The sequence below is a fragment of the Pseudomonas sp. H1h genome, assembly GCF_000633255.1.
GTDB lineage: Bacteria > Pseudomonadota > Gammaproteobacteria > Pseudomonadales > Pseudomonadaceae > Aquipseudomonas.
In genome coordinates, this window is the sequence record NZ_AYMJ01000005.1 from 1 (window position 1) to 57,671 (window position 57,671).

General features: G+C 59.3%; 53 protein-coding genes, 1 tRNA gene and 1 pseudogene (1 of these 55 running past the window's edge). 22 read left to right on the top strand and 33 right to left on the bottom strand.

Annotation, left to right across the window (positions count from 1 at the left end):
• Window positions 1-600 precede the first annotated feature (600 nt).
• The 7 genes from lon (at window position 601) to cmoB (ending at window position 8,167) form a co-directional block, all read left to right on the top strand.
• Complete coding sequence (lon, locus tag U862_RS0103890) at window positions 601-3,018, top strand: endopeptidase La (RefSeq protein ID WP_025109193.1); 2,418 nt, start codon at window positions 601-603, stop codon at window positions 3,016-3,018.
• Window positions 3,019-3,182: 164 nt separating this feature from the next.
• The gene (locus U862_RS0103895) at window positions 3,183-4,169 is read left to right on the top strand and encodes a hypothetical protein (protein ID WP_025109194.1); all 987 of its coding nucleotides are present in this window, start codon (window positions 3,183-3,185) and stop codon (window positions 4,167-4,169) included.
• A 438-nt stretch (window positions 4,170-4,607) separates the two neighbouring features.
• The gene (locus tag U862_RS0103900; RefSeq protein WP_025109195.1) at window positions 4,608-5,000 is read left to right on the top strand and encodes a protease inhibitor I42 family protein; all 393 of its coding nucleotides are present in this window, start codon (window positions 4,608-4,610) and stop codon (window positions 4,998-5,000) included.
• A gap of 2 nt (window positions 5,001-5,002) precedes the next feature.
• Entirely contained in the window at window positions 5,003-5,644 is a 642-nt protein-coding gene (locus U862_RS0103905) for a lysoplasmalogenase (protein WP_025109196.1), read from the top strand.
• Between the two features lie 142 nt (window positions 5,645-5,786).
• Window positions 5,787-6,266, top strand: coding sequence for a hypothetical protein (locus tag U862_RS0103910; protein WP_025109197.1), 480 nt, complete (start codon window positions 5,787-5,789; stop codon window positions 6,264-6,266).
• A gap of 168 nt (window positions 6,267-6,434) precedes the next feature.
• A complete protein-coding gene (cmoA, locus tag U862_RS0103915; RefSeq protein ID WP_177327309.1) occupies window positions 6,435-7,214 on the top strand; it encodes a carboxy-S-adenosyl-L-methionine synthase CmoA in 780 nt (259 codons plus the stop codon).
• Window positions 7,211-8,167, top strand: a complete 957-nt coding sequence (gene cmoB / locus U862_RS0103920) for a tRNA 5-methoxyuridine(34)/uridine 5-oxyacetic acid(34) synthase CmoB (protein WP_025109199.1) — start codon at window positions 7,211-7,213, stop codon at window positions 8,165-8,167. Before cmoA ends, cmoB begins: the two co-directional genes overlap by 4 nt.
• Window positions 8,168-8,297: 130 nt before the next feature.
• On the opposite strand, the gene tadA is transcribed toward cmoB, so the two are convergent.
• Window positions 8,298-8,795, bottom strand: a complete 498-nt coding sequence (tadA, locus tag U862_RS0103925) for a tRNA adenosine(34) deaminase TadA (protein WP_025109200.1) — start codon at window positions 8,793-8,795, stop codon at window positions 8,298-8,300.
• On the bottom strand, window positions 8,795-10,171 hold the full coding sequence (locus U862_RS0103930; protein WP_025109201.1) for a multicopper oxidase family protein: 1,377 nt from the start codon (window positions 10,169-10,171) through the stop codon (window positions 8,795-8,797). The genes tadA and U862_RS0103930 overlap by 1 nt, the downstream gene beginning before the upstream one ends.
• 227 nt (window positions 10,172-10,398) lie before the next feature.
• Between U862_RS0103930 and U862_RS0103935 the strand changes: the two genes are divergently transcribed.
• Entirely contained in the window at window positions 10,399-15,042 is a 4,644-nt protein-coding gene (locus U862_RS0103935; protein WP_025109202.1) for a membrane-targeted effector domain-containing toxin, read from the top strand.
• 82 nt (window positions 15,043-15,124) lie between these two features.
• On the opposite strand, the gene guaA is transcribed toward U862_RS0103935, so the two are convergent.
• The 4 genes and pseudogenes from guaA to U862_RS0103955 all read right to left on the bottom strand — a co-directional run bounded on the left by guaA (window position 15,125) and on the right by U862_RS0103955 (window position 19,888).
• Window positions 15,125-16,702 (bottom strand): glutamine-hydrolyzing GMP synthase, encoded by a 1,578-nt coding sequence (guaA, locus tag U862_RS0103940; protein ID WP_025109203.1) that lies wholly within the window; start codon window positions 16,700-16,702, stop codon window positions 15,125-15,127.
• Between the two features lie 100 nt (window positions 16,703-16,802).
• Complete coding sequence (gene guaB, locus U862_RS0103945; protein ID WP_025109204.1) at window positions 16,803-18,272, bottom strand: IMP dehydrogenase; 1,470 nt, start codon at window positions 18,270-18,272, stop codon at window positions 16,803-16,805.
• Window positions 18,273-18,388: 116 nt separating this feature from the next.
• Window positions 18,389-18,937 (bottom strand): hypothetical protein, encoded by a 549-nt coding sequence (locus U862_RS0103950; RefSeq protein WP_025109205.1) that lies wholly within the window; start codon window positions 18,935-18,937, stop codon window positions 18,389-18,391.
• 183 nt (window positions 18,938-19,120) lie between these two features.
• Window positions 19,121-19,888: pseudogene (locus U862_RS0103955) on the bottom strand (sulfite exporter TauE/SafE family protein).
• Between the two features lie 100 nt (window positions 19,889-19,988).
• Between U862_RS0103955 and U862_RS0103960 the strand changes: the two are divergent.
• From U862_RS0103960 to leuA, 4 genes are all read left to right on the top strand, one after another.
• The gene (locus tag U862_RS0103960; RefSeq protein WP_025109206.1) at window positions 19,989-20,930 is read left to right on the top strand and encodes a LysR family transcriptional regulator; all 942 of its coding nucleotides are present in this window, start codon (window positions 19,989-19,991) and stop codon (window positions 20,928-20,930) included.
• A gap of 76 nt (window positions 20,931-21,006) precedes the next feature.
• Window positions 21,007-22,386, top strand: a complete 1,380-nt coding sequence (xseA, locus tag U862_RS0103965) for an exodeoxyribonuclease VII large subunit (protein ID WP_025109207.1) — start codon at window positions 21,007-21,009, stop codon at window positions 22,384-22,386.
• Window positions 22,387-22,389: 3 nt separating this feature from the next.
• Window positions 22,390-23,214, top strand: coding sequence for a peptidoglycan DD-metalloendopeptidase family protein (locus tag U862_RS0103970; protein WP_025109208.1), 825 nt, complete (start codon window positions 22,390-22,392; stop codon window positions 23,212-23,214).
• Between the two features lie 465 nt (window positions 23,215-23,679).
• Complete coding sequence (leuA, locus tag U862_RS0103975; RefSeq protein WP_025109209.1) at window positions 23,680-25,359, top strand: 2-isopropylmalate synthase; 1,680 nt, start codon at window positions 23,680-23,682, stop codon at window positions 25,357-25,359.
• 178 nt (window positions 25,360-25,537) lie between these two features.
• Here the strand turns inward: leuA and U862_RS0103980 are convergent, their stop codons facing one another.
• From U862_RS0103980 to trmJ, 21 genes are all read right to left on the bottom strand, one after another.
• Window positions 25,538-26,329, bottom strand: a complete 792-nt coding sequence (locus tag U862_RS0103980) for an amidohydrolase (RefSeq protein WP_025109210.1) — start codon at window positions 26,327-26,329, stop codon at window positions 25,538-25,540.
• Window positions 26,317-27,465, bottom strand: a complete 1,149-nt coding sequence (locus tag U862_RS0103985) for a pyridoxal phosphate-dependent aminotransferase (RefSeq protein ID WP_025109211.1) — start codon at window positions 27,463-27,465, stop codon at window positions 26,317-26,319. The genes U862_RS0103980 and U862_RS0103985 overlap by 13 nt, the downstream gene beginning before the upstream one ends.
• A gap of 133 nt (window positions 27,466-27,598) precedes the next feature.
• Window positions 27,599-29,071 (bottom strand): ribosome biogenesis GTPase Der, encoded by a 1,473-nt coding sequence (gene der, locus U862_RS0103990; RefSeq protein WP_025109212.1) that lies wholly within the window; start codon window positions 29,069-29,071, stop codon window positions 27,599-27,601.
• 212 nt (window positions 29,072-29,283) lie between these two features.
• Window positions 29,284-30,435, bottom strand: coding sequence for an outer membrane protein assembly factor BamB (bamB, locus tag U862_RS0103995; protein WP_025109213.1), 1,152 nt, complete (start codon window positions 30,433-30,435; stop codon window positions 29,284-29,286).
• A complete protein-coding gene (locus U862_RS0104000) occupies window positions 30,428-31,069 on the bottom strand; it encodes a tetratricopeptide repeat protein (protein ID WP_025109214.1) in 642 nt (213 codons plus the stop codon). The genes bamB and U862_RS0104000 overlap by 8 nt, the downstream gene beginning before the upstream one ends.
• Window positions 31,070-31,110: 41 nt before the next feature.
• A complete protein-coding gene (hisS, locus tag U862_RS0104005; protein ID WP_007964435.1) occupies window positions 31,111-32,400 on the bottom strand; it encodes a histidine--tRNA ligase in 1,290 nt (429 codons plus the stop codon).
• A gap of 36 nt (window positions 32,401-32,436) precedes the next feature.
• Window positions 32,437-33,546: a flavodoxin-dependent (E)-4-hydroxy-3-methylbut-2-enyl-diphosphate synthase gene (gene ispG / locus U862_RS0104010; protein ID WP_025109215.1), complete on the bottom strand. Its 1,110-nt coding sequence runs from the start codon at window positions 33,544-33,546 to the stop codon at window positions 32,437-32,439.
• Between the two features lie 3 nt (window positions 33,547-33,549).
• A complete protein-coding gene (locus U862_RS0104015) occupies window positions 33,550-34,575 on the bottom strand; it encodes a RodZ family helix-turn-helix domain-containing protein (protein ID WP_025109216.1) in 1,026 nt (341 codons plus the stop codon).
• Window positions 34,575-35,333, bottom strand: a complete 759-nt coding sequence (gene pilW / locus U862_RS0104020; RefSeq protein WP_025109217.1) for a type IV pilus biogenesis/stability protein PilW — start codon at window positions 35,331-35,333, stop codon at window positions 34,575-34,577. The genes U862_RS0104015 and pilW overlap by 1 nt, the downstream gene beginning before the upstream one ends.
• A 12-nt stretch (window positions 35,334-35,345) precedes the next feature.
• Window positions 35,346-36,494 carry a 23S rRNA (adenine(2503)-C(2))-methyltransferase RlmN gene (gene rlmN / locus U862_RS0104025; protein WP_025109218.1) on the bottom strand — a complete coding sequence of 383 codons (1,149 nt, stop codon included), beginning with the start codon at window positions 36,492-36,494 and terminating at the stop codon, window positions 35,346-35,348.
• A 28-nt stretch (window positions 36,495-36,522) separates the two neighbouring features.
• Window positions 36,523-36,948 (bottom strand): nucleoside-diphosphate kinase, encoded by a 426-nt coding sequence (gene ndk / locus U862_RS0104030; RefSeq protein ID WP_007916882.1) that lies wholly within the window; start codon window positions 36,946-36,948, stop codon window positions 36,523-36,525.
• A gap of 88 nt (window positions 36,949-37,036) precedes the next feature.
• Window positions 37,037-37,237, bottom strand: a complete 201-nt coding sequence (gene iscX, locus U862_RS0104035; protein WP_008084655.1) for a Fe-S cluster assembly protein IscX — start codon at window positions 37,235-37,237, stop codon at window positions 37,037-37,039.
• A 14-nt stretch (window positions 37,238-37,251) separates the two neighbouring features.
• A complete protein-coding gene (fdx, locus tag U862_RS0104040) occupies window positions 37,252-37,593 on the bottom strand; it encodes an ISC system 2Fe-2S type ferredoxin (RefSeq protein ID WP_025109219.1) in 342 nt (113 codons plus the stop codon).
• The gene (hscA, locus tag U862_RS0104045) at window positions 37,593-39,458 is read right to left on the bottom strand and encodes a Fe-S protein assembly chaperone HscA (protein WP_025109220.1); all 1,866 of its coding nucleotides are present in this window, start codon (window positions 39,456-39,458) and stop codon (window positions 37,593-37,595) included. The genes fdx and hscA overlap by 1 nt, the downstream gene beginning before the upstream one ends.
• A gap of 51 nt (window positions 39,459-39,509) precedes the next feature.
• Window positions 39,510-40,031 (bottom strand): co-chaperone HscB, encoded by a 522-nt coding sequence (gene hscB, locus U862_RS0104050; RefSeq protein ID WP_025109221.1) that lies wholly within the window; start codon window positions 40,029-40,031, stop codon window positions 39,510-39,512.
• 8 nt (window positions 40,032-40,039) lie between these two features.
• Entirely contained in the window at window positions 40,040-40,363 is a 324-nt protein-coding gene (iscA, locus tag U862_RS0104055; protein WP_003227904.1) for an iron-sulfur cluster assembly protein IscA, read from the bottom strand.
• 28 nt (window positions 40,364-40,391) lie between these two features.
• The gene (gene iscU / locus U862_RS0104060) at window positions 40,392-40,778 is read right to left on the bottom strand and encodes a Fe-S cluster assembly scaffold IscU (protein WP_003227907.1); all 387 of its coding nucleotides are present in this window, start codon (window positions 40,776-40,778) and stop codon (window positions 40,392-40,394) included.
• An 84-nt stretch (window positions 40,779-40,862) separates the two neighbouring features.
• Window positions 40,863-42,077: an IscS subfamily cysteine desulfurase gene (locus tag U862_RS0104065; protein ID WP_003227909.1), complete on the bottom strand. Its 1,215-nt coding sequence runs from the start codon at window positions 42,075-42,077 to the stop codon at window positions 40,863-40,865.
• 47 nt (window positions 42,078-42,124) lie between these two features.
• Window positions 42,125-42,616: a Fe-S cluster assembly transcriptional regulator IscR gene (gene iscR, locus U862_RS0104070; RefSeq protein WP_003227911.1), complete on the bottom strand. Its 492-nt coding sequence runs from the start codon at window positions 42,614-42,616 to the stop codon at window positions 42,125-42,127.
• 218 nt (window positions 42,617-42,834) lie between these two features.
• Window positions 42,835-43,611, bottom strand: coding sequence for a serine O-acetyltransferase (gene cysE, locus U862_RS0104075; protein WP_025109222.1), 777 nt, complete (start codon window positions 43,609-43,611; stop codon window positions 42,835-42,837).
• A 3-nt stretch (window positions 43,612-43,614) separates the two neighbouring features.
• Entirely contained in the window at window positions 43,615-44,385 is a 771-nt protein-coding gene (gene trmJ, locus U862_RS0104080; protein ID WP_025109223.1) for a tRNA (cytosine(32)/uridine(32)-2'-O)-methyltransferase TrmJ, read from the bottom strand.
• A gap of 145 nt (window positions 44,386-44,530) precedes the next feature.
• Here trmJ and suhB point away from each other — a divergent pair, with 145 nt between their 5' ends.
• Window positions 44,531-45,349 carry an inositol-phosphate phosphatase gene (gene suhB, locus U862_RS0104085; protein WP_003227916.1) on the top strand — a complete coding sequence of 273 codons (819 nt, stop codon included), beginning with the start codon at window positions 44,531-44,533 and terminating at the stop codon, window positions 45,347-45,349.
• A gap of 245 nt (window positions 45,350-45,594) precedes the next feature.
• On the opposite strand, the gene U862_RS0104090 is transcribed toward suhB, so the two are convergent.
• From U862_RS0104090 to queA, 6 genes are all read right to left on the bottom strand, one after another.
• Entirely contained in the window at window positions 45,595-46,143 is a 549-nt protein-coding gene (locus U862_RS0104090; protein WP_025109224.1) for a glycine zipper 2TM domain-containing protein, read from the bottom strand.
• A 121-nt stretch (window positions 46,144-46,264) separates the two neighbouring features.
• Complete coding sequence (gene secF / locus U862_RS0104095; RefSeq protein ID WP_025109225.1) at window positions 46,265-47,179, bottom strand: protein translocase subunit SecF; 915 nt, start codon at window positions 47,177-47,179, stop codon at window positions 46,265-46,267.
• A 9-nt stretch (window positions 47,180-47,188) separates the two neighbouring features.
• Entirely contained in the window at window positions 47,189-49,060 is a 1,872-nt protein-coding gene (secD, locus tag U862_RS0104100; protein WP_025109226.1) for a protein translocase subunit SecD, read from the bottom strand.
• Window positions 49,061-49,124: 64 nt separating this feature from the next.
• Window positions 49,125-49,463 carry a preprotein translocase subunit YajC gene (gene yajC, locus U862_RS0104105; protein ID WP_003227923.1) on the bottom strand — a complete coding sequence of 113 codons (339 nt, stop codon included), beginning with the start codon at window positions 49,461-49,463 and terminating at the stop codon, window positions 49,125-49,127.
• A 43-nt stretch (window positions 49,464-49,506) separates the two neighbouring features.
• Entirely contained in the window at window positions 49,507-50,622 is a 1,116-nt protein-coding gene (gene tgt, locus U862_RS0104110; RefSeq protein WP_161794909.1) for a tRNA guanosine(34) transglycosylase Tgt, read from the bottom strand.
• A gap of 14 nt (window positions 50,623-50,636) precedes the next feature.
• Window positions 50,637-51,701, bottom strand: a complete 1,065-nt coding sequence (queA, locus tag U862_RS0104115) for a tRNA preQ1(34) S-adenosylmethionine ribosyltransferase-isomerase QueA (protein ID WP_025109227.1) — start codon at window positions 51,699-51,701, stop codon at window positions 50,637-50,639.
• Between the two features lie 108 nt (window positions 51,702-51,809).
• On the opposite strand from queA, the gene U862_RS0104120 reads away from it, so the two are divergent.
• From U862_RS0104120 to U862_RS0104160, 9 genes are all read left to right on the top strand, one after another.
• Window positions 51,810-51,894, top strand: a tRNA-Leu gene (locus tag U862_RS0104120).
• A 164-nt stretch (window positions 51,895-52,058) separates the two neighbouring features.
• The gene (locus U862_RS0104125; protein ID WP_025109228.1) at window positions 52,059-53,300 is read left to right on the top strand and encodes a tyrosine-type recombinase/integrase; all 1,242 of its coding nucleotides are present in this window, start codon (window positions 52,059-52,061) and stop codon (window positions 53,298-53,300) included.
• Between the two features lie 265 nt (window positions 53,301-53,565).
• Window positions 53,566-54,414 carry a hypothetical protein gene (locus tag U862_RS31035; protein ID WP_025109229.1) on the top strand — a complete coding sequence of 283 codons (849 nt, stop codon included), beginning with the start codon at window positions 53,566-53,568 and terminating at the stop codon, window positions 54,412-54,414.
• A 95-nt stretch (window positions 54,415-54,509) separates the two neighbouring features.
• Window positions 54,510-54,791: an AlpA family transcriptional regulator gene (locus tag U862_RS0104135; protein WP_025109230.1), complete on the top strand. Its 282-nt coding sequence runs from the start codon at window positions 54,510-54,512 to the stop codon at window positions 54,789-54,791.
• Window positions 54,788-55,396 carry a hypothetical protein gene (locus U862_RS0104140; protein ID WP_025109231.1) on the top strand — a complete coding sequence of 203 codons (609 nt, stop codon included), beginning with the start codon at window positions 54,788-54,790 and terminating at the stop codon, window positions 55,394-55,396. Before U862_RS0104135 ends, U862_RS0104140 begins: the two co-directional genes overlap by 4 nt.
• On the top strand, window positions 55,393-55,698 hold the full coding sequence (locus tag U862_RS0104145; RefSeq protein ID WP_025109232.1) for a hypothetical protein: 306 nt from the start codon (window positions 55,393-55,395) through the stop codon (window positions 55,696-55,698). Before U862_RS0104140 ends, U862_RS0104145 begins: the two co-directional genes overlap by 4 nt.
• Window positions 55,699-56,229: 531 nt before the next feature.
• Entirely contained in the window at window positions 56,230-56,514 is a 285-nt protein-coding gene (locus U862_RS0104150; protein ID WP_025109233.1) for a hypothetical protein, read from the top strand.
• Window positions 56,511-56,783 (top strand): DUF3077 domain-containing protein, encoded by a 273-nt coding sequence (locus U862_RS0104155; protein WP_025109234.1) that lies wholly within the window; start codon window positions 56,511-56,513, stop codon window positions 56,781-56,783. The genes U862_RS0104150 and U862_RS0104155 overlap by 4 nt, the downstream gene beginning before the upstream one ends.
• Window positions 56,780-57,671, top strand: partial view of a DUF927 domain-containing protein gene (locus U862_RS0104160; RefSeq protein WP_025109235.1) — the start only. 2,015 nt of this gene lie beyond the right edge of the window; only the first 892 of its 2,907 coding nucleotides appear in the window; its start codon is at window positions 56,780-56,782; the stop codon falls past the right edge of the window. The genes U862_RS0104155 and U862_RS0104160 overlap by 4 nt, the downstream gene beginning before the upstream one ends.

Consider the following 57,671-nt stretch of genomic DNA (forward strand, 5'->3'; position numbering starts at 1 on the left):
GAGCAGGCTCGCTCCTACAATTGGATTGCGTGTGTTCAGGTGGAGATTGGTCGGCTGTCAGGCCGCCATCGCGAGCAGGCGAAGGCCTACAGTTTAGATTTGTGTGCACCACACGCGGCAAAGCCGCCCCACTCAACAGGATGAGCGCAAGCTCGGCTGCAGCTTTTGATCTTGATCTGAAAGGCCCCTTCGGCAGGCTGAGTGGAGGGGTTTATCCGGGGGTGGGAGCGCAGCGACCGTTTGGCGCAGCCAAACACATCGAGAGGAGGTGCAGCGAAGCAAACCGTAGACGATGCGCCCGGATGAACCCCGCAACGAAGGAACCCGAGCCTAAGCGAGGGCCGAACGCCGGGGCCCAGCCTTTTGGTTACTTTTTGGCGTCTGAAAAAGTGACCCGCTGTAAGAGCGGAACCGCCACCCGCACCACCCGAAGCAACGGATATACCCCCCAACCCCAAAAGAACATGGTCGGCCCAGAGGCCGCCAAGTCCAAAGAAACCCTGTCAAAACCCTGAACACACAAGCAGAAACATCCACCCCCATTGAAACCACCCAACCCCCGCCCCATCTAAGACCCATACCCCATTGCGCAGGTGCCCCATGAGCGACCAGCAAGAATTCCCGGACAACCCAGACGACTACACCGAAGCCGAACACATCGAACACACCTCCTCCGGCAAAGGCCTGGCCCTGCCCGGCCAGAACCTGCCGGACAAGGTCTACGTCATCCCGATCCACAACCGCCCGTTCTTCCCGGCCCAAGTGCTGCCGGTCATCGTCAACGAAGAACCCTGGGCCGAAACCCTCGATCTGGTCAGCAAATCCGACCACCACTCCCTGGCCCTGTTCTTCATGGACACACCCCAGGAAGATCCTCGCCACTTCAACACCGGCGCCCTCCCCGAATACGGCACGCTGGTCAAGGTGCACCACGCCAGCCGCGAAAACGGCAAACTGCAGTTTGTCGCCCAAGGCCTGAGCCGTGTGCGCATCAAGACCTGGCTCAAGCACCACCGCCCGCCGTACCTGGTGGAAGTCGAATACCCGCACCAGCCCACCGAGCCGACCGACGAGGTCAAGGCCTACGGTATGGCGCTGATCAACGCGATCAAGGAACTGCTGCCGCTCAACCCGCTGTACAGCGAAGAACTGAAAAACTACCTCAACCGCTTCAGCCCCAACGACCCGTCGCCGCTGACCGACTTCGCCGCCGCCCTGACCTCCGCCACCGGCCCCGAGCTGCAGGAAGTGCTGGACTGCGTGCCCATGCTCAAACGCATGGAAAAAGTCCTGCCGATGCTGCGCAAGGAAGTCGAAGTCGCGCGCCTGCAAAAAGAAATCTCCGCTGAAGTGAACCGCAAGATTGGCGAGCATCAGCGCGAGTTCTTCCTCAAGGAACAACTCAAGGTCATCCAGCAGGAACTCGGCCTGACCAAGGACGACCGCAGCGCCGACCTCGAACAGTTCGAACAGCGCCTCGAAGGCAAAGTCCTGCCGGCGCAAGTGCAAAAACGCCTCGAAGAGGAAATGAACAAGCTGTCGATCCTCGAGACCGGCTCGCCGGAGTACGCGGTCACCCGCAACTACCTCGACTGGGCGACTTCAGTGCCGTGGGGCGTGTATGGCGAGGACAAACTCGACCTCAAACACGCGCGCAAGGTGCTCGACAAACACCACGCGGGTCTGGACGACATCAAGGACCGCATCCTCGAATTCCTCGCGGTCGGTGCCTACAAAGGCGAAATCAGCGGTTCCATCGTGCTGCTGGTCGGCCCGCCGGGCGTGGGTAAAACCAGCGTCGGCAAATCCATCGCCGAATCGCTCGGCCGGCCGTTCTATCGCTTCAGCCTCGGCGGCATGCGCGACGAAGCCGAGATCAAGGGCCACCGGCGCACCTACATCGGCGCACAGCCGGGCAAACTGGTGCAGGCGTTGAAAGACGTCGAAGTGATGAACCCGGTGATCATGCTCGACGAGATCGACAAGATGGGCCAGAGCTACCAGGGCGACCCGGCCTCGGCGCTGCTGGAAACCCTCGACCCGGAACAGAACGTCGAATTCCTCGACCACTACCTCGACCTGCGCATGGACCTGTCAAAAGTCCTGTTCGTGTGCACCGCCAACACCCTGGATTCAATTCCCGGCCCGCTGCTGGACCGGATGGAAGTGATTCGCCTGTCGGGCTACATCACCGAAGAAAAAGTCGCCATCGCCAAGCGCCACCTGTGGCCGAAACTGTTGGAAAAGGCCGGCGTGTCCAAGGGCAGCCTGAGCATCAGTGACAGCGCGCTCAAGGCCTTGATTGACGGTTACGCCCGTGAAGCCGGTGTGCGCCAGCTCGAAAAGCAAATGGGCAAACTGGTGCGCAAAGCGGTGATGAAACTGATCGAAGACCCGAAAGCGGTGATCAAGCTCGGGCCGAAAGATCTGGAAGCCTCGCTGGGCCATCCGGTGTTTCGCAATGAGCAAGTGCTGTCCGGTACCGGCGTCATCACCGGTCTGGCCTGGACCAGCATGGGCGGCGCGACCCTGCCGATCGAAGCCACGCGGATTCATACACTCAACCGTGGGTTCAAACTCACCGGGCAACTGGGCGATGTGATGAAAGAGTCGGCCGAGATCGCCTACAGCTACGTCAGCTCGCACTTGAAGGCGTTCGGCGGTGATCCGAAGTTCTTCGACGAAGCCTTCGTTCACCTGCACGTGCCGGAAGGCGCGACCCCGAAAGACGGCCCGAGCGCCGGCGTGACCATGGCCAGCGCCCTGCTCTCGCTCGCCCGCAACCAGCCGCCGAAAAAAGGCGTGGCAATGACTGGCGAACTGACCCTGACCGGTCACGTACTGCCGATTGGCGGGGTACGTGAGAAAGTGATTGCGGCGCGCCGGCAGAAGATCTTCGAGTTGATTCTGCCGGAGCCGAACCGTGGCAATTTCGAGGAGTTGCCTGACTACCTGAAGGACGGCATCACCGTGCATTTTGCCAAGAAGTTTGCGGATGTGGCGAAGGTGTTGTTCTGATTGGAGGTATGGCGCTCTCAGTCATGAGCTGTTAGCGCCAATCCGCCATAAAACACATGTTATCCAACATAATTAATATAAAAACCTGTCATATATGACAGTAGCCAAGTCCGACCTTGGCGATCACTATTTTCCGTGCCCCTCTCACACGGAAGAAGATCGCCATGACAGCCAACACCGACAGCTCCGCAGTTAGTGACCTCCAGCGCATTGAAGGAACCCTTCAATTAAAGACAGAAAGGCAAGTCGAAATCACATCATCGCAACTTGAAACTTACGCTAGCAGAGACAAGACAAACACAACGTTCTCTTTTTCTCTCAACACAATCAATAACACTCAAAGACAAACGTTCTCAATTACACTTTCAAATAAAATCACGTCAGGAACCTACCCACTAGACAGACTTGGCAACTTTATCGGTGCCCATTATCTTGAGCAATTAAAAATAGACGATACTACCTATCAGAGTTTAAGCTCCGAAGGCATCAATGGCTCGTTGACTATCGTGGTTGATGACTCAGGAACCGGACAGCGCATTTACAAAATAAATACTTTCAGCATTTCCGTTAAAGCCGTTCAAGGTAACGCAGAAACCCAAGTATTGGCTGGCAATCTCATCGTCGCACAGGGTGATGTCACACTGGATACCCTGCTCCCCAACATCAACGCACTGGCTGCCAGACTTCAAAACATAACTGGCGAGTTCAATGCCCGATTTCTGAATATAAATGGGCAGAATTCAAGGGCGCCTTATACATCCCGATCAATTCAAAATCATGCATTCGAAGATGACGACTATCTTTCATTCCGTGCCATTGCAGGCGACACCGCCTTACAACCTCGCTTTGCCAGTGATCGACGCGAATTCCTGCTCAAGCTGAAAAAAGATATTGCGTCCGGCACTCATACATTCAAACAGGGTGTTCCCGGCAGTATCCTTGACGTCCAGTATGCAGAAATACGTTACTCTGACATAACTAAAAATCATCAATTAATTTCAACTACCGCACTCGAAGCAACACTCGACTTAAAGATCTCGAGCGACGGACTCTGCTACTCATCAAACGATTTCAATCTCAAGGTACAGACAAGCAGCGGATCTATACTCATCATCGAATCCAATTTCAAAATTTATTTGACGAACGAATAAAAAAGCACTTCCGACTCAGCAACCAAACAATACAGCGCCCTCAAGAATAGCTAATACCAGGAGCAGGCCTATGAAAACCGTCACCAACGGAACCATCAACTTCATTACTGAAAAACGGGTACTTTCCCCCTCAATAAACTTTCTAATCTGAAACTACAGCGTTCCGAAAGTCTAGACATCAGTTTCTCTGCAAATGGCGCTAGCACTAGCCACATGCAAAGTTTTTTGACATGGACGGGGGAATCGTTACCGGAACATACACCATCGGAGCTAACAACTCTGGTGGCTCCGCTACTGGACCTTGAATACTTCAAGCCCCCCAATCGAGCCCGAGGTATCAGCACACTCAGCCGAGAGTGGTAGCGCCGCATCTGTCACACTTTGTCTCATCTTCAGTTATGCTCGCCGTTCGTCGCCAACGTCGGAGCCGCTGACCTTATGTCCCCCACTCGCCTGTTTGTCCCCCTCGCCCTCTCTCTGCTGGCCGCCTGCGCCACGCAGCCCAAACAGAACGTGACTGTGGAAAAACAGAGCGAATGCCCCGTGCGGCTGAGCAACGGGCAAAACCTGATCGTCATGCTACCGAGCAACCCCACCACCGGTTATCGCTGGGCGATTCAGGATTCGGCCGGTGGCGTACTGCGTGCGCTGAGCCCCGAGGTTTACAGCAGCCCGAAAGATTCCGGCATGGTCGGCGCGGGCGGCTTTTCCACGTGGCGCTTCCAGGCATTCGCCACCGGAACCGGCCGTTTGCGCCTGACTTCGCAACAGCCATGGGAGCCTGAAGTCACGCCAGCGGAAACCTTCGACTGCGCGATCTCGGTGAACTGATCGTGGGCTGGCTGATTCTGGCGCTGATGGGCGCGGTGACGTTTCTCTACGGTGTGAGCACCCATGCGGCGCTGCTGTGCCTGCTGGTCAAACCGTTACCGGTGTTGGCGCTGCTTGGCTGGCTGCATGATGCGCCGCCCAGCGACTATCGCCGCTGGATCAGCCTCGGTCTGATTTTCTCTGTGCTCGGCGATGTGTTGCTGGCGTGGCCGGGTGATCTGTTCGTATTTGGCCTCGGCGCGTTTCTGGTCGCGCACCTGGCGTATCTCAAGGCGTATCTCAGCGACTGCAAGCGCCTGGCGCTCTTGCCGCTGGTGCTTGCCCTCGGCCTCGGGGGTGTTCTGCTGGGCATCCTGATATCCGGTGGCTTGGGGCCGTTGCTGGTGCCGGTGATCGTCTATGGCAGCGCAATCAGCGCCATGCTCTGGCGCGCCCTCGCCCGCCTCGGCACCGATGTTCCCCAGCGTTCCGCGCTATTGGCGGCAGCAGGTGCAGGGGCATTCGTGTTCTCAGACAGCGTGATCGGCATCGACCGCTTCGTGGCGCCGTTTCATGCTGCGCCGTACGTCATTATTCTCAGTTACTGGCTTGGACAGTGGGGGATCGCCGCTTCCGCTTTCTCACAGCGCCTCAATACAAACTAAAGTCAGGAAGCCTCTTCAGAAGTGTGTTACTTATTTCAAAAAGAGCTAAACAACTGTCAGATATGACAGTATCTCGATATTGTTCTGAAACTTACCATTAGCGCGCACTCACCGACTTCGCACTAATACAAGGAAGAACAACATGAGCTTTTTTAAAAACCAAAACTCCATTGCATCTGTTGAACCCGTCATTACTGTAAGCGCGGAAACAGTGGCAAAGGTTTCAAATCGCGTAGAGCTTAAAAGCCAAATCATTGAATTCGAAGCTGACCCCTCGAGCGACCTGATTGCGCTCGTTACCCGAGCCAACACTCAGGACTACTCTCACAGAAGCAAAAAAGGTCTGGTTTTTATCTTCGACAAAAACATAAAATCGGGCGAGTACACCTTCAAGAATAGTCCCTTCGCCAATTTTTACTATTTTGAAACCGGAACGATCCCGGGTTTCACAACGTCCCATGAATATAAGCCAACACAGGGTTCATTCACTGTAGAGGTCATCTCGAATACATCGGAAAAACTTCATTACAACATCAACTTTGACTTCAAAGCCGTCCACAAAGGGGACGAACTAAGCATCAAGGGTCAATCTACCTACATCGTTTTGTTCAGAACCCTGTAAAACACTGTGAGTATCGAATGACCGGGTTCGCTGTTGGGATCCCGGTCTTTGTGCCGTCCTGCAAAACACTCTCTGCACTCTGCTTTCTATCCTTCACCTGCAGATCGCCGCACGCCTTCCCGGCGCTTTATCAGACAACCCAAGCATCCCAGCGCCCTTTTGGCTAAAATGCCGGCCTTTTCCACCGACACCGCCGGAACCGCCGTGAGCAAAGAACCCGATCGCATTTTCGCCCAGCCGATGGCCCAGGTGCCTGACTTCGCCTTCAACGAGGACGTGGTGCGGGTGTTCCCGGACATGATCAAGCGCTCGGTGCCGGGTTACCCGACCATCGTCGAAAACCTCGGTGTGCTGGCGGCACAATTCGCCCAGCCGAACAGCGTGCTGTATGACCTCGGCGCTTCGCTCGGCGCAGTGACTCAGGCCCTGCGTCGCCATGTACGCACTGACGGTTGCCGGGTGATCGCGGTGGATAACTCCGCAGCGATGGTCGAGCGCTGCCGCGAATACCTCAATGGTCAGGACTCGATGTTTCAGGAGTTGCTGCCGGTCGATGTGATCGAAGGCGACATCCTCGCGCTCGACTTCAAACCAGCCTCGGTGGTGGCGCTGAATTTCACTTTGCAATTCATCGCCCCGGAGCAGCGCACCGCACTGCTGTCACGCATCCGCCAATCGCTGCTGCCCGGCGGCGCGTTGATTCTGTCGGAGAAACTGCGCTTCAACGATGCCGAAGAGCACGCGCTGCTCACCGATCTGCACGTCGCGTTCAAACGCGCCAATGGCTACAGCGAACTGGAAATTGCCCAGAAGCGCAGCGCCATCGAAAACGTCATGAAGCCCGACAGCCTCGAAGAACACCGCGAACGCCTGCTGGCCGCCGGGTTCTCGAAAGTCGTGCCGTGGTTCCAGTGTCTTAACTTTGCCTCGTTGATTGCCTTGCCATGATTGATCTGTCCCCCCTCGCCCGCCGTCTGGCCGGTACCCCGCTGGCCGACTGGGCCAATACCCTGCAAGTGCAACTCGACAAGAAAATGGAGAAGGGCCACGGCGATCTGGAGCGCTGGCAAAGTGCGCTGGACGCGTTGCCGAAGATCCAGCCGAGCGAAGTCGATCTGCTCAATGGCCTGAAACTCGACACCGAGTGCGACGACGAAACCCGCACCCAAATGCGCACCGCGCTGATGGGGCTGTCACCGTGGCGCAAAGGCCCGTTCGACCTGTTCGGCGTGCACGTCGACACCGAATGGCGCTCGGACTGGAAGTGGTCGCGGGTGTCTCCACACCTTGATCTGAAGGGCAAACGCATCCTCGACGTCGGCTGCGGCAACGGCTACTACATGTGGCGCATGCTCGGCGCCGGCGCTGATAGCGTGATCGGCGTCGATCCGAACTGGCTGTTCTTTTGCCAGTTCCAGGCGGTGCAGCGTTACCTGTCCGAGCCAAACGCCTGGCATCTGCCGTTCCCGTTCGAAGACCTGCCGCCGAACCTCGAAGGTTTCGACACGGTGTTTTCCATGGGCGTGTTCTACCACCGCCGCTCGCCGATCGAGCATTTGCTGGCGCTCAAGGATTGCCTGGTCAAGGGTGGCGAACTGGTGCTGGAAACGTTGGTGGTTGAAGGCGACAAGCACCAGGTGCTGGTGCCGGAAGACCGCTACGCGCAGATGCGCAACGTGTGGTTCCTGCCCTCGGTTCCAGCGCTGGAGTTGTGGCTGCGCCGAGCGGGCTTCACCGACATTCGCTGCGTAGACGTCAGCACCACGACGGTTGAAGAACAGCGCGGCACCGAGTGGATGAAGTATCAGTCGTTGAGCGACTTTCTTGATCCGCAAGATCACAGCAAGACCATCGAAGGCTTGCCGGCGCCGATGCGCGCGGTGATCGTCGCCAAGAAATAACCCGACCTCCCCTTGAAAGGAGATCCCCCTGTGGGAGCGGGCTTGCTCGCGAAAGCGGTGTGTCAGGGACATCAATGTCGACTGGCCCTCCCTCTTCGCGAGCAAGCCCGCTCCCACATTTGTTTTGTTTTTATTCAGTGGATTTTGCGCGGCGCGCCCTGAAGAACTCGGTCAGCACGGCGCCACACTCCTCCGCCAGCACCCCGCCTTCATACAGTACCCGGTGATTCAAAAAGCCCTGGGTAAAAAACTGCCCCTGACTCTGCACAATCCCCGCTTTCGGCTCCAGCGCGCCATACACCACCCGGGCAATCCGCGAATGCACGATCAGCCCTGCACACATGCTGCACGGCTCCAGCGTCACGTAGAGCGTGCTGCCCGGCAGCCGATAATTGTTTACCGCTTGGGCGGCCGCACGAATCGCGACCATTTCCGCATGGGCACTCGGGTCGCTGCCACTGATCGGACAGTTGAAGCCGCGACCGATGATCTCGCCATCCTGCACCAGCACCGCACCCACCGGCACTTCGCCAAGGGCTGCGCCTTGGGCAGCGAGGGCCAGAGCTTCGCGCATGAAATCCCGGTCACGGCTGCGGTCGATGATCGCGGCGGGGCGAATCTGGCGCATCACTTCACCTCAATGGCGGCCATCAGGCCGGTTTCCATGTGGTCGATCACGTGGCAATGGAACATCCACACGCCCGGGTTATCCGCCACCAGCGCCACTTGCGCACGCTCGTTCTTGCCCAGCAGATAGGTGTCAGTGAAATACGGAACGATCTTGTGCCGGTTCGACGCAATCACCTTGAAGCTCATGCCGTGCAGGTGGATCGGGTGTTGGTACTGGGTCATATTCTTCAATTCGAAAATGTAGCTCTGGCCCAGTTTCAGGCTGGCGATCGGCCGATCCGCGCAGGTCTTGTCGGTGATGTCCCAGGCCTTGCCGTTGATCTGCCACAGGCTCGGCGGCTTGCCGTTGTCGACGTTGACCGACACCGAACCGACCCATTCGAAATTGAAGTTGAGTTTCTCGGCATTCGCCAGATCCGGCTCGGCCACCGGGTTGGCCGGCAGGGCTTTTGGCCAGTCCGTCGGCGCATCATTGTTGGCCACCGAGCGTAATGTACCCAGGCGTACCGGGCCGTTGCGCAGCGACAATTCTTCACCGGCCGGCGGCGCCTTGATCGCCAGACAAATGCGCATGCCCGGGCCCAGCCAATATTCCTTGCCCAGCGGCCGCGGCTCGACCGGGTTGCCGTCCAGCGCATAGATCTGCGCTTCGACGCCAGGGATGTTGATGCGATACGTCAGGGTGTTGTCGAGGTTGAGCAGACGCACGCGGGTGATCTGCCCGGCCGGCAACTCGATCACCGGCGCCGGCACACCGTTGATGGTCGAAAGACGTCCCGCCGTGCCGCCACGGGCCGCTTCCCGAGGGATGCTGAATTCGACGAAATTGCCTTCATCGTCGATGTGCCAGTTCTTCAGGCTCAGGGTCTTTTCGTACTTGAACCCGGTCGGCTCGCGCTCTTCGACAATCAACGGCCCGACCAGCCCGCGCCCCAATTCTTCACTGCTGCTGACGTGCGGGTGATACCAGTAGCTGCCGGCGTCAGGCACGCGGAATTTGTAATCAAAATATTCACCGGGCAATACCGGCAATTGCGACACGTACGGCACGCCGTCCATCTCCAGCGGCAGACGGATACCGTGCCAGTGAATGGTGGTTGCCACCGGCAGATGGTTGATGAAGCGCACTCGCAGCCATTCACCCTGACGCACGCGCAATTCGGTGCCAGGTGCCGAAGGGCCGAATGCCCAGGCCTCGGTCTTGTGCCCCGGCACCAGCTCCACGTCCAGCGGCGCGGCGATCAACTCGTAGTCGTGGCCTGCGTCAGCGTCGGCCATCTTGCCCAGCCAGTAGCGCGACGCGCCTCCCGCCCCGACGCCAACGACAACAAGACCGGCCAGGCCACCGAGGATTTGGCGACGGGTAAAGGACATGAACTCAACTACCTCTCGTATCAGCGTCGGGCGGGCTGCCCGCAAAAGGCAAATACGATACACCTGCAATTGCGAAACAGTAAGGCCGGCGCGGCGTAAGGACGCAGTTACGCCTCGCGCTTACACGATTTCGACTGACCAGGTGACATAACTATGTAGTGCACATGCGTCGAGCAGTCGCGTCACTCTGTACCACACGTTTTCTCAAGGACCGAGAGTTCACCCACATGCCAAACCCACTGCCCAACGCCACAGACAAGGCTGCGCTCAAGGCTATTGCCGCTACCGTCATCCAGACCTGCCCGAGCCTGCAAGATGCCGCCCGACAAGTCGCCAGCGATCTGCTGAAGAAATACCGCGTCCGCGGCCTCGACCCGGATCAGGTGTATTTCCACCGCTTCGACGCCTCGCAAAGCAGCACCAAAGCCTTCACCGGCTGGGAGCACGTCCACGCCACGCCCACTTCAAGCATGACGCTGACCCAACTGGTGACTCACCGCTTTCGCGTCGACGACCAGGACAACGCCGACCTGCTCGATGTGTATGCCGGTTTCTACCGCGCAGGTCCCGACGCCCGTACTTTCGACGACAGCAATGAAGTGCGCCTGCACGGCAACGACGTGCTCAAGGAGTTCTGGGGCATCGACTTCAGCTCGCTGTACGACACCCAACTGCGCGAGTTCTGGAGCACCAGCGGCGGCGATTTTCGCACCCTGGCCAAGTGCAATTTCCTGATCAACGCGGTACAGGCGCGGGACAAACGTCAGTTGAGCGACGAGGACTTCCTCTTCGTCACGCAAGCGGCGATCGGCCCGCTGACCTGGCCAGTGAGCCTGCAAATGCTGCAGGCCCAACACCGTTGTCCGAACAGCGTGCGCACACTGGATCTTGCCGGTTATGCGGCTATCAATGCGCTGCGTTTCGTCGCACCCAAGGGTCGGCAGATCCTCTACCTGCCCGGTGAAAGCAATGCCTTCCAGGTCTTGGAATCCGCCACCGACCTGCACTTCTGGATGTTGCAACGGATGAACGAACGCGCTGCACGCGAGACATTTCTTGCGCGTTTCTCGCTGAGTGACCGCCAGCAGATCAACGATAACCTCAGTGACCTGATGAATCGCCTGGTGGCAACGTGGGGCAGCTACGACCACTCCATGATCAATCAGCACAACCTTGCGGTCAGCGGCGACGCGTTCACCTGGCTGAGCGACTCGACGCAGGCGGCGATGTTCGCCGAGGCCAGTCTTTCCCTGACCTCCAATGGCGACCTGCGCAAAAAGCTGTGGATCGGCTACCTCAGCGCCGGGGTCAAGGTGTTCGGGCCAATGGCGGTGGTTGGCTGGCCAATCGCATTGCCGGTGATCGGCGCCAGTATTGCCAGCATGGGGTTGAACATCGATCAGGCGGTCCATGGCAAAACCGCCGCCGAGCGCAAGGCCGGGATCCTCGGTGCCGTGCTCAGCGGCATCGACATGCTGTTCAACCTGCTGGTGCTCAAAGGCCCCGGATCACTGGTCGAAGTCGGCCCCGAAATGGATGCTGCCGAAGCGACGGAGATGGCCGACCTGAGGGAGGGCAGTCAATCTGAAAGCGCACCACCAACTGTGCAGGCATCACCCGCCCCGAATGATCTGCCCGCACCGCAGTCGGCACATCCGCAAATACCGGAGTCCTTCACGATCAAGCAGACATTGGGCGCGGACACATTGATCAGCGAGCCTGGCAAATTCCGTGGCATCCATCGACTCGCTTCCAACCCCTCGTCCGCGGTCACCCTTGGCAATAACGCCTATTACGTGCGTTTTGAGGAAAATCTCAACGGTCGTGGCACGTGGGCAATCATCGATCCGGCCCGGCCCGAAGCCTTCTCCGGCTCGATCCCCGTACGCCTGAACGCTGAGGGTGCCTGGGAAGTTGCGCCCAGGTTGGGGCTTCGCGGCGGTGTCGATACCCCAATGATCGCGGGAGCAGGTGAAGCCAGCGAGACCACCGGCGAACCGTGGGCACAGGCGCCGGGCATCCATGTACCCGGACTCGATGATCCGGCCATGCGTGCCTGGGCACTCGGCGGCCCGGATCTGCAAAGCCAGTTTCGCCGGACCTGGACATTGGGCGGCATCGACATGCACAGCGTGGTCCAGCCAGAAACCGGCGTCGGCAGTGCACTGCTGCCCACAGCAGGAGACGCGGTGGTCTCTTTCAGCGAGTTCGATATGGCTCAGGAACAGCCCCGTGCAATGCTGATCGATGATGCCAACGCCTGGTACGAACTGCACCCGCCCCTGCCCCGCCCACCCGTCATGACACAAATGCCCGTCGCGTCCGCGACCGAACTGTTCGAGGCCGCGTTGACGGAGAAACCCGGGGTGGTCATCGGCGAAAGCCGGGGCAGTGTCGGCAGTAAGAAACTGCTCATTGAAGACATGCCCAATCTCGCTCGCAACGGTGTGAAGACCCTGTATTTGCAAGAGTTGTTGGCCAACGTCAATCAACTGGATCTGGATGCTTTCGCCCGCACCGGGGAGATGTCCGAGGAACTGCAGAACTACCTGGCCCGAATCGACTTCAGAGCCGGCAACGACCCGGATGGCAGATTCAACCTCATGGCTCTGGTCAAAGCCGCCAACGCCCAGCGCATCAGGGTTCAGGCGCTCGACCTGTCGACCACTTACAACATCAACAAGGATCCGCTGCATCCGCTCCCGAACCAGCAGATGAGCAGAAGTTTTTTTGCCGGCGAGGTCATTCGCTTCCATCAGGAACTCAATGGCCCAGGCAAATGGGTGGCGCTGGTCAATCAGGAAAACATGAGCACCTTCCGCGGTTATCAGGGTATCCGCGAACAGACCGACGCCTTGAGCGTGCGTATCGATGATGTGACGCCGGGGCAGGCACAAACCATTGGCTGCGACCCAGGCCTGGCGGTGGAATATGCCAATTACCCCGACTCCCCGGTCGAAGAGATCGCCGACGTGCTGAGCGATCCTGACAGCATTCAGAATCTGATCAAGGGCGACTGGCAAGTACAAGTGGAAACGCCGTGGGCATACCGCAGCCCGCAGAGTCTGCGAGCGCTTTTGCCGGAACCGGGGATGTTCACCTTTCAGCGCTATCGCAGCAGTCTGCTGGTGGTCTACCGCAATGCCGAGCGCCACATGGCCGACAGCGTGATCAGAATGACGCCCGGTGGCCGACTCAATCTGGATACACCGCTCGCCCCGGCCCCTGAGTCGCTGACCGTGGACACGCTGGACGAGTTGAAACAGGCGCTTATCGAAAAAGGCCTGAAACCGATGGGTTGGCCTTCGACCGGTACTGCAACGCTGCTGGAGGACAGTCCGCGACCGGTCATTCCGCCGGGCTGGCAGGCCAATGAATTGCTGGACGGAATTGCTCCCGTGAGCGAGCCTGGAAAACTCCAGGGTATTTATCTGCTCGACTCGAATCCTTCGACCGCCATCTTGATCGATGACACGGCCTATTACGTACGCTACGAAACCGACATCAACGGAACAGGACACTGGGCCGTCATCAATCCCGAGCATCCCCAAGGCTTCACTCGCTCAATCCCGGTACGCCTGAATCCGCAGGGTGAATGGGAAACCATGCCCCGCGCAGGGCTCAGCGGCGGTGGCAAGCCTTCAGTGCTGGCCGGTTCGAGCAGTCGTAGCCCTCTGCCCCCCCTTCCCGCCTCGCAATATGACGTACCTGCGCCCCTCAAAGTACATCTGGAGGAAGGCGCTGCCGGACTGAACGACGAGGCACTACGTGACTTCTACGACAGCTTGAACGAGTTCGATGCGTACCGCGATTTCAAGGTCCTGCGCAAACGCCTGTATCGCGACGCGCTGGATTTTTTCAGCACCCTGCACCTGCCGGAACGCCCTCCTGTACCGACCCTGGCTGCAGATGCGACAGCCGAGGAGATCATCGAAAAAATCCTCGAACATGCCCGGGGCCTGGTGATCGGAGAGAGCCATACCGCCATTGGCAGCAAGCAATGGTTGATCGAGAACATGCAGTTGCTGGCCAGCAAACAGGTGAAGAGTCTGTACATGGAGCATTTGCTGACAGACTTCCATCAAGCCGCACTGGATGAGTTCTTTCAGACCGGTAGCATGCCAAAAAAACTCGAGACGTATCTCAAGGCGCTCGATGTCGGCAACATGACCGATCCGCTGGAGCGCTATACGTTTCTGGAACTGGTCAAGGAAGCCAGAAAGCAGGGCATCCATGTGCAAGCCATCGATTGTATGGCGAGTTATCGGCTCAACGGGATGGACCTGCCTTCCGTCGATGAGACGGCGCGCCAGAAAATGATGAATTACTTTGCGCGCCTGATGATCCGTGCAGATCAATCCGCACGCGGCGCGCACAAATGGGTGGCGCTGATGGGCAACTCGCACTCCAACAGCTTTGAAGGTGTTGCCGGCGTCAGCGAGCTGGAAGAAGCCATCGGCATTCGCGTCGAAGATGTTCCCGAAGGGACTTCACATGGAATAGACGTCGATCCCGGAAAAATCATGCAGTTGGCCGATACGATACATGATCGTTCGGCACTGGTCAGAGGCGACCTGCGCCTGCAAATCGAAACGCCCTGGACTGCGCGTACCATGTCGGAATTCGAAAAACTGCTGACTCGATACGGTATGTATTCCCTGAAGCAGCAACCCAACATGACCTTCATCGTGCATCGCAGCCGCACGCGAGAGCTGATACGTACCGTCATCGAGACCGATGGCAAAAGCTTCCACATCGAACGCCCGAGCTGGCCTTCGGTCAGCGGCAAACGCTACCCCAGCATGAAAACGCTGTTGCAGGCACTGGATGACATGGGCATGCAACTGGGCGGCTGGTCACAACCGCTGTAATGCAAAAACAGAAAAGCCGTGTGAAACGGATTTCACACGGCTTTTCAGTTGCAGCGATCAAGCCTTTACGGCTTGCGCAGGATCACTCCCACTCGATCGTCGCCGGTGGCTTGCTCGACACGTCGTACGTGACGCGGGAGATGCCTTCGATTTCATTGATGATACGGCCGGAGACGGTTTCCAGCAGTTCGTAAGGCAGGTGCGCCCAACGTGCGGTCATGAAGTCGATGGTTTCTACGGCACGCAGTGCTACAACCCAGGCGTAACGACGGCCATCGCCGACCACGCCAACCGATTTGACTGGCTGGAACACCACGAACGCCTGGCTGACCTTGTGGTACCAGTCGGCCTTGCGCAGTTCTTCGATGAAAATGTGGTCGGCACGACGCAGCAGGTCGGCGTATTCCTTCTTCACTTCACCGAGGATCCGCACGCCCAGGCCCGGACCCGGGAACGGGTGACGGTAGACCATGTCATACGGCAGGCCGAGTTCCAGGCCCAGACGACGGACTTCGTCCTTGAACAGTTCGCGCAGTGGCTCGACCAGTTTCAGGTTCATCTCTTCCGGCAGACCGCCCACGTTGTGGTGCGACTTGATCACGTGCGCCTTGCCGCTTTTCGCGCCAGCCGACTCGATCACGTCCGGGTAGATGGTGCCTTGCGCCAGATACTTGATGTTGTCCAGTTTGCAGGATTCGGCATCGAACACGTCGATGAAGGTGCGGCCGATGATCTTGCGCTTCTTCTCTGGATCAGCTTCGCCGGCCAGATTGCCGAGGAACTGTTCTTCAGCATTGGCGCGGATCACTTTGACGCCCATGTTCTCGGCGAACATGGCCATCACTTGTTCGCCTTCGTGCAGGCGCAGCAGGCCGTTGTCGACGAAGACGCAGGTCAGTTGGTCGCCGATGGCCTTGTGCAGCAGCGCCGCAACCACCGAGGAGTCAACGCCGCCGGACAGACCCAGCAGCACGTTGTCGGTACCGACTTGTGCGCGGATGTTGGCGATGGCGTCTTCAGCGATCTTCGACGGGGTCCAGAGCGCTTCACAGCCACAGATGTCCAGAACGAAGCGCGACAGGATGCGGCCGCCCTGCTTGGTGTGGGTCACTTCCGGGTGGAACTGCACGCCGTAGTAAGCGCGATCATCGTTGAACATGCCGGCGATCGGGCAGCTCGGGGTGCTGGCCAGGATGTGGAAGTCTTCCGGCATCCTGGTGACCTTGTCACCGTGGCTCATCCACACGTCGAGGCCGAACAGGCCGTCAGCGTCGATGTGGTCTTCGATGCCGTCGAGCAGGCGGCTCTTTCCGACCACGTCAACGCGGGCGTAACCGAACTCACGCAGCTCGGAACCTTCAACCTTGCCGCCCAGTTGCTCGGCCATGGTCTGCATGCCGTAGCAGATACCGAAAACCGGTACACCCAGGTCAAACACGGCTTGCGGGCAACGCGGGCTGTTGGCTTCGTGCACGGACTCGGGGCCGCCGGCGAGGATGACGCCTTTAGGTGCGAATTCGCGGATCGCATCTTCGTCCATGTCGAACGGGTGCAGTTCGCAGTACACACCGATCTCGCGCACGCGGCGGGCGATCAGTTGGGTGTATTGCGAACCGAAGTCGAGGATCAGGATGCGGTGAGCGTGAATGTCGAGGGCCATGATTCAGTCTCGTCTTAAGTAATTCAGAAACAGTCGTGATTCAGAAACAACTCGGGGCTGAATAAAACAGCCCCGGTTGCTTGATGATTTGCTTGAAGCCTCAACCTACGCGGTAGTTTGGCGCTTCTTTGGTGATCTGCACGTCATGAACGTGGGATTCGGCCATACCGGCACCGGTGATCCGCACGAACTCAGGCTTGGTACGCATTTCTTCGATGTTGGCGCTACCGGTGTAGCCCATCGAGGAACGCAGACCGCCCATCAACTGGTGAATGATCGCGCTCAGGGTGCCTTTGTACGGCACACGGCCTTCGATCCCTTCAGGTACAAGTTTCTCGGCGCCTGCCGAGGAGTCCTGGAAGTAACGATCGGACGAGCCTTGAGCCTGGGACATGGCGCCCAGCGAGCCCATGCCGCGATAAGCCTTGTACGAACGGCCCTGGAACAGTTCGATTTCGCCCGGCGCTTCTTCAGTACCGGCGAACATCGAGCCCATCATCACGCAGGAAGCACCGGCCACGATGGCCTTGGACAGGTCACCGGAGAAACGGATGCCGCCGTCGGCGATCAACGGAACGCCAGTGCCTTCAAGGGCAGCAGCAACGTTGGCGATGGCACTGATTTGCGGCACGCCGACACCGGCGACGATACGGGTGGTGCAGATCGAGCCTGGGCCGATACCGACCTTGACGGCATCGGCGCCGGCTTCGGCCAGGGCCTTGGCAGCTGCGCCGGTGGCGATGTTGCCGCCGATCACCTGTACTTCAGGGAAATTCTCTTTGACCCAGCGAACGCGGTCGATCACGCCTTTGGAGTGACCGTGCGCGGTGTCGACCACCACCACGTCCACACCGGCGTTGACCAGAGCGGCTACGCGGTCACCGGTGTCTTTACCGGTACCGACAGCAGCGCCAACGCGCAGACGACCTTGGTCGTCCTTGCTGGCCAGCGGGTAGGCTTTGGCTTTTTCGATGTCTTTGACGGTCATCATGCCTTTGAGGGCAAACTTGTCGTCGACGATCAGGACTTTTTCCAGACGGTGCTTGTGCAGCAGCTCGCGGACTTCGTTCTTGTTGGCGCCTTCACGTACGGTGACCAGACGCTCTTTAGGCGTCATCACTTCACGTACGGTGGCATCCAGACGGGTTTCGAAGCGCACGTCACGGGAAGTGACGATGCCGACCAGGTCACCATCGTGCAGAACCGGAACGCCGGAGATGTTGTGCATGCGGGTCAAGTCGAACAGATCACGAACCGTGGCGTCAGCCTCGATGGTGATCGGGTCCTTGACGACGCCGGCTTCGAACTTCTTGACCTTGCGGACTTCGGCAGCTTGCTGCTCGATGGTCATGTTCTTGTGGATGATACCGATACCACCTTCCTGAGCCATGGCGATTGCCAGACGGGCTTCAGTGACGGTGTCCATGGCAGCGGAAACCAGTGGAATATTCAGCTCGATGCCACGGGTAAGGCGGGTCTTGAGACTGACTTCGTTAGGAAGCACCTCGGAATAACCAGGCACTAGGAGAATGTCGTCGAATGTCAGAGCTTCTTGGCTGATACGCAGCATCGCGGGGGCTCCCGAGCGGGAAAATGGAAGCGCGCCATTATAGTCAGACACCCCCCGCTGTTCAATGTAAAACTCAGCTTAATATCAATGTTACTGATGTACGGGGATCCCCGCGTCTACAGCTCCACCTTGACCCAAGAGACAGGTTGGTCGAGCCAATCAGCAAACTCATCGATAAAGCTTTGCTTGAACCCGGCCTCCAGCCAGTTGTTGAAGATGAAACCCAGGTTGGAAAACGCACATTCCTGCAAATACAGAAAGCCGTTGATGTCGTCTTCATGCCCGCATTCAGGGCAGGTGAAATTGTCGGTGCGCCCGGGCATCCAGTCTTCCAGGCTCTCGAACAGCGCTTCACCGACTTCGCGGCGGCACTCGGCGCAACCGGCCTCTTCGAGAAAACCCTTGGCCGGGGTGTAGATGCAACGCTTGACGATGATCTCCAGCCCGTTGATCGGTTCACCGAAAGGCAGCGCCTCGGGGTGCAGCACCACCGCACGCGCGCCATCGGCAATCGCATGCCCCATGCGATTGCCGGTGCGACCACAGGTGGTCAACTCTTCTTCGATGATGTTCTTGCGCACCAGCCAGCGCACGATCGCCCGCGCCCGGGGTTCGTGGACCGGCAGGGTGGAGATTTTCGGGACGATGATGCTTTGCGAATTCATGGTGCAGCCTGCGACGTCAAATGGAAGTTCTGCGGTGCTCACTCCGCCGCCTTCGCGGGCAAGCCCGCTCCCACAGGGATCTCGACGATCACAAATGTTGTGTATACCAGAGAAACCTGTGGGAGCGGGCAAGCCCGCGAAGACGTCAGTGCGGCCGGCAGCTTAATCCCTGACAAAATCCGGTCAAGTGCTGAGATAGCGCCCGATCAACGCCAGACCGCTCGCCAGCACCAGCCACGTCACCAGCCGCACAAACGCCTCGCGCGACAAGCGCATGGTCTACCGCCGCCCGATCCACAACCCCAGCGCCATGGCCGGCAACAGACACAGCGCCAGCATCAACAAGGGTAGCTCGGCATAGACCCCGGCGATGGCGAACAGGCTCAGGCGCACCACCGTGCTGCAACTGATCAGCGCACTTTGCGTGGCTCGGGCCGCGTCTTTAGGCAAGCGGCTGTTGAGATAGATTGCATATAAGAAGCCACCGCTGCCAAACAGCGCACCAAACAGCCCGCCCACCGTGCCCATCGGCAGTGCCCAACCGGCGGACAACTGCGTCGGCCGGGCTTTCACCCATAGGCTGTAAACCGCATAGGCACTGATAAACAGCCCCATCAACAGCAACAACAGATCGGATTTGAGGTTAAGCAGAAAAATCACCCCCACCGTGCAGCCCACTGCCATGCACGGCAGCAGCCGCAACAACTCGGGCTTGGCCACATCCCGCCGCGAAGGCAGCAGATTGCCGAACGCCGCGACAAAATCCAGCAACACCAGCAACGGCACGATCTTCGACAGGGGCATGAACAGAATCAGAATCGGCCCCGCGACCAGCGCCGTACCGAATCCGGCAATTCCGAACACGATATAGGCCAGCGCAATGCCCGAGCCAATCACAACCCAACCACCCGCACCCCACGACCACTCGCTCAACAACCCCAGCACACTCATCGACCTACTTCCTTTATTAGCCTGAGATGACTTTAGCCAGCGCCCAGCGTTGCGACTAATATGTTCAATGTCGCTTACTCATCTCGAAAAGGCATATCAGGTGCTATCGACCCGTCAATTGCGCTACTTCGTGGAAATTGCCGAGTGCGGCAGCTTCAGTGCTGCCGCCGAACGCCTGTTCATCGCGCAATCGGCCCTGAGCCGGCAGATCAAGGACATGGAAACCCGCCTGCAAACGCCGCTGTTCGAACGCACTGCGCGCCAGCCCCGGCTCACGGCGGCAGGCGAGGCGTTTTTACCGCGAGCCAGAAACCTGCTCAACGAACTGAGCAAAGCCAGCGCGATGGCAACCGAAGTGGGCAACGGCCAACGGGGCACATTGCGCCTGAGCCACTCCAGCACCGTGTCGCTCAGCGGACATTTATTACGCCGGATCAGCACGTATCTGGAGCAGCAGAATGGCGTGTCGCTGGACATCGGCAAACTGTCCTCCGAGGCGCAGCTTGAGGAGCTGGCTGAAGGTCGTCTCGACATAGGCCTGTTGCGCCTGCCGGTATTGCGGCAGCGAGAAGGCGTTCAGGTGCTGCCTTTATTCACCGAACGTCTGCTGTTGGCGGTGCCGGCCGGTCATCGCCTGGCCGATTCAGCCGTTGTCGAACTGACGCAACTGAGAGACGAACCGTTCATCTCGATCCCGCATCCGCAGCGTGGCGGGCTCAGCTATCTGTGCGCCGACCTGTGCATGCGCCAGGGTTTCTTCCCCACAGCGGCGCGGGTGATGTCGCGCAAGACCACTCAGTTGCAACTGATTCAGGCTGGATTCGGCATCGCCCTGCTGCCCGAATCGATGCAGGACATTGCGCCCGACGGCGTACGATTTCTGCCGCTGGCCGATCCCGATTGCCAAAGTACGGTCGCCCTCGCCTACCGGCAAAACCCCACACCCCTGGTCAACAACTTCCTCCAGTCCTTCAAAAAATCCTGTGGGAGCGGGCTTGCTCGTGAAGGCGCAGTGTCAGTCACTGGAGACGTTGAATGCTAAACCGCCTTCGCGATCAAGCCCGCCCCAACATTGGATTGGTGGTGATTGCCTGGCGAATGCCCTTAAACTGCGCCCCATGATTAAAGATCCCTTTTCAAGGCTCGGCCTTGACCGTGAAGTCCTGACCGTCAGCCAGCTCAACGGCCGCGCGCGGGTGTTGCTCGAAGACGTGTTCAGCAACATCTGGGTCGAAGGCGAAATCTCCAACCTTGCTCGCCCGGCGTCCGGCCACGTGTATTTCACCCTCAAGGACAGCGGTGCGCAGGTGCGTTGCGCGTTGTTCCGCAATAATGCGGCGCGGGTGCGTCAGGCGCTGAAGGACGGCCTGGCGGTGAAAGTACGCGGCAAGGTCTCGCTGTTCGAAGGGCGCGGCGACTATCAGTTGATTCTCGACACCGTGGAGCCCGCCGGTGACGGTGCGCTTCGCCTGGCCTTCGATGCGCTGAAGGAAAAGCTCAGCGCCGAAGGCCTGTTCAGTGCCGAACGCAAAGTGCCGTTGCCAGCGCATCCGCAACGCATTGGCATCATCAGTTCGCCGACCGGCGCGGTGATTCGCGACATCATCAGCGTGTTCCGCCGCCGGGCGCCGCAGGTGCAACTGACACTGATCCCCACCGCCGTGCAGGGCCGCGAAGCCACGGCGCAGATCGTCCGCGCACTGAAACTGGCCGATGCCCGTGGTTTCGACGCGCTGATCCTTGCCCGGGGCGGCGGCTCGCTGGAGGACCTCTGGTGCTTCAACGAAGAAGCCGTGGCCCGCGCGGTGGATGCCTGCGTCACGCCGATCGTCAGTGCCGTCGGGCATGAAACCGATGTGTCGATCAGCGACTTTGTCGCCGACGTCCGCGCCCCCACGCCCTCCGCGGCCGCCGAATTGCTCGCTCCGGATTCCAGCGACCTGATGCGCCGGGTCGAAAGCCTGCATCGCCGGCTGGTGATGCGCATGCGCGACCGGCTGATGCGGGATCGTCTGCGCCTGGAAGGCATCTCACGCCGTTTGCGTCACCCCGGCGAGCGTCTGCGCCAGCAGGCTCAGCGTCTGGATGACCTGGACATGCGCATGCGCCGGGCGTTCGAGCGTCAACTCAATACCCGTCGCGAACGTCTGATCCGTCTGGAAACCCGCCTCGCCGGACAGCACCCGGGACGCCAACTGGCGATGTTGCGCCAACGCCTCGACAGCCTTGCCGAGCGCCTGCCTCGGGCCATGCGTGAAGGCCTGAAAAGCCGTCGCCTGCAACTGCACAGCCAGATGCAGACACTGCATGTGGTCAGCCCATTGGCGACTCTCGGTCGTGGCTACAGCATTCTGCTGGATGAGCGCGGCCAGGCGATCCGAAACGCCGCGCAGACTCACACCGGCCAACGCCTGAAAGCCAGACTCGGCGAAGGCGAGCTGCAAGTGCGCGTCGAGGACAATCACCTGACGCCCGTCACCCTCTCTTTACTGGACTGATCCATGCCGCGTTTTTTCGCTCCGCTACTCCTGCTGTGCCTGACCACCCTCAATGCTCATGCCGACAGCTACATCACCCGCCTGCTGAACAAGCCGGTACCGGGCGGCGTGGCGGTGGTTGATCTGGGCAGCGCCGCGCAGGCGCCAACAGCCACCTATCAGGGCAAACCGGTGCTGGTGGTCAAGGAACAGAACAACTGGCTGGCGATTGTCGGCGTGCCGCTGAGCGTCAAACCCGGCAGTCAGCAGATCAGCAGCGGCGGGCGTAATCTGCCGTTCACAGTCGGCAACAAGAAGTACCCGGAACAGCACATCACCCTGAAGAACACCCAGCAGGTCAACCCCAACCCGGCCAACCTCAAGCGCATCGAGGGCGAACTGGCCGAACAGATCAAGGCCTACCGCAGCTTCAGCCCGACGACCCCGAGCAACCTGCTGCTGGACAAACCGGTCAACGGGCCGCTGTCGAGCAAGTTCGGTGTACGCCGCTTCTTCAACGGTGAAGAGCGCAACCCGCATGCCGGCCTCGACTTTGCGGTACCGGCCGGCACGCCAATCAAGACCCCGGCGGCGGGCAAGGTGATCCTCACCGGCAACTACTTCTTCAATGGCAACACGGTGTTTGTCGATCACGGGCAGGGCTTTATCAGCATGTTCTGCCACATGTCGAAAATCGATGTGAAAGTCGGCGATCAACTGGCACGTGGCGCAGTGGTCGGCAAGGTCGGCTCCACCGGTCGCGCGACCGGGCCGCACATGCACTGGAACATCAGCCTGAACGATGCGCGGGTGGATCCGGCGATTTTCATTGGTGCGTTTCAACCGTGATTGTTGATTGAGCCGACCGGCCTCATCGCGAGCGGGCTCACTCCTACAAAGGGTTAGTGTCGTGAACACGATCAACTGTAGGAGCGGGCTTGCTCGCGAAGGCGCCCGATCCCACACCGCAAAATACCGCTGACACCCCACCAGCTTCAATTGCGCCCCAATCAAACCCTGCGCAAACATCAAAACGATCTGCAGCCTGGCGCACAATAAAATCGCGCAAATCCCCGCTTTTCGAGTATTCCTCTCAATTTTTTTCGACTGCTTGCCATCCTCTCCCCTCGCGGTTAGGGTTGAAGACATGAAAACCTCTCACACCCTTATTCAGCTTCGCCAGCACCGCAGTCTGTGCCTCGTCAGCGCACGACTGCCGGGCTGAATCGCTGCGCCTCGTCCCAAGCGTTTCCCCGAACATTCGTTCCACCGGCAGGCCGCCTCTTTTCGGCCCAGACAATAAGGAATTTCCCGATGAGCATGCTCAAAGACCCGTCTTCGAAATACCGCGCGTTCCCCGTCATCAATCTGCCGGATCGCACCTGGCCGTCGAAAACCATCGACGCCGCGCCGATCTGGTGCAGTTCCGACCTGCGTGACGGCAACCAGTCGTTGATCGAGCCGATGGACGCGGTGAAGAAGCTGCGCTTCTGGAAAACCCTCGTTCAAGTGGGTGTGAAGGAAATCGAAGCCTCGTTCCCGGCCGCTTCGCAAACCGACTTCGACTTCGTGCGGACCCTCATCGAAGAAGGCCACATCCCGGACGACACCACCATTCAGGTGCTGACCCAGGGCCGTGAAGACCTGATCGAGCGTACCTTCGAGTCCCTGCGCGGAGCGAAGAAAGCCATCGTTCACTTGTACAACGCCACCTCGCCTTCTTTCCGTCGCATCGTGTTCAACCAGGACAAGGACGGTATCAAGGCCATCGCGGTCAACGCGGCCAAGCTGTTCGTCAAATACGCAGCGATGCAGCCGGACACCGAGTGGACCTTCGAATACTCGCCGGAAACCTTCAGCGCCACCGAGCTGGAATTCGCCAAGGAAGTCTGTGATGCGGTGATCGAGGTCTGGAACCCGACGCCTGAGCACAAGATGATCCTCAACCTGCCCGCGACGGTCGAATGCGCAACGCCGAATATCTACGCCGACCAGATCGAATGGTTCGGCCGCAACATCAACCGTCGTGACAGTGTGATCATCAGCCTGCACACCCACAACGACCGTGGCACTGGCGTCGCCGCCACCGAGCTGGGCCTGATGGCGGGTGCGGATCGCGTCGAAGGCTGCCTGTTCGGCAACGGCGAGCGCACCGGTAACGTCGACCTGGTCACCGTGGCACTGAACATGTACACCCAGGGTGTCGACCCTGAGCTGGACTTCTCCGACATCGACGGCGTGCGCAAAGTTGTCGAAGAGTGCAACCAGATTCAGGTACACCCACGTCATCCGTACGTCGGCGACCTGGTCCATACCGCATTCTCCGGCTCGCACCAGGACGCCATCCGCAAGGGCTTCGCCCAGCAGAAACCGGACACCCTGTGGGAAGTGCCGTACTTGCCGATCGACCCGGCCGACATCGGCCGCAGCTATGAGGCGGTGATTCGCGTCAACAGCCAGTCGGGCAAGGGCGGTATCGCTTACCTGCTGGAGCAGGAATACGGCATCAGCTTGCCGCGTCGCATGCAGATCGAGTTCAGCCAGGTTGTGCAGCGTGAAACCGACCGTCTGGGTCTGGAGATGACCGCCAAGCAGATCCACTCGCTGTTGATCAGCGAATACCTGCAAGCCAACACCCCGTACGCGCTGGTCAGCCATCGCCTGCAGGAAGAAAACGGCAACAGCGCCGTCGAAGTGGAAGTGGCGAGCAAGGGTCAGGGCGAAACCAACCTGCACTGGCGCGGCAAGGGCAACGGTGCGCTGGAAGCCTTGGTGGCTGGCCTGCCGATCCCGGTGGAAATCATGGATTACAACGAACACGCCATCGGCGCGGGCACCAACGCCAAGGCAGCGGCTTACATCGAGCTGCGGGTGAACGGTGAGCGTGCGGTGCACGGCGTGGGTATCGATGAAAACATCACCACCGCCAGCTTCAAGGCGCTGTTCAGTGCACTGAACCGCTCGTTGAGCCAGCCGGAAGCGAAAGCGGCGTAAGCGATCGCTGAAATGCACAAGGCCCCGGAGTGCGAACTCCGGGGCCTTTTTTATGCCGGCTGGTTTTGTGTTGCCTGATCGGGCCTCTTCGCGAGCAAGCCCGCTCCCACATTTGGAATGCATTCCCCCTGTGGGAGCGGGCTTGCTTGCGAAAGCGGTCGCTCAGGCGACGCGAATATCAGGTGAACTCGAACGTGTCCGCATCCAGATTCGCCGGAAAGCGCTCGCGGTAAGCCGCCAATGGCGCCGCTTCCAGCACAGCCTTGAACACTCCGTCCGCCTCCCCCGCCGCCAGCAACGTCTCACCCTGGAAATCCAGCACCTGACTGTCGCCGGTATAGGCAAAACCCTTGCCGTCAGTGCCGACGCGATTCACGGCGGCCACGTAGCACAGGTTTTCAATCGCCCGTGCCGGCAACAGGCGGTTCCAGTGCAGACGCCGCGCGCCCGGCCAGTTGGCGGTGTACAGCAGCAGGTCTGTGTCCTGAGCGTCGCGACTCCACACCGGGAAGCGCAGGTCGTAGCAAATCAGCGGCCGAATCCGCCAGCCCTTGAGCTCGAACTGCACCTGACGTTCGCCGGGGGTGTAATGGTTGTGCTCGCCGGCCATGCGGAACAGATGGCGTTTGTCGTAGTGCCAGACTTCACCATCCGGCCGCGCCCACAACAGGCGATTACGATGGCTGCCGTCCGCCGCCTGAATGATCACGCTGCCGGTAATCACTGCATTGAGCTTCGCCGCCTGCGCCTTCATCCACTTGCTGGTCGGGCCATGCTCGGCTTCAGCCAGGGTCTCGGACTCCATCGAGAAGCCGGTGGTGAACATCTCCGGCAGAATAATCAGGTCTGCCCCTTGGGCCTGCTCCAACAGCATGTCGAAGTGTTCAAGGTTGGCCTGACGATCGTGCCAGGCCAGGCTGGTCTGGATCAGCGCCAGATTGAGATCGGGCAACGCACTCAGATCACGCATAGTTTTGCCGCCGCCTCGCGCAGCGTCTCCTCGCGTTTGGCAAAGCACAAGCGCACCAGGCGCTGGCCTGCGGGTGGATTCTGGTAGAACACCGACACCGGAATGCTCGCCACGCCGTGTTCGCGGGTCATCCACATCGCCATGTCGACGTCATTCAAGTCGGGACGAATCTGCGAGTAATCGACAAGTTGGAAATAGGTGCCGGTGACACGGGTGAAGGTGAATCGCGACGGCGCCAGCAAATCACAGAACAGATCACGCTTGGCCTGATAGAAACCCGGCAGCTCTTCGACGTGTTCCGGATGCTCGGCCATGTAGTCGGCCAAAGCATATTGCAGCGGCGTGACACCGCAGAAACTGACGTACTGGTGCACCTTGTGCAGTTCTGCCGTCAGCGCCGGCGGAGCAACGACATAGCCGGTTTTCCAGCCAGTGACGTGATAGGTCTTGCCGAACGAGCTGACCACGAAGGCACGCTGATACAACTCTTCATGGGCCAGCACGCTGACGTGCGGCACGCCGTCGAACACCAGGTGCTCATAGACTTCGTCGCTGATCAGGTAGATGTCGCGACCACGGATCAATTCTGCCAGTTGATCCAGCTCGGCACGGCTGATCAGTGCGCCGCTCGGGTTGTGCGGGGTGTTGATGACGATCATTTTCGTGCGCGGGCTCAGGGCCGCGGCGAGCATGTCGAAGTCGATGGAGAAATCGTCCGGACTCAGTTGTACGTGCACGCAACGACCGCCCGCCAACTCCGTCGCCGGTTCGTAGCTGTCGTAGCACGGGTCGAACACGATCACTTCGTCGCCGCTGTGGATAACCGCCTGAATCGCACAGAAGATCGCCTGGGTCGCGCCGGGCGTCACGGTCACTTCGGTGTCCGCATCCACTCGTGCACCGTAGCTACGGGCGATCTTTGCCGCAATCTGCTGGCGCAGTGCCGGCAAACCGGTCATGGGTGAATACTGGTTGTGCCCACTGGCAATATGCCGACCTACCGCATCGCGCAGCGACTGCGGACCATCGAAATCAGGAAAACCCTGGGAAAGATTGATCGCTCCGGTCTGCGCCGCGAGCTGAGACATCTGCGTGAAAATAGTGATGCCGACATTCGGCAGCTTACTGGTAATCATCGGGGTTCCCTGCTCAACACCCGGCTCTGTCAACGGCGCGGGAGAGCCCGAGAATAGCCCATCCGGCGCTCATAAAAAAAGGGCGCTCTGGTGAGCACCCTTTCTTCTGTCAAACCCGACTCAAAGCGGCGAATTACTTCTTGTCGCGGCGCTTCTTGCTGGCTTTCTTGTTGTGCGACATCAAACGACGCTTCTTGTTGACCTGGCGGTCGGTCAGCGTGTTCTTGTTGCCTTCATACGGGTTCTCGCCGCCCTTGAACTCGATGCGGATCGGCGTACCAACCAGCTTCAGAACACGACGGTAAGTGTTTTCCAGATAGCGCACATACGACTTCGGCACTTTCTCGATCTGGTTACCGTGGATCACGATGATCGGCGGGTTAGCACCACCCAGATGAGCGTAACGCAGCTTGATCCGGCGGCTGTTGACCATCGGCGGCTGGTGTTCGCTGACCGCGTCTTCGAGGATCTGGGTCAGACGGCTGGTCGGCCAGCGGGTTACCGCGGACTTGAACGAGTTCTGTACCGAGGCATAGAGGTTGCCCACGCCAGTACCGTGCAGCGCCGAGATGAAGTGGATGTCGGCGTAATCAACGAAGAACAGGCGACGTTGCAGCTCGACTTTCACGAAGTCGCGCTCGCTTGGCGTCATGCCGTCCCACTTGTTGATCGCGATGACCAGCGCACGACCGGATTCGATCGCGAAGCCCAACAGGTTGAGGTCGTGATCGACCACGCCTTCGCGGGCGTCCATCACGAAGATCACCACGTTGGCGTCTTTGATCGCCTGCAGGGTTTTGACCACGGAGAACTTTTCGACTTCTTCGTGGATCTTGCCGCGCTTGCGCACACCGGCGGTGTCGATCAGCGTGTACTTCTCGTCATTGCGCTCGAACGGGATGTAGATACTGTCGCGGGTGGTGCCGGGCTGGTCATAGACGATAACCCGGTCTTCACCGAGCATGCGGTTGACCAGGGTCGACTTGCCGACGTTCGGACGGCCAATGATGGCAATCTTGATCCCGTCTTTTTCGCTCGGGCCAGGAATACGCTTGGCTTCCTCGCCTTCGGCGACGATCTCTTCCTCTTCGCCTTCCTGCGGCTCGTCTTCGTCACGCGGGAAATCGCTCAGTGCCGCTTCCAGCAACTGAGTGATACCCCGGCCGTGAGCACCGGCGATCGGGATCGCGTGGCCCATGCCCAGCGGGGCGAATTCGGCGCGGGCCATTTCCGGATCGATGTTGTCGACCTTGTTGGCAACCACGTGGGAGCGCTTGTTACGCTTGCGCAAATGTTCGGCGATCATCTGGTCGGCGGCGGTGAAACCGGCCTTGGCATCTACCAGGAACAGCACAACATCCGCTTCTTCAATGGCCAGCAGCGACTGCTCGGCCATTTTTTCGTCCATACCGTGCTCGTCACCGGAGATACCACCGGTGTCGATCAGAATGTAGGAACGCCCTTGCCACTTGGCCTCACCGTACTGGCGATCACGGGTCAGACCGGACAAGTCGCCGACGATGGCGTCACGCGTCCTGGTCAGGCGGTTGAACAAGGTGGATTTGCCGACGTTCGGTCGGCCCACCAGGGCGATTACGGGAACCATGCGGCTCTCCACTTCGTTATTTCAGAAAATACAAAAGCCGCTGCGAGGCAGCGGCTGGTGCTCGGGGCAACACTGTGGGAACGGGCCGCTTGCGAAAAACCGTAGCAGCACCGCGTTTATTCAGCCTGTACGCGTCATCGTTGACGCCCTTCGCGAGCAAGCCCGCTCCCACAAGTGAGGCTGCCTGGGGGTGTTAACCCCAAGCATAGTTGTTACTTGATGGTCAGGGCTTCCAGTTTGCCGCTGTTGCCATACACATAGATCGTGTTGCCCACCACCAGCGGACGGGCACGCAGGCCGTCGCTGTCGATACGCTCACGACCCACAAAACGACCGTCCACCTGACTCAACAGGTGCAGGTAACCTTCCAGGTCACCGACGGCTACGTAGCTGGAGAACACTTCCGGAGCCGACAGTTGACGGCGAGCCAGCGAGTCGTTGCTCCACAGTGCTGTGGTGGAACGCTCATCGACGCCCTCAACGGTGCCCGAAGACAGGCTCACGTAGACGCTGCCGAAACCTTGGGCAACACCGGCATAGCTCGACGCATCGCGCTGCCAGAGTTGACGGCCGCTTTGCAGATCGAGTGCCGCGACGCGACCCTGATAGCTGGCGACGTACAGGGTTTCACCGGACAGCAGCAGACCACCGTCGATGTCGACCACGCGTTCCAGTTCCGAACGACCGGTTGGAATCGCGACGCGTTGCTCCCAGACCGGCACACCGTTGGAAATGTCCAGGGCGACCACTTTACCGGTCGACAGCCCAGCCACCGCGAGGCGGTTGGTCACGACTGGCGCACTGGTGCCGCGCAGGGTCAGTACCGCAGGGGTGCTGTCGTAGGTCCAGCGACGATTGCCGGTAGCCGCGTCCAGGCCGATCAGACGATCGTCCTGAGTCTGCACCACCACCACGTCACCGTTGTTGGCCGGCGGCGCGAGGACTTCGCTGGACACCCGGGCGCGCCACTTCTCTTCGCCGTTGATGGCGTCGAGGGCAACGATTTCACCCTTCAGGGTACCGATCGTGACCAGACCGTAACCCACGCCAACGGCGCCGGAGACAGGCAGGTCAAGATCCTTTTTCCACTTCACGTCGCCATTGCTGCGATCCATGGCCATCAGCACGCCGGTTACATCGGCCGCGTAGATGGTGTCACCGTCGATCGCCGGCACCAGCATGTTGTAGGTTTCGCCCTGACCGTCACCGATCGAACGACTCCACTGCTTCTGCAGGACTACTTCTTCTTTGAAGTCGGTCAGCTCGGCCGGTGGCAATTCTTTTTTGCTGTTGCTGCTGCAACCCGCGGCCAGAATGGCCAGAGCCAGCAATGCTGCATGCTTCCAACGGATCACGTCACGCATCCCCTTTGGCCAGGTCGTCGAGCTTGATTTGAAGGCCGCCGACTGCCGCTTCATCCGACAGTGCCGCCTTGGCTTTTTGATACGCGCTGTTCGCCTCGTCGGTACGACCCAACTGCACCAGCAGGTCACCCTTGAGCTCTTCACGAGTGGCCAGGAACGCCTTGTCGGCATCGCCGTCGAGCAGCTTCAGAGCTTCATCGGCCTTGTTCTGCGCACCCAGCACCTGCGCCAGACGCTGACGGGCGATTTCGCCCAGCGCCGGGTTCGCCGGTTTGGCAACAATGGCTTTGAGTTCGGTCGCTGCGTCGTCCAGCTTGCCGCTGTCGACGGCCACTTTGGCCACGAACAGGCTGCCGTACTGCGCATACGCCGTACCGCCGAATTCGCTGTTGAGCTTGCCGGCCAGATCTGCAACGCGCGCAGCGTCAGGCTTGCCGTCCGGGGTCAGCGTGGTTTCCAGCAGCTGCTGATAGAGCACCGAGGCGCCTTGCGACTGGTTGCTCTGATACTTGTGAAAAGCCTGCCAGCCGAACACGATGACCAGCGCCAACAGGCCGCCGGTGACCAGAGGTTTGCCGTTACGTGTCCACCAGTCCTTCAAATCCGCCAACTGTTCGTCTTCGGTACTCGACACCCCAATACTCCTTAATCGCTAAATCGGCTGTTTAGACAGCTTCAACCCTGCACGACGCAGGTGGCCAGGTGAGCGGCAAGCGCATCCCAGGCAATGCTTTGTTGTTCGCCCTGGCCACGCAGGGGTTTGAAACCTACCACTTGCTGGGCCATTTCGTCGTCACCCAGGATCAGTGCGTACAGTGCACCGCTCTTGTCGGCTTTCTTGAACTGGCTTTTGAAGCTGCCGGCGCCGGCATTGACTTGCAGACGCAGGTTTGGAAGCTGGTCACGCACACGCTCGGCCAGGGCCAGACCGGCCAGTTCGGCCTGTTCGCCGAAAGCGCAGAGGTAGACGTCGACCTGACGGGAGATTTCTTCCGGGATCTGCTCCAGGGTTTCGAGCATCAACACCAGACGCTCGATGCCCATGGCGAAACCAACGCCAGTGGTCGGCTTGCCGCCCATCTGCTCGACCAGACCGTCGTAACGACCGCCCGCGCAGACAGTGCCCTGGGCACCGAGCTTGTCGGTAACCCATTCGAATACGGTTTTGCTGTAGTAATCGAGGCCGCGCACCAGTTTCGGGTTGAGCACGTACGGAATACCGACCGCGTCCAGGCGCGCCTTCAGACCTTCGAAGTGCGCACGGGACTCGTCATCCAGGTAGTCAGCCATTTTCGGCGCATCGACCAGCACCGCTTGAGTGTCGGCATTTTTGGTGTCGAGTACACGCAACGGGTTGGTTTTCAGGCGACGCTGGCTGTCCTCGTCGAGCTTGTCGTGGTGCGCCGAGAGGTACTCGACCAGCGCTTCACGATAGCGACCCCGGGACTCGCTGGTGCCCAGGCTGTTGAGTTCGAGCTTGACCGCATCACGGATGCCCAGCTCGCCCCACAGGCGCCAGGTCATGATGATCAGCTCGGCGTCGATGTCCGGACCGTCGAGATTGAATACTTCCAGACCGATCTGGTGGAACTGGCGATAACGGCCTTTCTGCGGACGCTCGTGACGGAACATCGGGCCGATGTACCAGAGCTTCTGAACCTGACCACCGCCGGTGATGCCGTGTTCCAGCACCGCACGCACGCACGCCGCAGTGCCTTCCGGACGCAGGGTCAGGGAGTCGCCGTTGCGGTCTTCGAAGGTGTACATCTCTTTTTCGACGATGTCGGTCACTTCACCGATGGAGCGTTTGAACAGCTCGGTGAACTCGACGATCGGCATGCGGATCTGCTTGTAACCGTAGTTATCCAGCAGACGTGCGACAGTACCCTCGAAATAACGCCACAGCGGGGTCTGTTCGGGCAGGATGTCGTTCATGCCACGAATGGCTTGCAGAGACTTGCTCACTTTAAATCCTTAAATTCGTTCGGCGCTTCAGTCAGGTCAGCCGCGTGCGATAACCGCTGCGTCAGCTTCGACCTTCTCGGCCGCTTTCTCGCGGATCAGCTTTTCCAGCTCGTCCACCAGATTGTCATTCGTCAGTTTCTGCGACGGCTTGCCGTCGATGTAAATCAGGTTTGGCGTGCCGCCGGTCAAGCCGATATGGGCTTCCTTGGCTTCGCCGGGGCCGTTGACCACACAACCGATAACCGCGACATCCAGCGGCACCAGCAGGTCTTCAAGGCGCCCTTCCAGCTCGTTCATGGTCTTGACCACATCGAAGTTCTGCCGCGAGCAGCTCGGGCAGGCGATGAAGTTGATGCCACGGGAACGCAGATGCAAAGACTTGAGAATGTCGTAACCGACCTTCACTTCCTCGACCGGGTCGGCCGCCAGCGAGATGCGGATAGTATCGCCAATCCCCTCGGCGAGCAGCATACCTAGGCCCACGGCGGATTTCACTGTGCCCGAACGCAAACCACCAGCTTCGGTGATGCCCAGGTGCAGCGGCTGGACGATTTCCTTGGCCAGCAAGCGGTAGGCTTCGACGGCCATGAACACGTCGGAGGCTTTCACGCTGACCTTGAAGTCCTGGAAATTCAGGCGCTCAAGGTGCTCGACGTGACGCAGCGCGGACTCGACCAGCGCAGCCGGCGTCGGCTCGCCGTACTTCTTCTGCAGATCCTTTTCCAGGGAACCGGCGTTGACGCCGATGCGGATCGGGATCCCGCGGTCACGGGCCGCATCGACCACGGCGCGCACACGGTCTTCGCGACCGATGTTGCCCGGGTTGATGCGCAGGCAGTCCACACCCAGTTCGGCGACGCGTAAAGCGATCTTGTAGTCGAAGTGGATGTCGGCAACCAGCGGCACCTTGACCAGTTGCTTGATCTTGCCGAACGCCTCGGCGGCGTCCATGTCCGGTACCGAAACGCGGACGATGTCGACACCGGCCGCTTCCAGACGATTGATCTGGGCGACGGTGGCAGCGACATCATTGGTGTCGCTGTTGGTCATGCTCTGCACCGCGATAGGCGCATCGCCGCCGACAGGCACGTTACCGACCCAGATCTTGCGCGAAACGCGACGTTTGATTGGAGATTCGCCGTGCATGACTTATTGACCCAACTTCAGGCGAGCAGTCTCGCCACTGGTGAACGGAGCGATATCGACCGGCTGGCCGTTGTAGCTGACCTGTGCGGCGCGAGCCACACCCAGGCGTACCGCCAGTGGCGGCTTGCCGGAAACCGAGACGCTGTCGCCTTTATGTTTCAGACCGCTGAACAACACCTTGCCGCGACCGTCGGTGACCTGTGCCCAGCAATCGGCGGTGAACTGCAGTTGCACCTGACCGTCGCCGGCAGCTGGAGCAGCTGCTTCTGCGGTTGGCGCAGCGGTGGCCGCAGCCACTGGCGCAGTCACGGTCGGTGCTGGAGTGGCCGGAACGTTCGGAGTCGGGGTAGCCGGGGTGGCGACAGCCGGGGCCGGGGTGTGAACCGGTGCAGCGGGCGTCGCGGCCGGAGCAGTGGCCGGAACGGCTGGCTCGGCGCCGGTCGCTTCAGCGGTAGTTTCCGACTGTGGCAGCGCCAGAGCGGTCGCGCCCTCGGTCTGGCCTTCGGCAACGGCCTGGTCTTCCGGCTCGTCGATCGGGTGAATCTGCGTGGTGCCGTCGGCGCCTTCGACTTCAACGTGCTCCGGGGCGAGGCTGGTCACGTCCTTGGTGCGCAGCGAGGTCTGATCCTGCCACCAGACGAAACCGCCGCCGATGACCGCAATCAGCAACAACAGGCTGACGATCCGCAAAATGGTGTGGGAAACCCGCACAGGCTCTTCGATACGACCCAGCGCATGCACGTTGCTGCCCTGCGAGTCGGTGCCGGTGGATTGGTCGAATTGCTGAACCAGAACCGTCTGGTCCATGCCAAGCAATTTGGCATAAGCGCGAATGTAACCGCGAGCGAAGGTATGCCCTGGCAACTTGTCGAAAGCGCCAGCTTCAAGATTGCTCAGGGAAGTCACGGTGAGGTTGAGCTTGAGGGCCACTTCGGCCAGCGACCAGCCATTGCTTTCGCGGGCCTGGCGCAAGGTCTCACCGGGATTAACGCGAGTCGCTGCTACAACTTCGGGATGCGCCGCTTTCATCATTGCTCCGACAGGTATTGCTGATATTCCGGCGTACCGGGATAGAGTCGTTTTAATTGCAGGCCGTAACTGGCGGCCTTGTCGCGATCTTCAAACACTTTTGCCAGCCGAACGCCGAGCAATAGACTACGTGCATTTTGCTCGGTTAGCAGGCTGAAACGGTCGTAATAGTCACGCGCGGGCACATAATGCCTGTCTTCGAAGGACAACTCAGCCATTTCCAGCAAAGCGCGCGGTTGTTGACGGTTCAGCCGCAGGGCTTTTTCCAGTTGCTGCTGCGCCAGTTCTCGCTGCCCGAGCTTTGCCGCGGTCATGCCGAGGTTCTCGAACACCCGCGAACGCTCAGGATACAGCGTATCGGCGGCGGCCTGTTCAAAACGCTCGTAGGCTTCCTTGTAACGCTGCTCTTCGTAGAGAAAACTGCCGTAATTGTTGAGGATGCGCGCATCGGCGGGACGGGAGGACAAGGCTTTGCGAAAGTGTTCGTCAGCCAGTTTGGGTTCCATTTCGGCCTGGAACACCAATCCGAGGGCGGCGTTGGCATCAGGATCGGAACCGTCCAGCTCCAGCGCCTTCTTCAGTGGCACCTTGGCCCGCTCGGTCATCCCCTGCTGCAGGTATCCCAGCCCCAACTGCACGTAGGCAGCCCGCGCTTCATCGCGGCCCTTGCTGGTCTTCATCGGGTTGTAGTCACCCGACAGGACACAACCAGCACACAGGCTGGCCATCAGCAACAGCAGCGCAAAGCGCAGGGACATAGAGATCCTCTCTTAGTTAGTGTTCGCGGCGTTCTGTGCCAGATCGCTATCGGCGCTCAACTCGCGCACGGCGATGTAACGTTCGCTGCGACGGGTGCGATCCAGCACCTGCCCTACCAATTGACCACATGCAGCGTCGATGTCTTCGCCACGGGTGGTGCGGACAGTGACGTTGAAACCGGCCTGATGCAACTGATCCTGGAACCGACGAATGGCGTTGTTGCTCGGCCGCTCGTACCCGGAATGCGGGAACGGGTTGAACGGAATCAGGTTGATCTTGCACGGAATGTCTTTCAGCAGCGCGATCATTTCCACCGCGTGCTCAACCTTGTCGTTGATGTCCTTGAGCAAGGTGTACTCGATGGTCAGCACACGCTTCTCGCCAAGGGCGGACATGTAGCGCTGGCACGACTCGAGCAGCATCTTAAGCGGATACTTCTTGTTGATCGGCACCAATTGGTTACGCAATGCGTCATTGGGTGCGTGCAGGGACAACGCCAGGGACACGTCGATGTGCTTGGCCAGCTCATCGATCATCGGCACCACACCCGACGTGGACAGGGTCACGCGGCGCTTGGAGATCCCGTAGCCGAGGTCATCCATCATCAGATGCATCGCGGCGACGACGTTGTCGAAGTTCAGCAGCGGCTCACCCATGCCCATCATCACCACGTTGGTGATGGCACGGTCGACGGTTGCCGGGACGCTGCCGAAAGATTTGTTGGCAATCCACACCTGACCGATGACTTCGGCGGCGGTGAGGTTGCTATTGAAGCCTTGCTTGCCGGTGGAGCAGAAACTGCAATCCAGGGCACAGCCTGCCTGGGACGAAACGCACAGAGTGCCGCGTTTGCCCTGGGGAATGTACACGGTCTCGACGCAGCTGCCGGATGCCACGCGCACCACCCACTTACGGGTGCCGTCGCTGGAGATGTCCTCGCTGACGACTTCGGGACCACGGACCTCGGCAATAGCCTTGAGCTTGTCGCGCAAGGCCTTGCTGACGTTCGTCATGGCGTCGAAATCATCGACGCCAAAGTGGTGAATCCATTTCATTACCTGACCGGCACGGAAACGCTTCTCCCCGATCGAGTCGAAGAATTTTTCCATTTCCTGTTGAGTCAGACCCAGCAGGTTGGTTTTTACAGTCGATGTAGTCATGGATTCACCTTCACTCTTAAGCCAATGCTTAGCGAGTGGTTACTTCAGTAGCTGCGAAGAAGTACGAGATTTCACGAGCAGCTGCGGCTTCGGAGTCCGAACCGTGAACAGCGTTGGCGTCGATGGAATCAGCGAAGTCAGCGCGGATGGTGCCGGCAGCAGCTTCTTTAGGGTTGGTAGCGCCCATCAGCTCACGGTTCAGAGCGATAGCGTTTTCGCCTTCCAGAACCTGAACAACAACAGGACCGGAGATCATGAAAGCAACCAGGTCGCCGAAGAAACCACGAGCGCTGTGCTCAGCGTAGAAGCCTTCAGCTTCAGCTTTGGACAGTTGCTTCAGTTTCGAAGCTACAACGCGCAGGCCTGCTTTTTCGAAACGAGTGGTGATCTCGCCGATGACGTTTTTTGCAACAGCGTCAGGCTTGATGATGGAGAAAGTACGTTGAACAGCCATGGTGTAACTCCAGAAACGGTAATTTGCGAAAAATTAAACCCGCGAATTATACGCGGGTTCTTGGGTATTGCCTAACCTGCGGGGACGATCAGTCCAATTCTTCGGCCCAAAGTGTCTGAACCGCCTCCAACACCTTCTCGCCAACACGACCAGAGGTATTGTCGAAATCCGGCAGCTCTTTGATCCATTGCTGCAGATCGACGAAATTGACAGAAAACGGATCTACACCCGGCTTGGCTTCGGCCAACTCTTCTGCAATGCGTTGAACATCATTCCAACCGTAGCTCATGACAGTCTTACCAGTCAGTGCGGCGCTTCAGCCGCATGGTTAAGCGAATATTTCGGAATCTCGACGGTAATGTCTTCTTCACCGACGATCGCCTGACAGGCCAGGCGCGATTGCGCTTCCAGGCCCCAGGCACGGTCGAGGAAGTCTTCTTCCAGCTCGTCAGCCTCTTCCAGCGAGTCGAAACCCTCGCGAATGATGCAGTGGCAAGTGGTGCAGGCGCAAACGCCGCCACAGGCACTTTCCATTTCGATGTGGTGTTCGTGAGCCAGTTCGAGAATCGAGGTGCCGGGTGCAGCCTCGACCACCATGCCTTCAGGGCAGAACTTCTCGTGAGGCAGAAAAATGACCTGCGGCATCAAATATCCTCGATTTCATTCAGGTTGCGCCCCGACAGAGCGGCTTTCACCGTCAGATCCATGCGGCGGGCAGCAAAAGCATCGGTCACTTGCGACAGACGCTTGGTCTGCTGCTCGATGGCATAACCATCAGTGCCTTTCATCAGTTCAGTGAGTTCCTGCACCTGCAGGTCGATGACCATGCGCTCTTCGGCGTCGAGCAAACGCTCGCCATCAGCCTCCAGAGCGCCCTGCACCGCTTCGATCAGGCGCTGGGCATCGACTTGTTGTTCACGCAGAACCCGAGCGACCTTGTCGTCGTTGGCGTGCTGGAACGAATCTTTCAGCATCCTGGCGATTTCGCCGTCGGTCAGACCATAGGACGGCTTGACCTGAATGCTCGCCTCAACGCCCGAACCCAATTCACGGGCAGACACGCTGAGCAGACCGTCGGCATCGACCTGGAAGGTCACGCGAATCTTCGCCGCGCCGGCCACCATCGCTGGAATTCCGCGCAGTTCGAAGCGTGCCAGAGAGCGGCAATCGCTGATCAGCTCGCGCTCGCCCTGCAACACGTGGATCGCCATGGCCGACTGGCCGTCTTTATAAGTAGTGAAGTCCTGAGCGCGGGCGACCGGGATGGTGGTGTTGCGTGGAATCACCTTTTCCATCAGCCCGCCCATGGTTTCCAGCCCCAGGGACAACGGAATCACGTCGAGCAGCAGCAGTTCGCCACCATCGCGCTTGTTGCCAGCCAGCGTATCGGCCTGGATCGCGGCCCCGATGGCCACCACTTGATCCGGGTCGATTTCAGTCAATGGCTGACGACCGAAGGCTTCGGCGACTGCTTCGCGAACACGTGGCACGCGGGTCGAACCACCCACCATGACCACCGCGTGCACGTCTTCCAGTTCAATACCGGAATCACGTACGGCGCGGCGACAGGCTTTCAGGCTGCGCGCGACCATCGGCTCGATCAGTGCATCGAAGGCTTCGCGGGTCAACTGCGCTTTCCAGTCACCGTAGGCGACTTCCACGCTGTCCATGTCGGTCAGGGCTTCTTTGGCCGCGCAGGCGGTTTGCAGCAAATTGCGTTGTGCGCCCGGGTCGAGGTCGGCAGACAGACCCGCGCTGTCGATGATCCAGCTGGCAATCGCGTGATCGAAGTCGTCGCCGCCCAGCGCACTATCGCCGCCAGTGGCCAGGACTTCGAAAACACCACCCGTCAGACGCAGAATCGAAATATCGAACGTACCGCCGCCCAGATCGTAAATCGCGACCAGGCCTTCGGCATGTTGATCCAGACCATAAGCCACGGCGGCGGCGGTTGGCTCGTTGAGCAGACGCAGCACGTTCAGACCCGCGAGCTTTGCCGCATCCTTGGTGGCCTGACGCTGAGCGTCATCGAAATAGGCTGGAACAGTGATCACCGCGCCAACCAGCTCGCCACCCAACGTCGCTTCAGCACGCTGACGCAGCACCTTGAGGATATCGGCGGAGACTTCGACCGGACTTTTCGGACCCTGCACGGTGTCGATGAACGGCATGTGCGATTCGCCGCCGACAAAGCGGTACGGCAGTTGCTCGCCCAACTGCTTGACGTCGGACAGACCACGGCCCATCAGGCGTTTGACCGACAGCACAGTGTTCAAGGGATCGGAGGACGCAGCCAGCTTGGCCGACTCGCCAACCTCGACGCGATCGGCGTGATAACGCACGGCGGACGGCAGGATGACCTGCCCGTCAGCGTCGGCCAGCGGCTCGGAAAGACCACTGCGCAACGCAGCGACCAGCGAATTGGTAGTGCCCAAGTCGATCCCCACAGCCAGACGACGCTGGTGCGGTTGAGGACTTTGGCCGGGTTCGGCGATCTGCAGTAGGGCCATCGTGATCAGGACTTATCTGTATATCAGGCGTGCGACCGGAGCGGCACTGGGTTAATCGTCGAGGCGCTCTTCTAACTGGCGCACTTCGTAGGTGAGCTTGTCGAGGAACTGCATGCGCCGCATCAGGCGTTCGGCCTGTTCGCGTTGCGCCGCATCATCCCAACAGGCTGCGAAGCTTTCGTTCAATTGTTCCTGAGCGACTTTCAAGCGACGCTTGAACACCGCGACACCGTCGATATCGGCGCTGTCCTGGAGGTCTTCGAGCTCTTCGCGCCACTGCATCTGCTGCAGAAGGAACTCGGGGTCATGGACCGTGACTTCCATCGGCACTTCATGCCCGCTGATGTTCAGCAGGTAGCGTGCACGCTGCGCCGGGCTCTTGAGCGTCTGGTAGGCGTCGTTGAGCCGCGCAGACTGCTCGAGTGCCGCCCGCTGCTCACGCTCGGGGGCGTCGGCAAAGCGGTCAGGATGAACACCGCGCGCCAACTCACGATAGCGCGTGGCTAACTGCTCGAGATCCAGACGGAAACTCGGTTGCAGCTCGAATAATGCGAAATGACAAGGAATACCCACGACAAGCCTCAGATGTTGAAGCTTTCGCCGCAGCCACATTCACCGCGTACGTTGGGGTTGTTGAACTTGAAGCCTTCGTTCAACCCTTCCTTGACGAAATCGAGTTCGGTGCCGTCCAGGTAGGCCAGGCTTTTCGGGTCGATGATCACTTTCTCGCCGTGACTTTCGAACACCTGATCCTCTGCAACCACCTCGTCGACAAACTCCAGCACGTAGGCAAGGCCGGAACAGCCTGTGGTGCGAACACCCAGACGAATCCCTTCACCTTTGCCGCGCCCGTCGAGGGAGCGTCGCACGTGTCGAGCAGCCGCTTCTGTCATGCTGATAGCCATCGTTGACTCCTTACTCGTCGCGCAATGCTTAGATCAAGCCTTTCTTCTGCTTGTAGTCGCGAACGGCCGCCTTGATGGCGTCTTCAGCGAGTACCGAGCAGTGGATTTTCACTGGCGGAAGGGCCAGTTCTTCGGCCAGCTGAGTGTTCTTGATGGTCTCGGCTTCGTCCAGGGTCTTGCCCTTCATCCACTCGGTGGCGAGGGAGCTGGAAGCAATGGCCGAACCGCAGCCGTAGGTCTTGAACTTGGCGTCTTCGATAACGCCCTGGTCGTTGACCTTGATCTGCAGACGCATCACGTCGCCGCACGCCGGAGCGCCGACCATGCCGGTGCCGACATCCGGGTCTTCCGCGTTCATCTTGCCGACGTTGCGCGGGTTTTCGTAGTGGTCGATGACCTTTTCACTGTAAGCCATGGTGCTTAATCCTCACTCATCAGAGAGTCGCTCTTTAAGCCCCGGAACCGGAAGTTCACAGGGCTGGTTCGCGGCGACTTGAAATCAGTGTGCCGCCCACTCGATTTTCGAAATGTCGACACCGTCTTTGTACATATCCCACAGCGGCGACAGAGCGCGCAGCTTGGTAACGGCCTCGCAGACTTTCTGCGCGGCGTAGTCGATTTCTTCTTCGGTAGTGAAACGGCCGAAGGTGAAACGGATCGAGCTGTGTGCCAGTTCGTCGTTGCGGCCCAGGGCGCGCAGTACGTACGAAGGCTCCAGGGAGGCAGAAGTGCACGCCGAACCGGACGATACCGCCAGATCCTTGAGGGCCATGATCAGCGACTCGCCTTCAACGTAGTTGAAGCTCAGGTTCAGGTTGTGCGGAACGCGGGCGGTCAGGCTGCCGTTGACGTACAGCTCTTCCAGGTGCTCGACCTGCTTGAAGAAACGGTCGCTCAGGGCCTTGATGCGCACGTTTTCGGCAGCCATGTCTTCCTTGGCTACACGGAACGCTTCGCCCATGCCGACGATCTGGTGGGTCGCCAGGGTGCCGGAGCGCATGCCACGCTCGTGACCGCCGCCGTGCATGGTCGCTTCGATGCGCACACGCGGCTTGCGGCTGACGTACAGCGCGCCGATGCCTTTAGGGCCATAAGTCTTGTGGGCGGAGAACGACATCATGTCGACTTTCAGCTTCTGCAGGTCGATCTCGACCTTGCCAGTGGACTGAGCCGCGTCGACATGGAGCAGAACGCCCTTGGAGCGGGTCAGTTCGCCTATGGCAGCGATGTCGTTGATGGTGCCGATTTCGTTGTTCACGTGCATGACCGACACCAGGATGGTGTCTTCGCGCAGTGCCGCTTCGATCATGGCTGGAGTGATCAGGCCATCTTCGGTCGGCTCAAGGTAAGTCACTTCGAAACCTTCGCGCTCCAGTTGGCGCATAGTGTCGAGGACGGCCTTGTGTTCGATCTTGCTGGTGATCAGGTGCTTGCCCTTGGAGCCATAGAAATGCGCAGCACCCTTGATTGCCAGGTTGTCGGATTCGGTGGCACCGGAGGTCCAGACGATTTCACGCGGGTCGGCGTTGACCAGATCGGCCACCTGACGACGAGCGTTTTCGACGGACTCTTCAGCCTTCCAGCCGAACACGTGGGAACGGGACGCCGGGTTACCGAAGTTTCCGTCGACCAGCAGGCATTCACTCATCTTTTGCGCAACGCGCGGATCGACCGGGGTGGTCGCAGAGTAATCAAGGTAAATCGGCAATTTCATGGACTATCTCCTAAATCAGGGCTGGCGTTCCGCTAGCTCTTCGGCTGTCATTCGACGGCGGACGCTTCAATCTTGTCCAGGCGTGGCGCCTTGCTGTTGCAACGGCGCTGGTCCTGACGCTGGGCTACTTCTTGCACCTCACGGCGAGTCACAAGATCAGCCAAGCTGATACCACTTAGAAATTCGTGAATCTGCAGGCTCAGGTCGCACCACAAGTGGTGAGTCAGGCAGGTATCACCGGAATGGCAATCGCCCTGACCCTGGCATTTGGTCGCATCGACCGATTCGTTGACCGCATCGATCACCTGAGCCACCTGGATGCCCTGCATGTCGCGGGACAGCTGATAACCACCGCCTGGACCGCGAACACTGGAAACCAGGTTACTGCGGCGCAGCTTGGCGAAAAGCTGTTCGAGATAGGACAGGGAGATGCCTTGGCGCTCGGAGATATCGGCCAGGGACACCGGCCCGTGCTGCGCGTGCAACGCCAGGTCAAGCATGGCGGTCACGGCGTATCGGCCTTTTGTAGTCAGTCGCATGGACAATTACCACGGAGTTCGGAATGGGCGGGAGTATGCAATTCCCGAGCATTTAAGTCAACTATAAGACCTAGTGCTTTAGTCGGGTTTACCCGCAAAAGAGCGCGCGCATCATAGCAAAGGCTGGCGGCGTACAGCCAGCAGTACCGCGCCATCGTTCTTCGCGAGCAGGCTCGCCCCCACAAGGGAATACATTTCAATTGTGGGGGCGACCCGGTTTAGCTGGCCTGGCTCTGATCCTTGCCTTTCACACAGGCGAAATCTTCTTCACGCAGCTCAGGCAGATCTTTCGCACAATAGTTACTGCCCAGATCCTTCAGTGCACCGCACATCCCTTCCAGCCGCCCGTCCACCGCCTGCAGGTGATCGAGCAGCTGACCAATGGCGCGAGCCACCGGATCGGGCATGTCTTCGCTGACACCATAGGCATCGAAACCGATCTTCTCGGCCATCGCCTTGCGCTTGGCATCCTGCTCTTCATCGGACTTGACGATGATCCGGCCTGGAATACCCACCACCGTGGCACCCGGCGGCACTTCTTTGGTCACCACGGCATTCGAACCGACTTTGGCGCCAGCTCCAACAGTGAACGGCCCGAGCACCTTGGCGCCGGCACCGACCACCACACCGTCACCCAATGTCGGATGGCGCTTGCCTTTGTTCCAGCTGGTGCCGCCGAGGGTCACACCCTGATAAATGGTCACGTCATCACCAATCTCGGCGGTTTCGCCAATGACGATGCCCATGCCGTGGTCGATGAAGAAGCGCCGGCCGACCTTGGCGCCCGGATGAATCTCGATCCCGGTCAACCAGCGACCGAAGTTGGACACCAGTCGCGCCAGCCATTTCAGCTCGTTACGCCACAACATGCCAGCCAACCGATGAATCCAGATCGCATGCATGCCGGGGTAGCAGGTCAGGACTTCAAAAGCGTTACGCGCCGCCGGGTCTCGATGGAATACGCTTTGGATATCTTCACGCAAACGCTCAAACATCATTCAGTCCTTCCGCTTAAGAAGCTCACCACGGGCCGCTTTCTGGGTTTCCGTGAGAATGCCACGCAAAATATTCATTTCCGCCCGGCTGACCGAGCTGCGTCCGTACAACCGGCGCAGGCGCGCCATCAGGTGCCGTGGTTTTTCCGGATCGAGAAACTCGATGGCGACCAGCGTCTGCTCCAGATGCTCATAGAAGCGCTCAAGCTCATCCATGGTCGCAAGCTCGGCGCTTTTCACCGAGGCCACTTCTTCTTTCTCGATCTTGGTCGGCTGCCCTTGAGCGGCCAGCCAGGCCATGCGCACTTCATAGCTCAACACCTGCACCGCCGCCCCGAGGTTCAGCGAGCTGAACTCAGGATCGGAGGGGATGTGCACGTGAAAGTGACATCGCTGCAGCTCGTCATTGGTCAGGCCGGAGTCTTCACGACCGAATACCAGAGCGATCTCCGCCCCCTGCCCCGCCTCTTCAACCACTTTGCTGCCGCATTCGCGAGGATCGAGCAGTGGCCAGGGAATGCGACGGTCACGGGCGCTGGTGCCCAGCACCAGATTGCAGCCAACCAGAGCGTCCTCCAGGGTGGCAACGACCTGCGCGTTTTCAAGGATGTCCCCGGCACCGGAAGCGCGCGCATCGGCTTCGTGATGCGGAAACAACCGCGGTTCGACCAGCACCAGCCGCGACAGACCCATGTTTTTCATGGCGCGCGCGGCCCCGCCGATGTTGCCGGGGTGGCTGGTATTGACCAGGACAACACGAATGTTCTGCAGCAAGGGAGGCGCTCTCGGACACAGGAAAGGGGTGCAAATCTTACAGAACAGCCTACCGTTAAGCTATGAAAGCGAACAGCGTCCTTCACCTGAAGAAAAGTTCTGATAGAATGCGCGGCTTTCTTTAACAACCTTAGGTGACACATCCATGCAGCCCATGCTGAATATCGCGCTGCGCGCCGCCCGCAGCGCCAGTGAACTGATCTTCCGCTCCATCGAGCGCCTGGATACCATCAAGGTCGACGAAAAAGACGCCAAGGATTATGTATCCGAGGTGGATCGCGCCGCCGAACAGAAAATCATCGACGCCCTGCGCAAGGCTTACCCGAATCACTCGATCCAGGGTGAAGAGACCGGCATGCACGTCGGTAACGGCATCGAAGGCGAAGAGTACCTGTGGATCATCGATCCGCTGGACGGCACCACCAACTTCCTGCGTGGCATTCCTCACTTTGCTGTCAGCATTGCCTGCAAATACCGTGGTCGCCTGGAACACGCAGTGGTTCTGGACCCGGTTCGCCAAGAAGAATTCACCGCCAGCCGTGGTCGCGGTGCTCAACTGAACGGTCGTCGCCTGCGCGTCAGCGGTCGCACCAGCCTCGACGGCGCCCTGCTCGGCACTGGCTTTCCGTTCCGCGATGACCAGATGGACAACCTCGATAACTACCTGGGCATGTTCCGCGCCCTGGTCGGCCAGACTGCCGGCATCCGCCGCGCCGGTTCCGCCAGCCTGGACCTGGCCTACGTGGCTGCCGGCCGTTTCGACGCGTTCTGGGAGTCGGGCCTGTCCGAGTGGGACATGGCTGCAGGCGCCCTGCTGATCCAGGAAGCAGGCGGTCTGGTGAGCGACTTCACCGGCGGTCACGATTTCCTTGAAAAAGGCCACATCGTTGCCGGCAACACCAAATGCTTCAAAGCAGTACTGACGGCGATCCAGCCGCATCTGCCAGCTTCGCTGAAGCGCTAAGCTTCCCGCGAAACGCAAAAAAGCACCCTTCGGGGTGCTTTTTTTATGCCCGCGATTACAGCCCCTCCACAAAGACCCTGCGGGAGCCGGTTTGCTCGCGAATGCGGTCTACCATCCAGAATTGATGTTGAGTCACGCGCCGCCTTCGCGAGCAAGCCCGCTCCCACCGTGGATTGGGGTGGAGACTGAAATCACAGGCACAAAAAAGCACCCCGCAGGGTGCTTCTTGTTTAAACAGTCGGTCTTTATTGACCCGGCTGATTCTGCGACAGAATCAACTTGCCTTCCTTGTCGACCGGAATCTGATTGCCCGGATCACGATCCATCCGCACCTTGCCTTCCTTGCCATCCAGCGAATAACGCACGTCGTAACCTACAACCTTGTCACTGATGTCATTCACTGTATTGCAGCGAGTCTGAGTGGTGGTGTAGGTGTCGCGATTCTGCATGCCTTCCTGCACCTTGTTACCGGCGTAACCGCCACCGACCGCACCAGCAACGGTAGCAATTTTCTTGCCGTTACCGCCGCCGACCATATTACCCAGCAGACCACCGCCTACCGCACCGAGCACCGTACCCACGATCTGGTGCTGGTCCTTGACCGGCGCCTGACGGGTTACAGCAACATCCTTGCACACTTCACGTGGAGTCTTGATCTGTGTTTTAACCGGTTCAACGGCCAACACTTGCGCATACTCAGGGCCGCTTTTAACCAGGCTGTAGGTGGCAACAGCACCCCCGGCAGTCACACCGACAGCACCCAATACCGCACCAACCAGCAACGACTTGTTCACATGAACCTCCTGACCATCACATGCGGGACGCGCCCGCGCTTCTCCCAGCCTTGGAGCATAAAAAAAGGCGCGAGTTCAACTCGCGCCTTTTTCGGGCTGACAACCGGAGAAGCGATGGCCGTTATGGACGGTCGTCGATTTCCTTCTCGGTGTTGGCCGGAGGAATCAGGTCCTCGGTACTCAGGTTCAGCCAGATCAGCACCACGTTAGCGATGTAGATCGACGAGTAAGTACCCGCCAGAACACCGATGAACAGCGCGATGGAGAAACCGAACAGGTTGTCGCCACCAAAGAACAGCAGCGCCGCGATCGCCAGCAAGGTGGAGATCGACGTCGCCATGGTGCGCAGCAGGGTCTGGGTGGTCGAGATGTTGATGTTCTCGATCAGCGAAGCCTTGCGCAGCACACGGAAGTTCTCACGAACCCGGTCGAATACCACGATGGTGTCGTTCAGCGAGTAACCAATGATCGCCAGCACCGCCGCCAGCACCGTCAGGTCGAAGGTGATCTGGAAGAACGACAGGATACCGACGGTCACGATCACGTCGTGAATCAGCGAAACGATGGCGCCGACCGCAAATTTCCACTGAAAGCGGAAAGCCAGGTAGATCAGGATGCCGCCGAGCGCCAGCAGCATGCCGAGGCCGCCCTGGTCGCGCAGTTCTTCACCGACCTGCGGGCCGACGAATTCGACGCGCTTGACGGTAGCCGGGTTGTCGCCGCCGACTTTCTGCAGCGCTGCTGCGACCTGATGACCCAGCTGCGGATCTTCACCCGGCATGCGCACCAGCAGGTCGGTGGTCGCACCGAAGTTCTGCACGATGGCTTCGTGATAACCGGAAGTCACCAGTTGCTCGCGCACCTTGGTAACGTCAGCCGGACGCTCGTAGGTCAGCTCGATGAGCGTACCGCCGGTGAAGTCCAGACCCCAGTTCATGCCCTTGTGGACGACGCTGAAAATAGCCAGCAACGTGAGAAACACTGTGACGCCGAACGCGAAGTTGCGAACGCCCATGAAGTTGATTGTACGTAACATGGCAGCCCCTTAAATCCACAACTTCTTGAAGTCACGTCCGCCGAAGATCAGGTTGACCATTGCGCGGGTCACCATGATGGCCGTGAACATCGAGGTAAAGATCCCGAGGGACATGGTCACTGCGAAACCCTTCACCGGGCCGGTGCCCATGGCGAAGAGGATGCCGCCGACCAGCAGAGTGGTCAGGTTGGCGTCGAGAATCGCGGTGAATGCCCGGCCGAAGCCTTCGTTGATTGCACGCTGCACGGTCATGCCCGCGGCGATCTCTTCACGGATCCGCGAGAAGATCAGCACGTTGGCGTCGACCGCCATGCCCATGGTCAACACGATACCGGCGATACCAGGCAAGGTCAGCGTTGCACCCAGCAACGACATCAGCGCCAGCAGCAGCACCATGTTCACCGCCAGCGCGACGGTGGCGATCAGGCCGAAGAAGCGGTAGATGGCGATGATGAACAGCGAGACGAACAGCATGCCCCACAGCGATGCATCGATACCCTTGGTGATGTTGTCAGCACCCAGGCTCGGACCGATTGTGCGCTCTTCAGCGAAGTACATCGGAGCCGCCAGACCACCGGCACGCAGCAGCAGCGCCAGCTCGGACGATTCGCCCTGGCCGTTCAGGCCGGTGATGCGGAACTGCGCACCCAGCGGCGACTGAATGGTCGCCAGGCTGATGATCTTCTTCTCTTCCTTGAACGTCTGTACCGCGACGTCTTTCTCGACGCCGTCCACAACCTGCTTGACGTAGGTGGTCACCGGACGCTGTTCGATGAAGATCACCGCCATGCTGCGACCCACGTTCGAACGGGTCGCGCGGCTCATCAGCTCGCCACCGTGACCATCCAGACGGATGTTCACTTCAGGTGTACCGTGCTGCGAATCGAAACCGGCCTTGGCGTCGGTCACCTGGTCACCGGTGATGATCAAACCACGCTCGATCTGTACCGGAGGACGCTTGCCTTCACGGAACTCGAAAGTTTCGGAGGTGGCTTTCGAAGCACCCGGCTCTGCAGCCAGACGGAATTCAAGGTTGGCTGTCTTGCCGAGGATACGCTTGGCTTCGGCAGTGTCCTGCACGCCCGGCAGCTCAACCACGATGCGGTTGGCGCCCTGACGCTGGACGATCGGCTCGGCAACACCCAGCTCGTTGACGCGGTTACGTACCGTGGTCAAGTTCTGCTTGATGGAGTATTCACGGATTTCCGCCAGCTTGGCCGGGGTCATCGCCAGACGCAGCACCGGTTGACCGTTGAGGTCGGCCGGAACAATGTCGAAATCATTGAAGTTCTTGCGGATCAGCGCACGGGCCTGTTCGCGGGAATCAGCATCGCTGAAGCCCAACTGAATGGCACCGCCCAGTTGCGGCAGGCTGCGATAGCGCAGCTTCTCTTTGCGCAGCAGGCTCTTGACGTCACCTTCGTAGACTTTCAGGCGTGCATCGAGGGCTTTGTCCATGTCCACTTCGAGCAGGAAGTGCACACCACCGGACAAGTCCAGGCCCAGCTTCATCGGGTGCGCACCCAGGTTGCGCAGCCATTGCGGGGTGGTTTGTGCCAGGTTCAATGCGACGACGTAGTCATCACCCAATGCCTTGCGTACAACGTCTTTGGCCGGCAACTGGTCTTCAGCCTTGGTCAGACGGATCAGGCCGCCCTTGCCGTTGGCCGCCAGGCTCGAAGCCTTGACGTTGATTCCGGACTCACGCAGCGCCGTGCTGACGCGATCCAGATCGGCCTGATTCACCTGCAGAGCCGTGCTGGCGCCGCTGATCTGAATGGCCGGGTCATCGGGGTATAGATTCGGAGCGGAATAAATCAGACCGATCGCCAGCACCGCCAGGATCAGAATGTATTTCCACAGAGGATATTTGTTCAGCATCACGCCGCCCGTTATGACGCGGGGCGCCTTGCGCGCCCCGTCGATTGAGTAGAAGTTGTTGCCCTTAGATCGCTTTCAGCGTGCCTTTTGGCAGCGTGGCGGCGATGGCGCCCTTCTGGAACTTCATTTCCACGGTGTCGGAAACTTCCAGAACCACGAAGTCATCGGCCACTTTGGTGATCTTGCCGGCGATGCCGCCGGTGGTGACCACTTCGTCGCCCTTGGCAAGGCTGCTCAGCAGGTTCTTCTGCTCTTTGGCGCGCTTGGCCTGTGGACGCCAGATCATCAGGTAGAAGATGACCAGGAAGCCGACCAGGAAAATCCACTCGAAGCCGCCGCCCATTGGGCCGGCAGCAGCCGGTGCAGCTGCGTCAGCCATGGCGTTAGAGATAAAAAAGCTCATTTAGCACTCCAGTTGCAAATGTTGAATCTTGGGGTCAGAAAACTCAGTCCAAAGGCGGAACGGGGAGCCCGCGTTTGGCGTAGAAGGCATCGACAAAGGCGGCCAATGTACCCTGTTGAATAGCCTCGCGCAAACCAGCCATCAGCACCTGATAATGGCGCAAGTTGTGGATGGTATTGAGCATGCTTCCCAGCATTTCGCCGCACTTGTCCAGGTGATGCAGATAAGCGCGGGAGAAGTTCTGGCAGGTATAGCAATCGCAGGTCGGATCGAGCGGCGAATCATCATGGCGATGGAACGCGTTACGGATCTTCAGCACGCCTGTATCAATGAACAGATGCCCATTGCGGGCATTACGGGTTGGCATCACGCAATCGAACATGTCCACACCGCGGCGCACACCCTCAACCAGATCTTCCGGTTTGCCAACGCCCATAAGGTAACGAGGTTTGTCAGCCGGCATCATGCCCGGCAGGTAATCCAGCACCTTGATCATCTCGTGCTTGGGTTCGCCTACCGACAGACCGCCGATGGCCAGGCCGTCAAAGCCGATCTTGTCGAGGCCTTCCAGCGAGCGCATGCGCAGGTCCTGGTGCATACCGCCCTGAACGATGCCGAACAACGCCGCGGTGTTGTCACCGTGAGCATTTTTCGAACGCTGGGCCCAGCGCAGCGACAACTCCATCGACACGCGAGCGACGTCTTCGTCAGCCGGGTACGGCGTGCATTCGTCGAAGATCATCACGATGTCGGAGCCCAGATCGCGCTGCACCTGCATCGACTCTTCCGGGCCCATGAACACTTTCGAGCCGTCGACCGGAGAGGCGAAAGTCACGCCCTCCTCCTTGATCTTGCGCATCGCGCCCAGGCTGAACACCTGGAAGCCGCCGGAGTCGGTGAGGATCGGGCCTTTCCACTGCATGAAGTCGTGCAGGTCGCCGTGTTCCTTGATCACCTCGGTGCCCGGGCGCAGCCACAGGTGGAAGGTGTTGCCCAGAATGATTTCTGCGCCAGTGGCGACGATGTCACGCGGCAACATGCCCTTGACTGTGCCGTAGGTGCCGACCGGCATGAAGGCCGGGGTCTCGACGGTGCCACGCGGAAAGGTCAGACGACCACGACGGGCCTTGCCATCAGTGGCCAGGAGTTCAAAGGACATGCGACATTCGCGACTCATTCTGTTTCCTCTGGGCCTGTTTGTTCAGGGGCAGTCGGGGCGGGATTACGGGTGATGAACATCGCATCACCGTAGCTGAAAAAGCGGTACCCGTTATCGACGGCGGCTTTATAGGCGGCCATGGTTTCGGGATAACCAGCGAACGCCGAAACCAGCATCAACAGCGTGGATTCGGGCAAATGGAAGTTGGTGACCAGGGCGTCGACCACATGGAACGGCCGGCCCGGGTAGATAAAGATGTCGGTGTCGCCACTGAACGGCTTGAGCACGCCATCGCGCGCAGCACTTTCCAGCGAACGCACGCTGGTGGTGCCAACCGCAATCACCCGACCGCCACGCTCACGGCACGCGGCAACGGCGTCGACCACATCCTGGCCGACTTCCAGCCACTCACTGTGCATGTGGTGATCTTCAATCTTGTCGACGCGCACCGGCTGGAACGTGCCGGCACCGACGTGCAGGGTCACGAACGCAGTCTCGACGCCTTTGGCGGCAATCGCCTCCATCAGCGGCTGATCGAAATGCAGCCCCGCCGTCGGCGCCGCCACCGCGCCAAGGCGCTGGGCGTACACGGTCTGATAGCGCTCGCGATCCGAGCCCTCGTCCGGGCGGTCTATATAAGGAGGCAACGGCATGTGCCCGACGCGATCGAGCAACGGCAGCACGTCTTCATCGAAGCCCAACTCGAACAGCGCATCGTGACGCGCGAGCATCTCGGCTTCGCCTCCGCCGTCGATAAGGATCTTCGACCCCGGCTTCGGCGATTTGCTGGAGCGCACATGGGCCAGCACGCGGTGCGAATCGAGCACCCGTTCAATGAGGATTTCCAGCTTGCCGCCCGAGGCTTTTTGCCCGAACAGCCGCGCCGGAATCACCCGGGTATTGTTGAACACCATCAAATCGCCCGGGCGCAAATGCTCAAGCAAATCAGTGAATTGACGGTGTGCAAGGGCGCCGCTCGGCCCATCAAGGGTCAGCAGGCGACTACCGCGACGCTCGGCCAGGGGGTGGCGGGCGATCAGCGAATCAGGAAGCTCGAAGGTAAAGTCAGCAACGCGCATGATGGGGTTCGTCTAGCAGGGCCGGAAAGTCTAGCGGAAATATCGAAAATTGACCATGAAACGTGATTGACCAACGGTAATCACCTCTCTATACTTCGCCGCCATTGAGCCCTGATGGCGGAATTGGTAGACGCGGCGGATTCAAAATCCGTTTTCGAAAGGAGTGGGAGTTCGAGTCTCCCTCGGGGCACCACATAGCAGTATCTGAGAGTCTCTACCAGCCTCTCAGATCCATAGAAACCGGCCACTTGGCCGGTTTTTTTATGCCTGTCTGTCCACCACTGTATCCCCTTATCCGTTGTATCCCTGTATCCCTGCTTGTATCCTGAGAAAAATACCGAACTTTGGGATACAAGGATGAAGCGCGCAGACATCAAGCGCCGCCCTCTCGCTGACACTACGCTTGCGGGACTGGAGCCGGAATCAAAGGAATACCGAGAACTGGACGGAAACGGTCTCTACTTCAGGGTTAAACCTGATGGTGGTAAATCCTGGCAGCTTCGCTACAAACGTCCGGCGGGCAATTGGGCTTGGATGGGGCTCGGGGGTTACCCGGAAGTAAGTGGTGCGTTGGCACGAGACAAAGCTGCGGAACTGCGCAAGGTAGTTAGCAGCGGGGCCGATCCTCTCGAACAGAAACGCTCTGCCAAAGCTGCCATTGATGCTGCCAGGACTCGGACCTTCCGAGCTGCTGCTGAAGCTTGGCTCAAGGCCAAAGAAGAAAAGGGCCTCGCCCCGTCCACGATTAACAAAATCCGCACCTACCTCGACAAAGACATACTCCCGGCGCTGGGAGATAAGCCCCTTGACGAAATCACTCGTACTGACTGTGCAGAACTCCAAGCATCTCTCGAAGCCCGGGATGCACACAACGTGGCAGAGAAGTGCCGCACGTGGATCAATCAGATATTCGGGCGAGCCATCGGTCTAGGCCTTACGGAAAACGATCCAGGTAGCCGCCTGCGAGATATTGCAGCTCAAGCCCCGAAGACTCAGCAGCATCCTCATTTGCTGGAGCCTGAGTTGGCAGAGTTCCTCCAAGCACTCAAAAATACCCCCAGCAGGCTGACGGCCCGAACTGCTGCATGGCTCTGTATCTGGACCGCATCTAGACCGGGCATGGTTCGGTTAGCTGAATGGAAAGAGTTCGACCTGGATAAAGCGATATGGACGACGCCTGCCGCCAAGATGAAGATGCGCAGGGACTTTGTGTGCCCACTTCCTAAGCAAGCTCTTTCCGCTCTCCAAGAACTTCATTGCCTTACAGGTCGTAGTCGCTGGCTGTTCCCTGGTGTGGGCGCTAAGAATCCAACGATTAGCGAAAACACCATCAATAAGGTCTTCGCGACGGTTGGTTACAAAGGTCGCTTGGTTGGTCATGGTACTCGTCACACCGCCAGCACTCTGCTCAGGGAACACGGCTGGCCGAAAGAACATGTCGAAGCGCAGCTTGCTCACAAAGAAGAGGGAATATCTGGGGTATACAACAAGGCTCAATACCTTGAGCACCGGGTGAAGATGATGCAGTGGTACGCAGATCACCTTGATGCTTTAGCAAGTGGAAAAGTAATCAATGGCAAGTCCGGGAAAGCGGTATGACTACGCATATCCATACTCCCCTCAAAATCCATGTTACCGGTGTTACTCGTGTAACGACCTTGGCCAAACGCCCGGGTTCATTGGCTTTCAAGCCCGTTACACTCATGAGCGACCTTCCGTACACCTCGTGTGACATTGACCAAACGTGTAACGCTAGAGCGATCCCATACTCGCTGCGGGCAGGCGTCGGGTTAGGCGTGTGCCGCTGGAGACGATTGCACGACACAGGGCGCGGGATTGAGCGAAATGCTTTGGGGCAACATCAATGCCCGTAAATGCGAGCGAGATCGGTGAAAGCATTCAATGGCCAAGCTCAACAGCCGATCTGGTTGAGTACCTGTCAGCCCAACCGCTGTATCCCCTCTGCCGCGAACAGATCCTGCATGCGTGTCAGTTGATCGACCGATGCCGCTTACGCCTCCACCAAGCCGGACTCGGTGACGCTCTCAATTCCATGTGCATCAAGGTGACGCAGCACGAGGAAACGATTTCAGAAAATGCCATGTCAGCCCCTCCCGAATTTCTGGCAAGCGCTGTTCGCCAACATGGTCGGCGCGATTTCGTCGCAGATGATCAGGCATACGCGGTGTACATCATGGCCTGCGCGGTCAAAGCCTTGGAGGTTATGAATGATTGGATGTGCGACGTCGAGCAGACAGCCCTGCCCAAGGGAGTACCTATGCCGGACTGGTCGTGGGAATTTTATTGCGAGTACGTAGAGCGCCAGGTTAACGAGGATGACCGCATAGATGCGCTGGACTTGTACGCTATCCACTTGGAACCGATCACCATTCTGCCTGCATTACGTCGCGACGAATTGAGACCTTTAGCACTCAGCGCAATCAGAGAAGCGACCCGGCGAAAGGCCGGCATCCTCAGCGGCAAAGACCGAGCCGACGAGGTGAGCGAACGCGATGCGGCGCTTGTCGAAAAAGCTCGCGCTCTAAAGCTGGAAGGCATGTCACGACGCTATGTGACAACCGAAGTACACCGCTGGTTTATACAACAAGTCGCCAAGGCCCGCGGGCAACGGCCCAAATGGATAGCCCTCGAAACTGACAATGCACTCTCCCGCAAACGCGTAGAGGCGATCCTTAAACAACACAAGGTGTAGTTCACCTGAAATTTCAAATGGAACTGAACTCCTTCAAAGATTCCATCGCCTAGATCATTGCTCTCGTCAGTCCAAATCAATCGAGAGCAATACCTATGAACACCTCTGTTACCGATTTTACCGGCAAGACGCCCACCAATTCGCCCTCCCTTTTTGATGCCTCGTCGACTTTGATCAGAATGCGTGAGGTGGAAGGCATCGTAGGGATGAAGCGTTCGACCATCTACAAACTGATGCAGCGCACCGACTGCGGCTTTCCGCAGCCCGTCAAACTGAGCACCAGTAAAGCACGCGGCGCCCCTGTCGCTTGGGTTCTTTCCGAGGTTCAAGCCTGGGCACGCAGCCGCATCGAGGCGCGTGATCAGGTGGCCGCATGAAGCGCAACTACAGCCCATTCAAGGGGCCATTTCACGACACCTACGCCATCGGATTTCGTCTCTACGTTCCCGGATCGATCAACTGGCGGCACCGCACCATCGCGGGCGTGAGCTGGAATGGCAATGACCAGGAAGCGTTCTTTTTCAGCCCTGACGGTCTTGCCCTGCCGCTGAAAGCCAATCCGTGGGAACTGCCTGAGTTGATCCGCCGCAACGCGGTGCGCAGAGAGTTCGCCAGTGTTCACGGCACCGGACATTTCGCCATGAAGACAGGCCGCCTCGCCTCGCTGAAATCTCTCGGCATGACCGACTGGGTCACCTATTGGCTGGTGGATCAGTCGGGCGGATACGCGAACGATCCGGCAGTGTGGCAACGCATCACCGAACAAGATCTTGCGGTTGAAAAAACGGCGAGCGAGCGCGTTCACCATGACAGACGTTTGACCTCGGATCTGGCCGACTATGTGGATGAGTGCGCCGCGCAACGCCGCGAGCAAATGGCTGTACAGCACCGTCGTCGCTGTGCCGAGGACGGCAAGATCCTGGCTTGGCTGAAAGGCGAAACACCGTCACCTCTGTTCGCCAACGTGCAGGAGGCAGCATGAGCCACAAGACCGCGAACAACGCCTTGATGCACCCCTTTTCCATCTTGCGTCGGATCGGTTTTTCGCCTTGCGTCATGCAGCGCCTGGAACGCTACCGCAGCCAACAGGACAAGCAAGGTCGAGTGGTCAGCGTGCTCAGCTGGGCCGACGGCACCTGGTGCGCCCTCTCCCTCCACTGCGAAAAGACCGGGGCCGTGGTCGTCGACGATAGCCGGCAGGCCGACGCCTACGAAGACGCCCGCTCCATGCTCAGCGGTGGGTTTCTGCCCCTTCTTTCCATGCGCTGGGAAGCCCACGCCTGAAATGAAAACGCCTCCGGAGGCGATCCGGAGGCGTTGAGGTCAATCTACATGCCAGAACAATTTATGCCGCACCTGAAAAATCTGCAAGCCATCAGCGCAGTTGCACTTTCCAAAAACGGACGTTACTCTCTGGCCGTCGCTGCAAATTCAGCGACCGGGTTTGACGGCCCGATCAACAATAGGCGCACAGGCGCCCCCCATTACGATTGCAGGCGCTTTTTTTGTGCCCGCATTCCTGTTTATGGTGGCTGTGCGTGGGAGACCTTCGGGTCTGCCGGGTTCCTATTGTCCCGGTCCGTCAACCTGCGCACAGCTACCACCCTAATTCGTTTGACGGCGGACGGTGGTAGCTCCTCAACAATAGGAGTTTCACCACATGCACGCCCTCAATCCGTCCAAAATTCGCGCCACTGCACACCGTGCAATGGCTCTCGCCGCTTTACACGCCAACTCCAGCCTCGCTACACGCCTCTCCCGTTACAACGCTCACATGGCCAAAGCCCGCGCACTCGAAACCGCAGGCGGTGCCCAATGAACAACGCCCTGAGCTTTGCCCTGCCCGAAGACCTGCTCTGCGTGAATCCAACCGCAGAAGCCGGCGTACCTATCGACGCCATCACCTGCGCCATTGACCGCGCTGACTCAGTACTGACGTTGCTTGAGGACCACTTCGAAAACGAATCCTCACGCCTCGCCAATCACGTCATTGCCGCTGTCCTCTGGGACGTGCGCGGCACCCTCGGTCTGATCAAAACGCTGGCCATGCACGGTGACACCACCTCAACGCCTGCGGTGCAGAAAGGCGGTGCGCTATGAGTATTTCCACCACACCGGGCCATGCCACCTTTTCTCGCGTCAACGCTACCGACCTGAAGCTGTTTCGCGTCAATGCCGGCGTGCCAGTCGAGGATGCACTGGAGATGGTGTCGTTGCTTCAGCATCAAGCGAACCAGCTCAATTTCGACGCTGCCATGAGTGACAACGGCGAGCGATTCAGTTGGCCCGCCTTGTACCTGGGCGAGATGGCCAAAGCATTGATCGACGACATCAACGACGCGCTGTTTCTGCCGAGGGCTGACACATGAACCAACGCCCGAACAGCACCGCGAAACGCCCAAGCTTTGCCGACGTGAAAGCCGCCGCATTGAAAGACATTGATCGTGTCTTGTCGCACTGGCTGCCCAACGGCAAGCGCGTCGACGGCGGCAAGGAATACACCGCACCGAATCCAACCCGCAGCGACAAGCGCGCCGGCTCGCTCAAGGTCAGTTTGAGCAAGGGTACCTGGGCCGACTTCGCCACCGGGGACAAAGGCGGCGACCTGATCGATCTGGTGCGCTATCTGGACGGCGGCACCGACGTCGAAGCCTGCAACAAGCTGGCCGATTTAATGAACGTCGCGCCCGGCGACGCCAAGGCAATGGCCGCTCCGAGCAAGCCGAAGGCGCCGACGTGGAACGCAATTCAGCCGATCCCGACCGAGGCCATGAACAAGTGCCCGGCCAAGCATCGCGATCACGGCGTACCGTCCAAGGTGTGGATTTATCGAGATGCACAAGGGCAGCCCCTCATGGCGCTGTATCGGTTCGACCTCGGCCCGGATGAAGACTTCAAGCCGAAGAAAGTCTTCGCCCCGCTAACTTGGTGTCAGCGCGCTGATGGCCAGACTAAACAATGGCGCTGGCAGGGCCTGCCGGATCCACGTCCGCTGCTGCGCCTTGATCAACTGGCCCAGCGCGCTGACGCACCGGTGGTTCTGTGCGAAGGCGAGAAAGCTGCCGATGCCGCCGTCGAGCTATTGCCGAACTACGTGGCCACCTGCTGGCCGAACGGCTCCAACTCTTGGCACAAAGCCGACCTGACGCCGCTCAAGGGACGCGAAGTTGTGTTGTGGCCGGACAATGACGACAGCGGTAAAGCCTGCATGGACACCGTCGCCGAGAGGCTGCGGGAAATCGGCGCAGCCTCAGTCC

Excerpts from the sequence above, each read along its gene's own strand:
- lon (WP_025109193.1), top strand. The coding sequence starts at position 601 with ATGAGCGACCAGCAAGAATTCCCGGACAACCCAGACGACTACACCGAA.
- U862_RS0103895 (WP_025109194.1), top strand. The coding sequence starts at position 3,183 with ATGACAGCCAACACCGACAGCTCCGCAGTTAGTGACCTCCAGCGCATT.
- U862_RS0103900 (WP_025109195.1), top strand. The coding sequence starts at position 4,608 with ATGTCCCCCACTCGCCTGTTTGTCCCCCTCGCCCTCTCTCTGCTGGCC.
- U862_RS0103910 (WP_025109197.1), top strand. The coding sequence starts at position 5,787 with ATGAGCTTTTTTAAAAACCAAAACTCCATTGCATCTGTTGAACCCGTC.
- cmoA (WP_177327309.1), top strand. The coding sequence starts at position 6,435 with ATGCCGGCCTTTTCCACCGACACCGCCGGAACCGCCGTGAGCAAAGAA.
- cmoB (WP_025109199.1), top strand. The coding sequence starts at position 7,211 with ATGATTGATCTGTCCCCCCTCGCCCGCCGTCTGGCCGGTACCCCGCTG.
- tadA (WP_025109200.1), bottom strand. The coding sequence starts at position 8,795 with ATGCGCCAGATTCGCCCCGCCGCGATCATCGACCGCAGCCGTGACCGG.
- U862_RS0103930 (WP_025109201.1), bottom strand. The coding sequence starts at position 10,171 with ATGTCCTTTACCCGTCGCCAAATCCTCGGTGGCCTGGCCGGTCTTGTT.
- U862_RS0103935 (WP_025109202.1), top strand. The coding sequence starts at position 10,399 with ATGCCAAACCCACTGCCCAACGCCACAGACAAGGCTGCGCTCAAGGCT.
- guaA (WP_025109203.1), bottom strand. The coding sequence starts at position 16,702 with ATGGCCCTCGACATTCACGCTCACCGCATCCTGATCCTCGACTTCGGT.
- guaB (WP_025109204.1), bottom strand. The coding sequence starts at position 18,272 with ATGCTGCGTATCAGCCAAGAAGCTCTGACATTCGACGACATTCTCCTA.
- U862_RS0103950 (WP_025109205.1), bottom strand. The coding sequence starts at position 18,937 with ATGAATTCGCAAAGCATCATCGTCCCGAAAATCTCCACCCTGCCGGTC.
- xseA (WP_025109207.1), top strand. The coding sequence starts at position 21,007 with ATGATTAAAGATCCCTTTTCAAGGCTCGGCCTTGACCGTGAAGTCCTG.
- U862_RS0103970 (WP_025109208.1), top strand. The coding sequence starts at position 22,390 with ATGCCGCGTTTTTTCGCTCCGCTACTCCTGCTGTGCCTGACCACCCTC.
- leuA (WP_025109209.1), top strand. The coding sequence starts at position 23,680 with ATGAGCATGCTCAAAGACCCGTCTTCGAAATACCGCGCGTTCCCCGTC.
- U862_RS0103980 (WP_025109210.1), bottom strand. The coding sequence starts at position 26,329 with ATGCGTGATCTGAGTGCGTTGCCCGATCTCAATCTGGCGCTGATCCAG.
- U862_RS0103985 (WP_025109211.1), bottom strand. The coding sequence starts at position 27,465 with ATGATTACCAGTAAGCTGCCGAATGTCGGCATCACTATTTTCACGCAG.
- der (WP_025109212.1), bottom strand. The coding sequence starts at position 29,071 with ATGGTTCCCGTAATCGCCCTGGTGGGCCGACCGAACGTCGGCAAATCC.
- bamB (WP_025109213.1), bottom strand. The coding sequence starts at position 30,435 with ATGCGTGACGTGATCCGTTGGAAGCATGCAGCATTGCTGGCTCTGGCC.
- ispG (WP_025109215.1), bottom strand. The coding sequence starts at position 33,546 with ATGCACGGCGAATCTCCAATCAAACGTCGCGTTTCGCGCAAGATCTGG.
- U862_RS0104015 (WP_025109216.1), bottom strand. The coding sequence starts at position 34,575 with ATGAAAGCGGCGCATCCCGAAGTTGTAGCAGCGACTCGCGTTAATCCC.
- pilW (WP_025109217.1), bottom strand. The coding sequence starts at position 35,333 with ATGTCCCTGCGCTTTGCGCTGCTGTTGCTGATGGCCAGCCTGTGTGCT.
- rlmN (WP_025109218.1), bottom strand. The coding sequence starts at position 36,494 with ATGACTACATCGACTGTAAAAACCAACCTGCTGGGTCTGACTCAACAG.
- ndk (WP_007916882.1), bottom strand. The coding sequence starts at position 36,948 with ATGGCTGTTCAACGTACTTTCTCCATCATCAAGCCTGACGCTGTTGCA.
- iscX (WP_008084655.1), bottom strand. The coding sequence starts at position 37,237 with ATGAGCTACGGTTGGAATGATGTTCAACGCATTGCAGAAGAGTTGGCC.
- fdx (WP_025109219.1), bottom strand. The coding sequence starts at position 37,593 with ATGCCGCAGGTCATTTTTCTGCCTCACGAGAAGTTCTGCCCTGAAGGC.
- hscA (WP_025109220.1), bottom strand. The coding sequence starts at position 39,458 with ATGGCCCTACTGCAGATCGCCGAACCCGGCCAAAGTCCTCAACCGCAC.
- iscA (WP_003227904.1), bottom strand. The coding sequence starts at position 40,363 with ATGGCTATCAGCATGACAGAAGCGGCTGCTCGACACGTGCGACGCTCC.
- iscU (WP_003227907.1), bottom strand. The coding sequence starts at position 40,778 with ATGGCTTACAGTGAAAAGGTCATCGACCACTACGAAAACCCGCGCAAC.
- U862_RS0104065 (WP_003227909.1), bottom strand. The coding sequence starts at position 42,077 with ATGAAATTGCCGATTTACCTTGATTACTCTGCGACCACCCCGGTCGAT.
- iscR (WP_003227911.1), bottom strand. The coding sequence starts at position 42,616 with ATGCGACTGACTACAAAAGGCCGATACGCCGTGACCGCCATGCTTGAC.
- cysE (WP_025109222.1), bottom strand. The coding sequence starts at position 43,611 with ATGTTTGAGCGTTTGCGTGAAGATATCCAAAGCGTATTCCATCGAGAC.
- suhB (WP_003227916.1), top strand. The coding sequence starts at position 44,531 with ATGCAGCCCATGCTGAATATCGCGCTGCGCGCCGCCCGCAGCGCCAGT.
- secF (WP_025109225.1), bottom strand. The coding sequence starts at position 47,179 with ATGTTACGTACAATCAACTTCATGGGCGTTCGCAACTTCGCGTTCGGC.
- secD (WP_025109226.1), bottom strand. The coding sequence starts at position 49,060 with ATGCTGAACAAATATCCTCTGTGGAAATACATTCTGATCCTGGCGGTG.
- yajC (WP_003227923.1), bottom strand. The coding sequence starts at position 49,463 with ATGAGCTTTTTTATCTCTAACGCCATGGCTGACGCAGCTGCACCGGCT.
- tgt (WP_161794909.1), bottom strand. The coding sequence starts at position 50,622 with ATGTCCTTTGAACTCCTGGCCACTGATGGCAAGGCCCGTCGTGGTCGT.
- queA (WP_025109227.1), bottom strand. The coding sequence starts at position 51,701 with ATGCGCGTTGCTGACTTTACCTTCGAGCTTCCTGATTCGCTGATCGCC.
- U862_RS0104125 (WP_025109228.1), top strand. The coding sequence starts at position 52,059 with ATGAAGCGCGCAGACATCAAGCGCCGCCCTCTCGCTGACACTACGCTT.
- U862_RS31035 (WP_025109229.1), top strand. The coding sequence starts at position 53,566 with ATGCCCGTAAATGCGAGCGAGATCGGTGAAAGCATTCAATGGCCAAGC.
- U862_RS0104135 (WP_025109230.1), top strand. The coding sequence starts at position 54,510 with ATGAACACCTCTGTTACCGATTTTACCGGCAAGACGCCCACCAATTCG.
- U862_RS0104140 (WP_025109231.1), top strand. The coding sequence starts at position 54,788 with ATGAAGCGCAACTACAGCCCATTCAAGGGGCCATTTCACGACACCTAC.
- U862_RS0104145 (WP_025109232.1), top strand. The coding sequence starts at position 55,393 with ATGAGCCACAAGACCGCGAACAACGCCTTGATGCACCCCTTTTCCATC.
- U862_RS0104150 (WP_025109233.1), top strand. The coding sequence starts at position 56,230 with ATGAACAACGCCCTGAGCTTTGCCCTGCCCGAAGACCTGCTCTGCGTG.
- U862_RS0104155 (WP_025109234.1), top strand. The coding sequence starts at position 56,511 with ATGAGTATTTCCACCACACCGGGCCATGCCACCTTTTCTCGCGTCAAC.